Here is a 57,671-nt window from a genome sequence, read left to right as displayed (position 1 = left end):
TTGTACGTAAACCAACGCTAGGAACCGCGAAGTTCCCAGACTTTCTCGATATTGTACGTCGTCAACTTAAAACAGAATATCAAGAGTCTGACCTAACCAATCAAGGTTTAAGAATTTTTACAACGCTTGACCCAATTGCACAAACCAAAGTTCAAAATAGTTTTAGAGACACTGTGACTCGATTAGCCAATGCCAATCCATCACGTTTAAAAGACTTACAGGGTGCAGTTTTAGTCACGCGCCCTGAAAATGGTGAATTGATTGCTGCTGTAGGTTCTACACAAGACTTTACTGGTTTTAACCGTACAGTTGATGCCAAGCGCCAAGTAGGTTCTTTGCTCAAACCTGTGATCTATTTAAGCGCTTTGGAGTCAGGGCGATACAACTGGGCATCTCAAATCGAAGATGCGCCGATTAGTTTACCTGTCAATGGCAACCAATCGTGGACACCGAAAAACTATAGTGGTTCTGGTCATGGTTATGTTCCTTTAGCACAAGCACTTGCTAACTCATATAACCTGTCAGCTGTTCGTCTGGGTAATGAATTTGGTATCTCAACATTTAGCAATAATCTGACTAAATTTGGCGTGACCTCTAAAATCCCGAATTATCCATCGATTTTCCTCGGTGCAGTTGATATGTCACCGATGGAAGTAATGAGTATTTATGGCAACTTTGCAACGGGTGGATTTAAATATCCTACCAAAGCCATTCGTACTGTGGTTGATTCAAATGGTCGTCTTCTAGAGCGTTTCGGCTTAAATGTTCAGCAAACCATAGATCCTTCTGCCGCATTCTTATTGAACTATGGTTTACAGCAAGTCATGTCATCGGGTACAGGTAAAGCGGCTTACAATAGCTTACCAGCTGATCTTAAACTTGCGGGTAAATCAGGGACAACCAATGATACTCGTGATTCATGGTTCGCAGGATACTCGGGTAACAACTTAGCTGTGGTGTGGCTCGGATTAGACAATAATAAAATCACTGGGTTGACAGGTTCATCAGGCGCATTGCCTGTCTGGATTAATGTGATGAAACAGTTACGTCAAAAACCTGTGAATTTGCGTCAAACAGATGATATTGCATGGCAATGGATTGATTCACGTACTGGAGAATTGTCTGCCCAAGGCTGTGAAGGTGCAATGTATATTCCACTATTACGTCATACTGTGCCAAATCGTGCGACTGAATGCGGTATGCCACATTACCAAGTGGACCCACAATACGTACCCGATACACAACAAAACGCTTCGCAAACACAGTCTGGTGATAGTATTGACAACTACATTCGTGAGAGTGAAGACAGTATGGAACAGGACTCAAGAGGTCGTATGATTTCAAGTGGGAGTTACAACAACTAAATCCTCTCACTTTGTAGGTAAAGATGGAATGGCTTTTTGAATAGGAATGAATGATGAATCGTAATGTGACCAAGACCACTTATCTAATAAGTTTAATGGGAATATTGGCTTTAGCTGGTTGTCAAACAACACCACAACACACCAAGCCACCAACAAAACCTGTCGAAAAGCCAGATACATCACAGCAAAAAAATAATGTTCCAACGCCTGATGGTGTAAAGATTACACCTTATGAGCGACCTGAAATCAAACGTGAAAAAGTCCCTACTGTCATCGTGCCTCAACAAAAAGCCCAAACTCAAAAATTTGAGGATGGGCAAAGTATTCCCGCCTTTAAGCAATTGATGCAACAAGCCCAAACTGCTTATCAAAAACAACAATGGGATGAAGCAGAACGCTTTGCCTTGCATGCACAACGTTTAGCCCCACAATCCGCAGAAGTTTTTTCTTATTTGGCGAGAATCGCCCAACAAAAAAAGCAATATGCAAACGCTGAGTCCTTAGCACGCCGAGGATTAAGTTATGCTCAAACAACTGCACAAAAGAAAGTGTTTTGGAATACGATTTTACAGTCAGCACAACAATTGAAAAATCAAAAGACTGTTGCAGAAGCATCTAAGCAACTGCAAAGCCTCTAAGTTCAAAGTTGAAAAGTGTAGTTTATGTGAGTTCAACGCAACTACACCTTTAGCTTATTAAAAAAAAATGTTCTTAGCGGAGTCTTGCCTCAAATAGTTGGAGATGAGATTTCCGAGTATCGTATTTCACCAAAAATTTTATATAAGATTCAGGTTAAAAATAGAATAGATTTAGCTTTTTCACGAGCCAATTTCACCCAATATTGCTATTGTAGCTGGGAGCATGGTTGCCACCGTTGGTCAAGGGTGATATGGATATCCCCTTTGATCAACGAAAGATTTTTGTTACTTTTCATCTCTAAAAAGTCAGGCATCGACTACGCAAATCAATGAAAACTTTTATCAAAATATGAGGCTATGAAAATGCCTTATTTATACGATACAAACTCTCAATAATGCTATGGATTGGTTTAACTTACTTTAGATGTTTGGTATGAGTTCAAGTTAAAATTGGCTAATCCCTGCAATACCATAAGCACCATAGTGTTGTGCAATGCTTAAATCAGTAGGGCTTAACCCTCCCAATGCGAATACAGGTAAATCACTGCTTTTGGCATATTGCTTAAACTGTTCCCATCCCAAATTATGTGCATCTGGGTGTGTTGCAGTTGGTAAAACAGGGCTAAGAATCACCGCATCGAATCCCAAGCTGTGCGCACGTTGTAAAGACACCAGATCATGACATGCTGCGATACAACGCACGCCTAAGGGCAATTGCCCTATTTGCAAATCCATCACTTGCTGCTGTTTATAATGCACAGCAGCCACAGCTTTCTGTAAAGATTCTGGCAATTGTGTCCAAATATCAACATTGATGATCAACCGTGACAGATCATGCAGGTTTAACTGCTGGACTTGTTCTACTGCTGATGTGAGTAATTCAGTGCGATAATAAAACAGTGGTTGTGCTGAAGCTTCATTCAGATTACTTTCATTCAGCGCATTAGCATTCACTACACTTTGTTTGTTTCGACATAATTCGCTCAAATTCTCAGAAATTTTAATGTGATGATTCCAAAATAAACGCTGAATGATCGAATGATTGGCTTTAGGGAAATTCAGCCCTAAAAGTTGATCACGGCTGTACCATGTCCATGGTTTTTGAATATCTGCTAAATATTGCTCATTCACAGTGGCATGGAATAAGTGCAAAAATACTTCGACATCATCATATTCATGATGAATCACATCAAAAGCATGCCATTGCTGAATGCCAATCCCCACTTCTTCAAAAATTTCTCGACGACATGCTTCAACAGGTGTTTCCCCTGCTTCAATCTTCCCTCCTGGAAACTCACATTTATTGCCTTGATGTTGGTCAGCGTTGCGCCATCCTACAAGGACTTTTCCTCGAAACAGTAATAAAGCAATCGCCACATGAACACTGGGTTTAGACATAGAAATAGAGCCCTCAAGTTTTAATCAATTGTAAGCAAATATAGATTTTTTATAAATGATAAAAATTATCGTTGACAGATCTATTCGATAATGATTATCATTTAAATCACTTAGACAACACCCCACTCGGAGTCAGAATAATGAACGCACCATTTAGCCTATTTACACGTAACACCGAAGCTCACCAATCTCTTCCAATGTTACACTCAAACAACTTATTTGCATTAGGACGCGAAATTCGCATTATGCATGCTGGTGAAGAATATCGTTTACGCTTAACCCGTAATAATCGTCTAATTTTGACTAAATAACGATAAAAACAACTGATTTAAAACAAAAAACGTGGGAACAAGCAGTATGAATCAGCGCATACTGCTTTTTAAGTTTTGGCTGAACAATTTATAAAAGATCATGTAAATAGAGTTATTTGATACACAACTCGATGAGCAAATAATGTCATTCATCATTTCTCTATCACTACTCAATTTTATGGCTAATATTGTTGTCGTTTCTTTCTGAATCTAAGGTAAATATAAGCGAATTTTTAAGCCACCGTATTTGGAAGCACTAAAATCAATTTTCCCCTGATGCAGATCGACTACAGTTTTACAAATGGATAAGCCTAGACCTGAACCTTGTGTTTGAGTTCCTAAAGCACGAAAGAAACGCTCCCCTAAACGAGCAATAACCTCTTCTGAAACTCCCTCACCATCATTTTGAATTTCAAATAATTTCCAACCTTCAAAATGACCAAGATCAATATAAATATTGCCCTGCTGAGGTGTGTATCGAATTGCATTATCAATTAAATTGCGGATGCAAATAAACATTAATTCTTCATTTACATCGACATTTGCATCTTCACTTTGAATATGAAGTTGGACTTGTTTCTCATCTATAAATGTCTCTAAGGCAGATAAAACACCATGAGTCATCTTTTCCAAGCTGACCCAAGTTTTAGGTAAATCACTTTTATCTGTAGGATCTAATCTGGCGAGCAACAATAAATTTTCAAGTACTTGTGTGCCTCGAGATACATCATTTTGGATTAGGCTTAATTGATGACGAATTTCAGGCACTTCAGCATATTTACGTTGTAGCAACTGTAAACGCATATGTATTGCTGATAATGGTGAACGTAGCTCATGTGATGCATCTGCGGTAAACCTTTGTTCTGCGACTAATGCCTGTTCCAGTCGAATAAACATCTGATTAAGCTGATTAACCATCGGTTGTAGTTCTTTAAATTCAGGTTGAGGCTGTTGAATCAAGCTTAAGTCATTTATATTTTTCTCAGCAATTTCTGTTGAAAGCGATTGAATTGATCTAAATTGTTTTTTGACTGAAAAATGTAAAATCAACCATTGGATCGCCCATAAACTCAGTAAAATTAAAAAATAGCTGATTAAGCTTTGCGACAGATCTTTAAAGCGCTCACTCAACGGTTGGATCACATAGACACTTAACCCTGAATCGGGATTTTTTGCATGATAGCTTCGCCAAAGTTGATGATTTGACCAAATAAAATCATAAGCACTGTCTTGATCAGTTATCTTGGCGTGACTGCTTATGTCTAACTTAAATTCTGGGGATTGAGTTAAAAGTTTATCTCCATTCATCAATTGATATTGAATATCAAATTCATCACTGAGCTCATCCAATTGAAAACCCGATGTAGTACTCAAATCTGAAATCAGCAGCATATCTGAAATTTCATCCATGATTTGATCTTGAACATCCATGTTGTGGTAAATAGACAATGCGATGAGTAATAGCAAAGCAAATAGACCCGCCACAATTGAACTCAACATGGATGTTTTAATCAATTTATGTTGTAGCGAGATGGCTTGGCTCATAGATACCCTATTGAAATCATTTAAAATGGATCAACACACTGCTTATTCTTGCGGTGTATTCATTCGATAACCTAATCCTCGTATGGTTTTTATCAAATGATTGCCAATCTTTTTTCGTAGCTGATAGATATAAACTTCAATCGCATTGCTTTCAATTTCATCCCCCCATGCATATAAAGAAGCTTCTAATTGTTCACGAGTTACAATATGTTCAGGCTTTTGCATCAATTTATATAAAATTTGAAATTCTTTTGCTGTTAATGCAATGGCTTGTTGGTCTTGAAAAACTGTTTTTGCCTGAGTGTCTAAAATCAAATTGGCATATTTGATTTCATGCAAGTTTGTGGTTTGTGTTTGTCTAAGCTGAGCACGTATTCGTGCTGATAATTCTTCAAGACTAAAAGGTTTGACCAGATAATCATTTGCACCTAAATCCAAACCTTGTACACGATCTTGAATAGTATCTCGAGCTGTTAGAAAAATTACTGGTGTGTCAGGATATTGCTTTTTTAATCGCTGTAAAATCTCATCTCCTGTCGCCTTTGGTAAACCTCGATCAAGCAAAATGCAATCATATTCATGCTGTTCTATGGCTAAAATGGCGTGATCACCTCGCTCAACCCAATCGACATTATAGCCATCCATTTCTAACCAAGATTGGATACTTTCAGCTTGTGAGCGGTCATCTTCTGCAAGCAATATTCGCATTATCTACCCTCTTTCATCCATATCTAAAAATCATCGTTATTGGGTTGATGGCAATATAAGGACCACAAAGATGAGATGCCAATGCATCTCATCTTTGTCGCAAGTTCGATTTTGAATCAAAAATAAGTGATTTTAAACGAAAGCATTAAAAATTCACTGCATCAACATCAATTTCGACTCGCTTGGTTGGCTTGTAGTCGATATCAACTTCACCGATTAAAGTAACTGTAGTATTTGGGGCAATCGGTTTACCTTGCCATAATTCATCATCAATATCGACCGTGATTGTTCCAGTGTTATCACGGAATTGATATTTTTCATCACCAATCGCTTTTACCACATTGCCACGTAACTGTACTTTTGTATCATCTTTTAGGGTTAATGCATTTTTCACAGTGGTTAAACTGGGTGTTAACGCAGACTGATTCACTGCTGTATTTGCTGAAGCAAAAGAAGTTGCACCAATTAAGCTGATTGCAAGCAATGTTTTAGAAATTAGTTTCATCGTTGACCTCATCAATGTTGATCGTTTCAATAAAGCCATTAAAACAAATCAACATGAGGTGAATCTTAGGATATCTTCATTTCCAATTTTTTGATGCAAAGCTAAGAATTAATTCAAAGGTACCACTCTTAACACTTCCTCTAAAGTCGTTACACCCTCTAAAACTTTACGCGCGCCTGCTATTCTTAAGGGTTCAATCCCTTCTTTCTTGGCTTGCATTCTAAGATCATCTAAGGTTGCATTGGCGCTGATACGCTGTTTTGCCTCTAAGCTGATCGGCATAAACTCATAAATACCAACACGACCTTTATACCCCGTTTGGCGACATTCTTCACAACCAACCGCTTTAAAAATAAAATCAGGTGTTTTGGTTTGATAACCAAAGGTTAAATGTTTCCATTCTTGCTCATTGATAAAAGTTTCTTGTTTACAATGTGGACATAGCTTTCGCACCAAACGTTGAGCAAGCACGCCCAGAATTGTTGCGGCTGTTAAGAATGGTTGTACACCTAGATCATGCAAACGGGTCAAACTTGATGGTGCATCATTGGTATGCAAAGTTGAAAGCACCAAATGACCAGTCAAAGCAGCTTGAATTGCCATATTTGCAGTGTCTTGATCACGAATTTCTCCGACCATAATAATGTCTGGGTCTTGTCGCATTAGCGCGCGAATACCATCTGCAAAACCTAATTCAATCCCTTGATTCACTTGCATCTGGTTAAAGCTCGGCTCCAACATTTCGATCGGGTCCTCAATGGTACAGACATTGACCTCTTCAGTAGCCAATTGCTTTAACGATGAATACAGTGTGGTTGTTTTACCCGAACCTGTGGGTCCAGTGACCAAAATGATCCCGTGACTGTGTTGAGTTAAACCCTGCCATTGTGCCAATAGATGTTCATCAAATCCCAATTGTTGAAAACTACGTACCAAAACTTCTGGGTCAAAAATACGCATCACCAACTTTTCACCAAATGCAGTGGGTAATGTTGAGAGGCGTAATTCAGTTTCTTGCCCTTTCGGAGTACGAGTTTTTAGACGACCATCTTGTGGTTTTCGCTTTTCTGCAACATTCATCCGTCCTAAGATTTTAATTCGTGAAATAACTGCGGTTAAGGTATTGGCAGGCATGTTATAAATGGTATGTAAAACACCATCGATACGAAAACGAATTTTGCCCTTTTCCTTTCGTGGTTCCAAATGAATATCGCTGGCACCTTGCTCAAAGGCAAACTGTAAAACCCAATCTACCAATTTAACAATGTGTTGATCATTGGCATCCGGATTTTGCGTATCTCCCAATTGTAACAGTGCTTCTACGCCTTTATTTTCCTTATCATATGCACTCGATTTTTGTGAATTACTCACAGCTCTGCTGACTTGGTAATACTCAGTAAGATAACGCTGTAATTGTTCTGGATTTAACACCACTTTTTCAATTTTTTTTGGGCTGAGGCTGCGTTCTAAATTATGAACCCAATCGGTCATAAAAGGCTGTGCCGTACCAATCAAAATTCGATCTGCATTGACTTCTACAGCCAAAATTTTATTTCTCAATGCAAACTCTTGAGACATGACACTGGTCAAAGACGTGACATCTGCTTTTAATGGATCAATGGTAAATAAATTCAATTGGGCTTTTTCAGCCAACCATTCAGTCAATACAGTTAGTGTCAGTCTTTTTACCGAGTCTTGAGCATCAACCAACTTAAAATTTGCGATCCACTGTAAGGGATGCCATTTTAATTGATCACGTTGCCGATGCGTCGTCTGTACCAATAATTTTTCACGTTCAGTAATTCGACCGTCTTTTAATAATTGTTCTAAACACCAAGCTGTATCGATTTCGAAATTAAATTGCATTGTTATATCCCCAAAACACAGTTTACTATAACAAAATTAACTTTTGTATTTGCTGAATTTTTTCAATTGACCGGTATATTATAGATAAGCCAAAAATAAGCTTTTGATTTAGGAATACTTTACGCTACATTGAAATTAGACAATCTATTCATGGTTCTAGGGGGAGCGCTATGAATTTAATTCCAACAATGTCATTCGATTTCAATTCTTATCATGATTTATTTACGATTATTGCGGCTGCTTTAGGTTGCGGTTTATTGATCGGATTAGAACGTGAACGCAGCAAACAACGTGAAAATCAACGTAGTTTTGCAGGTTTAAGATCATTTGCGATTTGTTCAATCTTTGGCGCTGTATGCTTTTTATTTGGTCCCTATTTTGGCATCGTGGGTGCACTAATCACAGGCGCAGTTGTAGCATACTCAATTAAAAATCAGACCGATGATCCTGGGGTTACGACTGAAATCGCCTTTATTCTGACCTACTTTATTGGTGGAATGTGTCTGTGGAATATACCATTTGCTGCGGGTTTATCTGTCATTTTGACAATCTTGTTGATGACCAAACATTCTATGCATGGTATTGCAGGAAAATGGATCACCGAATCTGAATTTAGAGATGGAATCTTTCTGCTGGCATTACTACTGATTGCACTTCCTCTTACCCCGAATAAACCATTGTGGGGTTCAGTTCTTAATCCCTATGTAATTTTAAAGTTACTTACTTTAATTCTGGCTGTGCAAGCACTGGCACATATTGCCAAACGATTATTGTCCACAAAAAATGCTTTGCTTCTGTCTTCTCTAGCATCGGGCTTTGTATCCAGTACGGCAACGGTTGCCAGTTTAGGATTAGAAGTCCGTAACGGACGTGCTGATGCAAAAGCCAATGCTGGTGCTGCACTCATGTCATGTGTAGCGACACTATTGCAATTAATGATTATTGTCATTGGTGTAAGTATTTCTTGGTTTAAAGTGATTGTTTTACCCAGCCTCCTTGCAATCACCGTTTTGGTTATTTTTGCATTATGGCTCATGCGTAATACGCAACCGATCGAAGCGAACAAATCTACTGATAGCCGCATGTTTAGTCTTAAAGAGGCTGCGATTATTGCAGGGTCTTTAACCTTAATTCAAGCAGGTGTTTATGGTTTAAACTTGTTATTGGGTGATGCAGGGCTTATTGCAGGTACACTTCTTGCGTCACTTTTTGAAATTCATGGTGCATTAGCAACCATTGTCATTCAAGGTGAACCAAGTAACGCTGTGTTATCACTTGCATTCCTGTTAGGTTTAGCTGCACATGCAGTAGCGAAATCAATAAATGCTTTGATCAGTGGTGGCGGACGCTACGCACTTGTTTTTGCTCCAATTCAAATTTTACACATGCTGATCTTTATTGTGATTTTTATATGGGGTCTTCAAAATTCGACTGCTTTTATAAATCCTTTTTAAAATAATGATTCAACATCAATAACTCGCCTTTCTCTTATAAAGTAAGTTATAACTTTAAATATCAATATAAATCATACATCATGGTCATGTTGATTCATCTAAAAACCTACACACTGAAATGATCGATTAAAAAAATGACACGACTAAAATTGATAAAAGACCGAGAAAATACTGGGCTTAAAATAAGTATTGAAAAAATAATAGGTTTCAATATCATGACAACGTGAACTTTTATACACATAAATTTTTAATATTTTATAATTTGGAATAATTCATGAAAATTAAATTACTTTCTTTTGCCATTATTTCTTCATTATTTTTGACTGCATGTGGAGGAGATTCAGATGCTGGGGATTATATCAGCAACAATGAGTCGGAGTGGTTTAGCTATGAAACTGGCGGTTCGCTTGATGATGCTTATTTGTTTAACAAAGTAAAATTTAGCTTTAGAAATAAGCAAATGTATATCGATGGTGAATATAAGGTAGATGGCTCAACCCAGTTCACTGCATCCGATCTTTTAAGCCAATATTTAGCATCTGATGGATTGTATGATGCAACTAAGAGTAAAACAGATTTGGGCTATCAAAATGCCACGCTTAAATCGAAATCAGCAACTGTTTGGACATTTACACCCTATTCAACACGCAACTACAAGCAATTGGAATTAACTGAAAAATTTGAAACTGTTAATCTAACGGGTAAATTAATTAGCCCATATATCAATGGTTTTGATCATTTTGCTGGTTCAAACAGTGCATTAAGCGATGCAATGGGACCATATCCTGCTTATTACGTCAAAAAGCTACAAGGCAAAACTTTTCCAACAGGTTCAACGTGTTTAAGATCAATATCTTCTTCAACCAATACTACTTTTGCTGATCTTTATTCTAATGATCCTATCATAGGTTATAACCCGTCAAAATATTTTCAAAATGGTTATATTCAAGCGAAACTGGGCAATTTTAGCTTAGATTTATCTCGTGATATTCAACCGAACAGACATATCGCTGCTGTCGCTAAAATTGGCTCAGACTATTATCAAGCCGCTTATTATACTGTTGGTGACTATGAAGTCCTGACAGATAAAATTCAGCAGTATGAGCAAGATTATCAAGATGCTGTGAACCAGTTTGGGAAATACAGTATCAATGCTCAAATACAACAAGCTTATCTCAATGGTTTAAAATCTGAATGTACTTTGTTTAATACCACAGCAAGCCAAGCAATTGATGCTGTAAAATAAAACAAAGTTGTAAAAGAATAGCCCTGATTAAACAATGATTTCGTCAGGGCTTAATTTTTACTTAATTTAAAAAAATCGAAACGTCTCATCATTAATTAACGATATTTTCCAAAAACTTTCCAGACTTGATTATCCGCCAAAGGATCGGCATAGCTGTCATTGCGTTGTTTACGTGGTTTTTCACGGGCATCAACCAACTCAAAACCTTGCTCAGTACCAAGCACCAACCCATTCACATAAAATCGAGTTCTGGTGTATTCGCTTTGCCCATGTTGAAAAATATAAGTACGCAAATCAATAAACTCACGATGCGCAACTAAGGCAGCCGTATCATCACTGTCCAGCCATTGGGTCATTTTACTGATTTGACTTGGCTCAAATTGCCCGCATTTTTCAATCAAAGCAGCAATACCACGAAAGGTTTTAGACTCTTTAGCACGAGTTTTATTGATACGAATTCGATCCACATGAAAGAAGAACAGGGGTAAGTTTAAATGACTCGGTAAATGAATCGCATCTAAAACCTCATCTTCCATAAAGGGTTGATAGAGTGCCTGTGCCCGTTCAATCAATCCAAGCCATTGTTTATAGTAATGCTCTACTTGTGTTTGTGGTGCATAATAAATTGGTAATCCTTCAACATGTGCAAGCTCCGTCGGCGGCCAAATATTTTGGCGTAATAATGCAATATCACTTTTTAAACTTTGTACAGCAATCGCATCTTGCATGACCTGCTCCTGAAGTATTTATTATGCTTAGGCTATTTTGAGTATGCTATAGTTATCGCAATGAAACAAGCTTGTGAATAGGAAAGCTTATGTCTGAAAATAATGATTTTTTTGAAGAAACTGAACAAGTTGACTCAGATGAAAGTTTTTACGAACGTGCTGATGAGTTTATAGCACTTGCCAATCAATTCGCTGATGCTGATCATCAAGTCTCTCATCTCAGCGCAAATCCAGGCAGTGTCAGTGCCTCTTTTATGTACGCTAATGCTCGCTATAGTGTTTGGCATGCAGCTTGCTCTTATCAAAATGCACCAGACTTTAAAGCTGATCGACAAGTGATCCTAGATTATTACACCGAACAATTTAAATTGATGCTTGAAGACCATCTTGACGAGTATCAGGAAAATTTCGAAAGTTATTTTCCCCAATCTGATACGGATGAAGTAAAGCGTTTCGTTTAAACACTGGATTGCCTATAATAGCTCACCAATGAAATACCTAATGTGGAAAAACCATGTCTCAAAAAATCAACGCGACTGATATCACTGAAGAAGAAGCTTTAAATGCTGTTTTTTTTGAGCGTGCAGATGAGTTTATCAAACAAGCCAATGAATTCTGTCGCCCAGTCAAGGGAAAACAAGCAAAGCCTGAAGAGCTTCGTGGTCAAGTCAGTGCTGCGATGTTGTTTGCGACTGCTCGTTTTAACACTTGGGTTGCTGCCAATAATTTCAAAGATGGCAATGAAATGCGTGATGCAAAAGAACAAGTTATGTCTTATGTATTACAGCAATTTCAAATGATGCTTGAAGACAATTATGATGAATATTGTGAGCAATTTGAAAACTATCTGCGTTTCCGAAAAGATGAAGATTTTCATACGCACAAACATGATCACGATGGACATGATCATCAGCATTGATGGTTTTAGTTGATCACTTGTTTCAGAAAAATATGACGCTAGCCTCTGTATATTAGAGGCTAAATCCTTCTTCTTGATAAAATTAATACGTCAAAATCGCTAATCATCTATATTTCTAATGCAATATTTACGAACAAATAATATTCATGTTTTATAAAAATATTGTATGGTATGTGCATAATAAATAACAATTTGGACGTTATATGCATACACTTAATTTTCCACTCATTGATCCACATATTCATCAGTGGGATCCGTATAGCACGCCTCATGCAGCTGCTTTTGCTGTGAAGCTTTTAGGTCAGCGCCCTTTTCTGTTAGATAAAATGGTTCGTTTGGTTAAACCCAAAGATTTGATTGAGACTGTTGGGTTGACCGAGCATATTACACGCCCTTATTTGCCACAGGATTATAAAAATGATCTACAGCACTATGCCGTTGAACAGGTTGTTCATATCGAGGCAAGTTGGGCAAAGCATAAAGGTAAAGGTGTAGTCGGTGAAACAGAATTTATTGAGTCCTTACCATTTAATGAAGATACAGTGAAACTGGGTGGTATTGTTGCTACCGCTGACCCTTGTGATAGCAATTTTAAGAAAATTTTAAAACTGCATCAAAAAGCATCTAAACGATTACGTGGTATACGGCGTATGGCTGCCTTCCATGAAGATAAAGGTGTGCATAATTGGACAGACACACCACACTTGTATACCCAAAAGAAATTTTTAAAAGGCTTTGAACAACTGGCTCAACATAACCTTAGCTTTGATGCATGGGTATATTCTCAGCAAATTGCAGATGTGATTGAACTTGCAAAAATTTTTCCTGAAACCTCCATCGTTTTAGATCATTTGGGAACACCAGCAGGATTATTTGGCAAGGTGGGTCAAAATACCGGATTGTCTAAAACAGCACGGGAAAACATCTTTTATCAATGGCAGGAAGACATCGCAGAATTATCTACTCTTCCAAATGTGTATACAAAAATGTCGGGGCTATTTATGCCTGTCCTCGGGCACCAATTTTATAAAAATAAACAATTGGCATCGAAACAGCAAATTATTGATCTTGTTGCCCCACTTATTTTGCATGCTTTAGAAAGTTTTGGAACATATCGAGTCATGTTTGCTTCCAACTTCCCAATGGATCGGGTGAATACCAGCCTCGTCAATATCATTGATGCTTTTAGTGATATTGTGATGCAATATGATGAAAATGCACTTGAAAAAGTCTTTCATCATAATGCTAAACAATTCTATCGTTTATGATTGAACAGGATTAAAGTGGTATTTCCAAATGCCACTTTAATCTCATCATTCACTCAAGCATCGAGTTTCAATCAAATTGTGCAAGAAAGGCTTGAATGGCATGTCGAGCAATTTCAGCATCTTCAAATGATTTTACTCCTGATATACCTACCGCACCCACCACATGATCTTGATATAAAATCGGTTCTCCGCCCTCTAGCATACCTAAACCTGCATTCATGGATAAAAATCCGAATTGACCATTTTTGATCATGTTTTCATAAGCGCTAGAAGGTCTACGACTCAGTGCTGAGCATTTGGCTTTTTCTTGACAAAAATTTGCTGACATTGCCGATGCACCATCCATCCGCTTCATTGCCAATAAATTTCCTGTTTCATCGACAATAGCTATACTGACATTAAAGTGGTGTTCTACAGCGTATTGTTGTGCTTTGTCCAATAAAAATTCTGCATCAGATAGCGTTAAATAATGTTTAGTTTGCATCTTTTCGTCCATAATTATCGTATTTAAAATTAAAAAAAAGCCCATAGTACAAAGGCTATAGGCTTTTATTCTAAATGAAGCTTCACTAAAAATGACTGCTCATTCTGCTCATTTATTACCGCAATCTACATGGGGTAAATTAAGTTATCGCTTCATTTCAGCAAAGGTTTCTTTGGCTGCTTGTAGGGTAAAGGCAATATCTTCATCACTATGTGCAGCAGAGATAAATCCAGCTTCAAATGCTGAAGGTGCAAGATTTACACCTCGATTTAACATGCCGTGGAAAAACTTACGGAATGCATCAATATCACATTTCAAAATATGATCAAAACTGGTGATTTCTGTTTGATCTGTAAAGTAAATTCCAAATAATCCGCCTGCTTGTTGGGTAAAGAATGGAATCCCAGCTTCATCAGCAGCAGCTTGCAAGCCTTGCAGTAATTTATCTAGTTTTGCTGTTAAATCCGTATAGAAGTTGGCTTGGCGAAGTGTTTCAAACATTTTTACGCCCGCGCGCATTGCCAATGGATTACCCGACAAAGTACCTGCTTGATAAACACCACCTAAAGGTGCAATACATTCCATAATTTCACGTTTACCACCAAATGCACCTACAGGTAAACCAGCACCAATAATTTTACCCAAAGTGGTTAAGTCTGGTTTTACATTGTAATACGCCTGAGCACCACCAAGCGCAACACGGAAACCCGTCATGACTTCATCAATGATAAATACAGATTGATATTGATCACATTGTTCGCGGATAGTTTCTAAAAAGCCTTTTACGGGCTTAACCAGATTCATATTCCCTGCTACAGGTTCAACAATTACACCTGCGATTTCATGACCATACTTCGCAAAACACGCTTTAACTGCCTCAATATCGTTATATGGCAAAGTGACAGTATGCTTGGCAAAGTCCGCAGGTACTCCTTTTGAGGTTGGTTCACCCATGGTCAACATCCCCGAACCTGCTTTTACCAAGAGCGAGTCTGAATGTCCGTGATAGCAACCTTCAAATTTAACAATCATGTCACGTCCAGTATAGCCACGTGCTAATCGAATAGCGGTCATGGTCGCTTCTGTACCAGAATTGGTCATACGAACTAATTCAATGGATGGCATGATTTCACAAATTAAATCTGCAAGTGTGGTTTCATGAACAGTGGGTGCACCAAAACTTAAACCATCAACGGCTGCTTCTTGGACAGCTTGGATAATATCAGGGTGTGCATGCCCCAAAATCATCGGACCCCAAGAACCAACGTAATCTACATAACGCTTACCATCGACATCATACAAATAAGCCCCTTTGGCCTTTTCGATGAATATTGGCGTACCACCGACGCCATTAAACGCACGTACGGGAGAGTTCACGCCCCCCGGAATATGTTTACTGGCTTGTTTAAACAATTGTTCTTGCTTGGCAGATAACGTCATGAGATTACTCGACTAAAAAAACAAATTACAAAAAGATAAGCTTAGGCTTTGTGAGCAGTAAATAAATCTGCCCATTCTTGGGTACGTACAGTGACACCAGATAAAGTGCGTCCTAATATATCACTAATTACCGCACAAAGGTCGGCACCGACTTCGATCACAGGTGCTGAATTTTCAACAGTCAAACCACCTATCGCACAGATTGGTACCTCAAATTTAGCTTTGGCTTGTTTTAAGGTATCGAGACCAATATTTCCAGCTTCTGGTTTAGTATCTGTCGCGTAGATTGCCCCAAAAGCAACATAGTTTGCACCATCTGCAATTGCTTGTTCGGCAAGTTCGATCGAATTGTTACAGCTTCGCCCTACGAGGACCCCTTTCGGTAAACGAGCTACTGCTTCAACAATTGAACCATCACCTTGACCTAAGTGTACACCCACACCATATTTTATCGCAGCGTCTAGATCGTCATTTATCACAAAAGGTACTTTGTATTGTGCGCACATGGATTTCATGTACTCAATTTCATAGTCCTGATCTTGTTTTGGCACTTTCTTGCGACGATATTGCAGAACAGCAACCTCATAGGTTGCCATTGCACCTTCTAGTTTTGCTAATAAAAGTTCAATTGGATCATCATTGGTGATGAGATAAAGACCGCGCATGAGTTACTCGATTCATAATACACTTTTCAATTTGTACTTTAATGAATAATAAGATCAGAAGCTATACTGATGTTTTACAAGTGTTTATGTTTTTTGAAACAATTAACCGAATAAGCTGAATACAACAGCCTAAAATAACATTGCCATTTCTTTTTTAGTTTAGCTGGCTTGTGCTGGCTATTCTTCGATGAAATGCTCAGATCAATGTTATGTCACTGTTTCAGGTCAGTTTACACATCATAGATCTGAGTTTATTGTATGTTTAATCTACGCTAAAGTTTTTTAATCTAACAAAATCTATATTGGCACTCTTATGAAAGTAAGCTCAAGAAGTGACATGAATCAACTGTCAATTTTATCAAAACGGCGATCTTTCAAACTTAGATTGCCTCGTAAAATATCGGAGAGCATACGCCAATCTGAAATAAAGCTATATAAAGGTTGCTTAAAGCTGGCAGGCTTATTTTTTTCGAAAACGAAATGTCCCACCCAAGCACAGGCATAACCTGAAACTAATCCATATAGCACGTATTTGACTTTACGTTGGCGAATTGCTTGAGTAAAGAAATAAATACCAATGCTACTTCCCGCTGCATGTAAACGGCGACTCATAATGTTGCGGTGTTCTGTTAGATAAAAACGATAAAACTCTGAATAGTTTTTAATTGGAAGTTCAAATTTAGGGTATTGCTCTAATTCCGATTTAGGCTCTACTTGGGCATTCATGTTCAATCATCCTGTTTTATTTTTAGTCAGCTTAGTTTATTTTATGCTGCATTAAAAGCCAAATTAAATATAGTGTGTTAATTGTGCATTCTTGTGGAAAGGATACGTTCCATCAGCATTTTACCAGCAATTTTGCGTTACAATGTCGAATTAAACATGAAGAAAAAGTTAAGTCTTCAATCAACACGATCATTTTTAGGATTTTCACATGCTTGAAGTTGAATTAAAGTTTCAAATTTCCGAAGCTCGTCGCAATGCAATACTCAAAGCAATAGACCCTAAAAAATCTGAGATCATTCACCTACAAGCAAAATACTACGATACCCCTGATCGTCAACTTTCTCAACAAGGCGCTGCACTTCGCCAACGTTTAGAAGGCACACGCTGGATACAGACTTTAAAAGCGGCAACCAAAAATCATTTAGAACGCTTTGAAGACAATATTGATTTAGGTGAACGATCAGAAACACCAAGTTTAGATCTCAAAATTTACGAAAATAAGCCTGAAGTACTCGCCATACTTAAAAATGCTTTAGGTGATAAAATCCAAGACTTACAATTACAGTTCGAAACTGATATTCAGCGCACCACCCGAGTAATCACTTTTGAAGATGCTGAAATTGAAATCAGTTTAGATATCGGTGAAGTCAGAACTGAAACAGCAAAGCAAGACATTCATGAAGTTGAATTTGAATTAAAAAGCGGTTCAATTCAATCACTTTTAGCTTTTAGCTTTGAATGGGTTAAAAAATACCAACTTTGGTTAGATGTCCGCAGTAAAGCTGAATTTGGAAACCTGTTGCTGCTTGGTCACAAAGTTAGTTCCGCAACACTTGCAAAAGAGCCTCATTTAAATAAGAAAGACACTGCTGATAAAAACTTACGTGGGCTGATTGCCAATCAACTACAACATTTACTACCTAATATTGCCGCAATTTCCGCACAAGTCGCTGAACCTGAACATATTCTTCAAGCTCAAACTGCCCTCCACCACCTCCATTTAACCTTATCATTATTTAAAGATTGGACAGACAGCAAAACAGAAAAATGGGCACACCAACTTTCCGCTTTTGAGAGTCATTTTAAAAATTTACAACATTTTGAACATATGCAACGCACGTTAGGGGCTTTACTACAAAATCCAAAAACGGCTGAGAGCCTAGATAAAGACATTTTATATGCCAATGAAAAGTTAATTAATCTCGTCAAATCTACTCAAAATGTTCAACACTACCTAGAATTATTAATGTTTAGTTTGGGGCAATCAGAAAAGTCCCAAGCACATGATTTGAAATGGTTTGCACAAAATACTCTGCAACATCAGTACAAACAGCTCCAAGAGAGTTTGAATGGTGCTGATCTTTCGGATCTTGAAAGTCTTGAAGCATTGGCACAGCATTTAAATGAACTGAAGTTTAGTTTTCCAATTTTAACCCAGATCTATGATGTTAAAAATTTGCAGAAATACGGTAAATCTTTGAACGATGCTCAACAAGCCTGTGAGCAATATCAAGTATTGGCATCCTCCTCTTCTTATTTACAACAAACTGACTTAGACGCAAGCGATTGGTTTGCTTTAGGATGGCTGACTGCCAAGCAAGAGGTATATGCTGAAAAATTACTCGAAGCCACGGAGCAGTTCTTAGTCAGTCGTAAATTCTTAAAATAATAACTGTAAAGAGATGATTTTTAAAATAAAAATCATCTCTTTACATATTTCAACCAAGAATAAAACACAGTATAAATCTTCAACTGAGCATTTGATTTGTAATCATTTTTTAAAAATTCTCAAAAATACGATTGATCAGATTAGAATCATTTTGATACTAGCGAAAATGAGAAGATTAAGATGTTTGAAATCGAATTAAAATTCCAGATTCCGCAAGAAAAGCAAGATGCTCTCATTAAAGCATTTCAAAGAAAAAATGATCGCAGCTTACATCTACAAGCAAAGTATTACGACACTCCATCTTTTATATTATCAAAACATTCTATTTCGCTTCGTCAACGGCTTGAAAATGATCAATGGGTGCAAACTCTGAAACTTCCAACGGAACAAAAGCTTAAACGTGCTGAGTTTGAACATGTTTTAGCAACAAATGAAACTGAGTTAGATCTTGAAGTTTATTTAAAAAACAAACAGATTGCTAAAAGTATTCAAGCATTATTAGAACAAAATAAAAGTTTGCTTGAAATTCAGTTTCAAACAGACATTGAAAGAAGATTAAGCGTTTTCCATTTTCAAAATAGTCAAATTGAAGTCAGTTATGACCAAGGACAAATTTTTACCCAAGATAATCGTTTAACTTTGCATGAACTTGAATTTGAACTTAAACAAGGCACAGTACAAGATCTGATTTCTTTTATATTGCCCCGTGTGAAACGCTATGGCTTGTGGTTGGATGTCAGAAGCAAAGCACAACAAGGTTTTCAAGTGGCACAAAGCATCCAAGACAATCCTGTAGAATTTCAAACATCTTTACAGCTAGATGCAAAAGACACAGCTGAAATAGTGTTAAAAAAGATGTTCAATAACTGCCTTAATCATTTGCTTCCCAACAGCACGGCGATTGCTTCGGGTAACTTTAACTCCAAGCATGTCCATCAGGCACGTGTCGCTATCCGCCGTTTACGTAGTGCAATTAAAACCTTTTCTGGTTGGTCTTTGCATATTGACCCAACCTGGCAAACGCAATTAACAGAATTGTTTAGACAGCTTGGTTCAACACGAGATTTAGATGTGATTCGTGAAGAACTCTTACCTCAGCTAGAAGCGGTAGGTGCTCCAAAATTTAAGTTGCCTGAATCAGAAACTACAGATAGACAGAAATTAACTAAACTATTTAGGTCATTTAATTTTAACTATTTAATTCTTTCATTGATTCAATTCATCGAACAAGATTCGACTGAAAAAACAAAAACCTCAGCACACAAATTAGCATTAAAGAAAATCAGTAAATTACATCAAAAAATTCAATTAGACGCTCAAAACTACTTAAACCTAGACATAGAAGCACGACACAAAACACGTAAAAATTTAAAGCGTTTGCGCTATAGCCTAGAATTTGTTTCATCCTTATGTGATAAAAAAGCTGTAAAAAAATACTTAAAATCAATAAAACCGGCTCAAGAGAGTTTAGGTCTATACAATGATTTTATTGTAGCAGAAGAGCTTTTAACAAAGCTGGTCAATACACAACCACAAGTTTGGTTTGCTTTGGGATGGATCGCATCAGAAAAACAACGTATTTTACAGCAATCTCAGCAAGACTTACTCGACTTTGCTCAAATAAGTACATTGCAGTAAGACACTCCCAGTAAAGCCAAATGCTCAATGAGTGATAGCATAAATTGAGAAATTCCTTTTTGACGAGTAATACCTTAAAAACTCTCATCATTTTTTGCTCTATTCATAGTGTTTAAGTCTGCTCATAGAGCATGATTTCTTGGATAACAATTGCTTCATCACTACAGCTAAATTTAATATTCGTCTGTCCAAAACGCATCCCATAAATTCTTTGCGCATCGTCTTGATAGGCTGGACGTGGATCCAATGCCAATACTGACTCAAGTTCAGCAATATATTGCTGATCAATTTTTGCCTGTTGTAATAAACCTGTTCTAGATTGACATGCATGTTCTGACCAACGTACTTGTTTAACAATAGGTCGATCTTGTGCATAACCACTTTGCGCATCCAACACAGCGTCAGAATACTGGATATAAGGTTTGATATCTAAAATGGGTGTACCGTCTAATAAGTCACTTCCTGTCACATAAACACGCACAGTATTGCCCACTTTTTTGACCTGTTTAAGTTGAACAACCGACAATCCAACAGGTGCTGGACGATACATACTGCGTGTAGCAAATATCCCTATTTTCTTATTGCCACCTAATCGTGGCGGACGGACTTGGGGTCGAAATTTATCCTGTTGTTGCTGATTTTTATTGTCATGAAACTGCCAGATCAGCCATAAATGACTAAATGCTTCAATTCCTTCAAATGCCTCCATAACATTATAAGGGGCGAGCATTTCAATAAAAGATTCGACCTGAACCAAATTCGGTTGCCGAGGAATCCCAAATTTTTCCACATAAGGTGAACGCATAATACCAATAATTGGAAGACTCAACTCCGTCATAATCATTTTTTCTGATAAGCTCAATTAAATATATTCAGTTTATCGAGAATGATTTTAGATTAGAATAGCAAGCTGTTCTAATTTGATAATTTATTGAGACCTTTAATGGCTGCTTTCAACGTCGAAAAGATTACTCACGTACACCACTGGAATGACACTTTATTCAGTTTTAAGACCACACGTGATACTGCATTACGTTTTAAAAATGGTCAATTTGTGATGATTGGTCTTGAAGTCAATGGTAAGCCTTTAATGCGCGCATATTCGATTGCTAGCGCTAACTACGAAGAAGAATTAGAGTTTTTCTCAATCAAAGTACCTGATGGTCCTTTGACGTCTATTTTACAAAAAGTAAAAGTTGGCGATGAAATCTTGGTTTCGAAAAAACCGACTGGAACTTTAGTCCTTGACGATTTAAATCCAGGTAAGAATCTTTACCTTCTTTCTTCTGGGACTGGACTTGCACCATTCTTATCAACCATTCGTGACCCTGAAACTTACGAACGCTTTGAAAAAGTGATTGTTGTCCACGGAACACGTTTTATTTCTGAATTGGCATATCAAGATCTTATTCTCAATGAACTTCCAAACAATGAGTTCTTTGAAGAATTAGGCATCAAAGATAAATTGGTTTACTACCCAACAGTAACGCGTGAAGACTTTCATACACAAGGTCGTGTAACGACTGCAATTGAAACGGGCGCTTTATTTGAAAAAATCGGTTTACCACGTTTTAATCCAGAAACTGACCGTGCAATGTTATGCGGCAGCCCAGCATTCCTTGATGACGTTGTGGCACTATTGGATCAACATGGTCTTAAAGAATCACCAAAAATGGGTGTATTGGGCGACTACGTAATCGAACGTGCATTTGTTGAAAAATGAGTTTTAATCGTTAAAGATTAAAATGATAAACCGAGGTCAACGCCTCGGTTTTTTAATGATTAATGAATATAAATCAACACAGCCTGATTTCTGAGTGCCGCTTCTTGATAGAATTGTTTTAAGTCTTGAAAATACGGCAAAATATACTGTAACCCTTCCTCACTGTCTTCATCCCACATATTTGGATAAATATCAGCTTGGTCCAAGGCTTCAATATCATATTGCTCTGAAAACTGATGATCACTGACCTGCTCTACTGCGTTCGCAACTTGCTTCACTTGTTCCGCTGTTAAATATCTGGCTGGACCGATTCCTAAATCCTCACCAATCTCTTTACCACCGAAAAACACCATTGCTAAAGGACCTTGTCCTCCATAAGCATCACCATTTAAGATAAAATGAATGGCATGCCATGTCTTATCCAAATCCAAAGTTTGTGATTGTTGATCTTTTTGATCACCATAAACATAAGCTTCAAGTAAATTTGGTGACTGAATAAAGTCTTCTAATTGTTGCGTTGAAATACTCAATAAATTGCCGATCATTGACATTGTTTTCACTCTTTTTTCATTATTCTTCGAATTTATAAATCAAAAACCATATAAGTATAGGGTCTGTGAACAGACCCTATACTTTACTCAAACTAATTTTTAATTTAGGCGATCAATTTATACCTTTCTGAACTTGCCCATATTGATCAGCCATGACTTCAACCAATTGCTCTGGTTTAATATATTTTTTAATCGCAGCATCAACATCAGCCTTAGTCAGCTTGGCAAATTCTTGATCACGTAAACCACGACTATCCATTTTTTTATTGCGTTCAAGTTGGCTGTTAAGCATACGATGAATGATCCGCTCATCTTCCAATGAGGTTACACGCTGCTTCATAATATTGGCTTTTGCCGCTTCCAACTCTTGACTAGTCACGCCAGTAGTGAGTAAATCCTGCAATACCTTACGAACCACTTGTGATACTTCAGCAGATTTTCCTGCGGTGTAATTGGCTTCGATCGATAAAGCTCCAGCATCATTGAAAGAATCTAAGTTAAGTTGACTGCCAAAACCGTAAACCAAGGCATTCTTCTCACGCAATTCCTGTCCTAAACGAGAAGATAACTGGGAATCGCCAAGAATATAACTAAACACAATTAATGCGGCTGCATCTTTATTGTCTACACCTACAGGTAAAGTCTGTAATGCCTGATAACTACCAAATTCACGTTGTTCTGACAGTGCATGCACTTTTTGTGCTTTGTAAGTATTAAATTCAGTCGATAAGCGTTGGTATGGTTGTTTACCCGTCCAATTTCCAAACTGTTGATTAAGTAACTTTTGCATAGCTTTGGCATCATATTGTCCTGTCACAGAAATGAAGCCGTGATCCATTGCAAAATACTTTTTATACAGGTCAATCACCTGTTGATTGGTCGCTGCCTGAATCTGCTGTTTTGCCAATTCAGGTTCAAAATGATAACGCAAATCTCCTGGTTGATAGGTTTCCAATAGACGCGCTATTGTTAAAGAGGAAACCGTTTCTGGCTCAGTATAGGGACGGTCTAAACTCGAAAGACTCTGTAATTTAATCAGATCAAATTGTGATTGTTCAAATTTAGGATTTTTCATTACAGAAACAATATATTTGAAGAAATCTTCAAATTTTTCTTTTTTCGCTGAAATTTGAATGGTTATCCCATTATCAATGGCCGCTGCAGTTGCATCACCGCCTGCCTCAATGGTTTTATCTGCAATATTCTGTAAGCTATATTGCTCGGATGCGCGCAACAATAAATAAGCCATAAAATCTAAAATTTGCGATTTATTTTTTAAAGCCTCTGCTGTACCAAAATTCACTTCAATGGTCGCATAGGTTTTATCATCACGTGTCGAGGTTGGGAACAAAGCATATTGCATTCCATTCTTCAATGTTCCGCGTTGAATCTTTTTCTCTGTCGCCTCTAAGTACTGTTTTGACTGTTGAACGTACTGAGCAACTTCAGCTTGGTAAACACTGACATCTTTCAATGGTTCAACTGCTGCTGCCTGCTGATCAAGTGTTTTCGGTTTTTCAGTTGCTTGTTTTTGTTCTAAAGCTTTTTTCTGATCTTCTGGTGTAGGTTGAATATCACCATGGAAACGATGCTGTTGGGTGAAGAACGACTTTAAAGTTGAATTGGTTTCATTCACTGTCAAATTTTGAATACGTTGTTGATCTTTAAAATATTGCGCCCAATCACCATGAGAAGTCACCACATAGTCACTTAACATGCCTCCTACAGCAGTTGCACTGCTCATTAGGTTATCGTGTGCATTCTGAATTAAGTTTTTAACGCGTTTTAATTCGACATCATTAAAGCTTGGGTTCTGCTCCACACCAGAAATCAAGGATTGATCAATCTTCTTAGCGTCATGATTCGGTGCATAAATTGCCCCCATAAACACCAAATTAAAATCATCATCTAACCATGTTGTTGACTGAACGTTGGTCGCAATACCTGTTTCTACCATACTTGAGTAGAGATGACCGCTCGGTTGCAAAGTATAGAGATAAGGAGCAAGTGCGAGTGCTGGTTGAATTTTTTCATTCTTACCATTCATATAAATATTGAATTTGGCAAGATCGCTGCCTTTTTTCACAGTGAAATCACGATTTTTAATTTTTGCAGAATCTAATAATGGCACTTGAGCCTGTTGCGGGATTTGACGTGCAGAAATCGGGCTGAAATTTTTATCAATCGCTTTTAAAACTTCTGCCTTATCAAATTTACCTGAAATCACCATGACCGCATTATTCGGTGCATACCAATCTTTATAGAATTTATTTAATTCACTCATTTTAATCGATTGCAGTTCAGATAAGTCACCAATAGGTAAACGTCCTAAAGATTGATTACCATAAGCTGCTTTCCACATCTGATCCATTAATACAGCAAAAGGCTGATCCATGCGCACTTCACGTTCACGCATGACAATATTAATTTCAGATGGAACAAATTTTTCTTGGAGTACCAATTTATCCATACGCTGTGATTCTAAGTAGATCACTTCATTTAAGATATTTTGGTCTGGGCGAACAATATTGGTATATTTGGTTGAGTAATAATCTGTGCTGGCATTGGTCATCAACGTGTATTGATCTAAACGGCGTTGAAACTCTTCACCTTTCACATCTTGCGTGCCTTTAAAAGCCAAATGCTCAAGTAAATGAGCCAAACCACCTTTACCCTGTGGATCATTTAAAGAACCCGTTAAATATACGGTGTTCATAAACACTTTATTTTCTTTATCGTTTGGCGCAAGTAAAACCCGAAAGCCATTCTCTAGCTTATATTCTTCAATATTATGATCAGATTTAACCAGAACAGTTTGAGCCAATGTCGACGCACTGAAACCAAGAATACAGAGAGAGAATGTGAGTTTTTTCAACCGCATAAGCATAAAAGAATCCAGAATTTTTTAAATTTTAAACATTTATAAGTGAGACATCTTAAAAAATTCTGAACATAATTTATAGTTAAGTTTTGAAAAAATAGCCGTTTATTTCAACGGCTTTTGTAAGCATTTCTGAATAAATATAGTCAAACCGCCTGATTATTCATACAAGTGATTTGGATGATTCATTTATTTTGTACTTTTGAATCATAAACAGTTTTGCTATCACGAGGCGACATGGATGTCGCCATGTTGAGCGGGGGTATTAGGATGTACCCCTCGCTCAACGGAAGATTTTTGTTACTTTTCATCTCTGAAAAGTAAAGTATCGCCTACGCAAAACAATTTAAACTTTAGAGCTAAAGCGTGGCAGTGCAAGCTTTATATCATCAAACAATATATTGATCGCTTTAATTTTATTGATCAAGAGAAATGATATTCAACTGGATGAATTTTTCAACAGATTGACTATACAATTCAGTCTATTTAAATCACGATCTCAGCTTGCATGTAAAGCTGGGCATAACCAGAAATTTCAATACGATTATCTGCTTGAAGAGTGCAAAATAATGTTCCACCACGCTCAGAAGCCTGATAACCGATTAACTGATTTTTTGCTAATTTTTCAGCCCATAATGGCGCTAAACCCGTATGCATAGACCCTGTCACAGGATCTTCATTGATTCCTTTGTGTGGAGCGAAATAGCGAGCAACATAATCATATTGATCAGAAGCGGCAGTGATGGTCACATCAAAACCACCCGAACTTGCTGTCAATGCTGTACTCACACTGTATTCCTCTGCAATACGTGTAATGTTAACCAAATTTGCTTGAGCATCAATCACATCTTGTGCCGAATCACAGACCAAAATATAAGCCTGAGCATTTAAATAAACTTCTTTAAAAGGCTTATCAATCACATGATTCAGTAATTCAGGATATTCCGTAACTTTTTGCGGTCTGCGTATTGGAAAATTCATTTGAATCTTGCCATCATCGGCTTGTTGAATGGTAAAAATACCTAAGTCTTTCACATGGAAACGAATTGTTTTTGCTGACGTATAGTCTTTAAATAAAACAAATGCTGATGCTAATGTTGCATGTCCACAAAAGTCCACTTCAACTTTTGGCGTAAACCAACGAATCTGATAATTTTCATCGTCGATTCTTTTTACAAATGCCGTTTCTGCCAAATTATTTTCTAAGGCAATATTCTGCATCAAGGCATGATCAAGCCATTCGTCTAAAACTAAAACTGCCGCAGGATTTCCTTTAAATAATTGTTGTGTAAAAGCATCAACTTGGTACATTTTCATCACAGAGACTCCTTATTTTCACACATTCTAAGTCAAGCAAAAAAATGATTACAGATACAATCTAAGTATAAAAATGGATACAGAATATAGATATTTAATTCATGAAACTTTTCATTCACAAAACGAGCATTTTCATTATAGTATTTCAGGTGAATAATTTTTATCCCAATAAATAGGCAATAATAATGAAGAATAATCAAATGAAGAATCCCCAAACAATGTGTAAAAGCATCGTAATCACCTGTTGCTTACTTTTTTCTCCTTGGGCAAGTGCATCCAATACCACTTGGATTGCAGGAACAACACATAAAGGAAAAGTTACCGTTCCTATCGAAAACGGTCCAAATGTGGTTTGGAAATGTGATGGTTCTGTTTGTCGAATGACTGGTCCATGGGGCAATCAACTATCGCTTGACTCATGTCAAAGCTTGGTCTCCCGTATTGGAAAAATTAATTTTTACAAAAATAGTGCGGGTAAAATTTGGACAAAAAAATCTAAAGAATTGGCAGAATGTAATAAAGCATCGCGATAGCGTACTCTAAAATTAACACCATAAATTTACAAGAGACGATGACTCCATATTCTTTATCACTGCTTTCTAAGCATCAATGCATTAAATTGGAGTTATATTTTATGTGTATATCCCCCTCTTCAGTATAGGCAATTGATCGAATCCATTGAGTGTATTGAGAAATTTAAACTTTCATATATGGGATAAATGTATGAAGCAATCTCGTTATTTAGATGAGTTAAACATACTTTTGAATCAATCAAAATTCGAACAAGTCGAAGTGTATCTAAAAGCACACTCAAATTTACCTGGACCTCGCGCAAATTTAGAACTGAGCTATAGCTTTGCCAGATGCTTTGCAAATATTTCAATATCTCAAAGCTTATGGGAATTTTTAGAGCAGTAGCTTTGCCAGATGCTTTGCAAATATTTCAATATCTCAAAGCTTATGGGAATTTTTAGAGCAGTTATTAAATACATCAACTGACGGTAATTCGCGCGAAACAATTTTACCTTTCAGTGCTTTACTCGGATTATCTCAGAGTTATTTTTCTCAAGACACAACTCATCAAAAAATCATTTTAAATCAAAATCAAACCATGATGAATGATTCACGTTGGAGACTTCGAGAAGCCGCAGCAATGGCGTGCCAAATTATTGGGGAGCAAGATTTTTCAACTATCAAAAACTGGTTCGAACAGATATATCCTGATTCTAGTCTGCTAGAAAAAAGAGGAATTTTAGTCGCTCTTGCTCACCCTCCTCTCTTAACAACCGCAGCTAACACTGTATATTGTTTAAATCTATGTGAACAAATTTTTAACGATATTTTTCCGTCTGATCATCAAACAATAGATCAATCAGAAGCCTTTAAAACATTGAAGAAAAGTTTGGAATACGTACTCAGTGTATTTGTTGCTGCAGATCCTTTACTCGGCTTTGATTTGCTTGCAAAGCTTGCTGAGAGAAAGCATCAGCAGATCAATAAAATTCTTAAAGCAAATTTATCAAAAAGTCGATTAACTAAAAAATATATGCTTAAAATCAATAAAATATACGAAATGATGGATCAATAAATAAAAAAACACCTAAATAAAATTTAGGTGTTTTTAAAACTCAGACAATCGAGAAAAATGATCAGCTATGTTGCAAATCTTCTTGCTCATCTGAAAGTAAAATAGATTGGTCTGTCTGCCCCATCAATTGACTGGTTACCACACCAGCAGTCATTGAGCCATCGACATTTAAAGCCGTACGTCCCATATCAATCAAAGGTTCTATTGAGATTAACAACGCCACTAAAGTGACGGGTAGCCCCATAATGGGTAATACAATCAGCGCTGCAAAAGTTGCACCACCACCGACACCTGCAACACCAATTGAACTGAGTGTTACCACGCAGACCAAAGTCAAAATCCAAACAGGATCAAGTGGGTTAATCCCGACAGTCGGTGCAACCATGACCGCAAGCATTGCTGGATATAAACCTGCACAGCCATTTTGACCGATGGTCGTACCAAACGATGCTGAAAAACTGGCAATTGACTCAGGTATCCCTAAACGGCGTGTTTGTGCTTCAATATTTAAAGGAATACTGGCTGCACTTGAACGACTGGTAAAAGCAAAAGTCAGTACAGGTAAAACCTTTTTAAAGAAACGAATCGGGTTAACACCAGTGAATAATAAGATCAGTGCATGTACCCCAAACATGATGGCTAAGCCCAGATAAGAAGCAACAAGGAAACCACCTAGATTGACGATATCCGCTGCATTCGAGCTTGCCACCACTTTTGTAATTAATGCAAATACACCATAAGGCGTAAGCGTCATGACCAAGCGAACCAGTTTCATGACCCAAGCTTGTAAAGTATCAATTGCAGTGACAATACGTTGCCCTTTTTCAGCATCATCTCTAATGAGATTTAAACCAGCCAAGCCCAATAAGGTTGCAAAAATAACCACACTAATAATTGAAGTTGGGTGAGCTCCCGTCAATTCTGCAAATGGATTGGTCGGCAAAAATGATAAAATGAAATCTGGCACATTTAAGTCAGTGACTTTACCAATATAATCCGTTTGAATTGCTTCAAGTCGCGCTGTTTCTTGTGTACCTTGTACTAAACCTGCCGCACTTAAACCAAAAAGATTGGTGACAAAAACACCAACCAATGCTGCAATAAATGTGGTAATCAGCAATGTACCAATGCTGATAAGACTAATTTTACCCAGTGATGAAGCGTTATGTAGTTTGATCACAGCACTCAATATTGAAACTAAAACCAATGGCATTACCACCATCTGCAATAGTTTCACATAACCATTACCAACAATGTTAAACCATTGAATAGATTCAGTTAAAATCGCTGAATTTGTACCATAAACCCAATGTAATCCAAGCCCAAATACAACACCCAAACACAAACCTGCAAACACTTTTTTAGCCAGACTCCAATCGGTCTTTCTGGTTTGCATTAACAGTATGATTAAGGCAATGAATATGACAATATTCAAAATGAGCGTATAGTTCATTCGAGTTCCAATAGTTTTGATCGTTTTATTATAAACTTATTGTGAAATATCCAATAGCCTTTAGCACTTTTAGCGATTTAACTGATATTTTTTTGTTGCTCATAATCAACAATAAAAACATCATCTTATTTGCTTCATATGAATTTCATATAAGTATGTGCAAATAATGAATAAGTCCCCAATATAGGTTGTAATATGAATCAACATCTCCAAGCTGTTGAGCTTTCAAAAGCATATCGTCTGCTAAATCATGGGCCAACCGTACTGGTATCAGCGCAGTATGAACATGAGCAGAATGTCATGGCTGCTGCATGGGCATGTGCATTGGAGCTCGTACCTGCAAAAGTAACTGTTGTTTTAGACAAAAGCACAAAAACACGATTATTAATTGAAAAATCAGGCTATTTCATTTTACAAGTTCCCACCTTAAAACAACTAAAACTGGTGCAACAACTGGGTTCAATCAGTCAATTTAACGATCCAGAAAAACTATCACATTGTGAGACCCCCTTATTCAAGTTTGAAGGTTTTGATCTGCCCGCAGTGGAAGGCTGTGCGGCTTGGCTGATCTGTGAATTGATCCCAGAACCACACAATCAGCAGGAACATGATTTATTTATTGGCAAGGTAATCGCGGCTTATGCAGACGACCGAGTTTTCCGCAATGGGCACTGGTATTATCATGAAGTAGATGCTGAGTGGAAAAGTCTGCATCATGTTGCAGGTGGGCATTATTACACCATTGGTGACCCTGCCGATGCCAACCTCATTCAACCCTAATTTTTATTGTAACCAGAGTTCGAGTATTAAAGGCATTCAGTTGGACTCAGTATTGTCTTTTTTACCAATTGATGGATTATTCTTAAACTAAATATTGATTATTTATTGTCATTTTTTTCAATTCGCCTTATGGTGAATTGAGTGAAAAATGGATGATATGTAAGTGAACAGGACTGTTTCAAATAAACTTCAATTGAGTGTCTTTCTTTGTCTAAGTACCTGTTTAGCGATTGGTATATTGCGATTTTCCTATACCGCATTATTGCCCACTACCCGACTCGCCTACCACTGGGATAGTAGTTTTGCCAGTATATTGGGGAGTGCTAATTTACTGGGTTATCTCATCGGTGCATTTTGGTCGATGAAACTTCCCCACACAGCCAATATGCCTCGTTATCTTGTACTTGCATCCTGTGCAGGTGCAATCAGCTTACTCAGTTGTGCATTTTCAGGTTTTTCTGAACTATGGTATGTGTTCTGGCGAATCATCTCAGGCATTAGTGGTGGCTTAATCATGATTCTTGCACCCAGTATTGTGGCGCATTGTTGTCGAGCTGATGAACGCTTGAGTATCAATTTTATTGGTTTTAGTGGTATCGGGATTGGTGTACTTTCAGCCACCTTGTTTTTACCCTATCTAGATCAAATCAGTACCCAATCAGCTTGGATGATTTTGTTTGGGTTTTCAGCACTGATTTGCCTAATAAATGCTTATCTTTTACATGGGTTTAAAGATTATTTACACCATACAAGTGCCCAAAACAATTCTATCAGCTCGATGGATGGTATTTATCTGAGTGTGTTAATCGTATATGCATGTAGTGCTTTTGCTTATGTGCCACACTCATTATTTTGGATTGATTATCTAAAAAACACTTTACACCTCAACCTCTACCTGATTAATTTCAACTGGATTCTTTATGGTTCAGGCAGTGCTTTGGGGGCGATCAGTGCTTACTTATTGGCACGAAAATTTGGAAATTTTACTGCCTTAAAAATATTATATAGTATCTATGTCGTTGCAATTTTGGTCGCAGTCTTTTCTATTCATCCGATCTTTACTTATATTTCCTCATTTTTTACAGGGCTTCTCAATCCAGCTGTGGTGTTCTTAACCTCCTATACGATTCTCAATCTTTATCATACAGCCTATAAAAATTTATGGAGTATCGCAACGCTAGGATTTGCCATTACTCAACTGATTGGTGGTTTATGTTTTAGCGCATTGCAACACTGGGGTGTTTCATATTATCAACAATTCATACTCGCTTCAGGGGTGCTGTTGATAGGTACACTACAATTTTTTATCTATACCCGAATGAAATTTAAATCGCAGGCATAAAATACGATTTTTAGAAGGATGATGACTTAATATTGAACGTATCATCCTACGTTTAAGCCATTCGCTGCGCATGCAGAACCAAACCTATTCATATTTTACCGTTTGGCATACAAATTGCTCATCTAAACCATTGATGAAAAATTCATGAAGGTTTCATATGAGCGCTGAAATTAACAAAATCAAACCTGAAGATGAAGTTTTAAGTTTAGGAAAAAACCTGACTTTTGGTCTACAACATGTACTCACCATGTATGGTGGTTTAATCGCTGCCCCATTGGTAGTAGGGACAGCCATTGGTTTAAATGCAGCCGAAATTGCACTATTAATTACTGCCTCGATTCTTGTTGGTGGTTTAGCTACTTTGTTACAAACATTAGGAGTGAAATGGTTTGGTGCAAAACTGCCCATAGTACAGGGCACTTCATTTGCTGCCGTGGCAAGTATGATTGCGATTGGTACTACAGGCGGTAATATTCAAACAATTTTTGGTGCAGTCATTGTCAGTTCTATTTTTGGTTTGTTGATTGCTCCATTTTTCTCAAAAATTGTGCGTTTCTTTCCACCGATTGTCACAGGTTCCATCATTACAATTATTGGAATTTCACTGTTACCCGTTGCCATTCGTTGGATTATGGGAGGAAATCCCAAAGCACCCTCATGGGGTTCATTAGAAAATATTGGAATTGCAGCATTCACACTCACGATCCTACTTTTGGTCAGCCGTTTTGGTACAGCAACCATGGCACGTCTGGCAGTATTGATTGCGATTATCGTCGGTGCGATATTCACCATCTTTTTAGGCGTTGCCGACTTTTCTAAAGTAACTCAAGGTGAGCTGTTTGCTTTGCCACATTTGTTCGCCTTTGGTCTTCCTACTTTTGAAATGTCTGCCATCTTGACCATGTGTATTGTCAGTATTGTGATCCTGACTGAAACTACTGCCAGCCTATTGGCGATTGGTGAAATTGTAGATACAAAAATGGACAGTCCCCGTCTCGCAAATGGTTTAAGAGCCGATATGCTTTCTTCAGCGATTGCCCCCTTATTCGGTTCATTTATGCAATGTGCTTTTGTACAAAATGTTGGCTTGGTCGCTATCTCAGGTGTGAAAAGTCGTTTTGTGGTTGCAACAGGTGGAGCAATTTTAGTGGTTTTGGGTTTATTGCCTATTTTTGGTCGTATTGTCGCAGCGATTCCGATGCCTGTTCTGGGTGGAGCGGGTATTGTTTTATTTGGTAGTGTTGCTGCAAGCGGGATTCGTACACTTTCTAAAGTCGATTATCAAATCCAGTCCAATTTAATCATTGTAGCAGTTTCAATTTGTGCGGGTTTAATTCCGTTGATTAGCCCAGAGTTTTTCAATGCATTCCCCAAAGTATTACAAACCTTATTTCACTCGGGGATTACCACGACCTGTATCGCAGCAGTCATGCTGAATATCTTCTTTAATCATCTGTCCTTTGGTAAAAGCTCGGTGAAAGCTCCTGTTAAGCCTGTACAAACAGTGACGCATTAATTTATAAAAACAGAGCTTCTATTGAAGCTCTGTTTTTATATCAATAACTACATTTAATCATTAAAAGATTATTTTGTGATTGGCATATGCTTTTTAATAAAGGCAACCAGTTCAGGATTCTTTTCAACAATCGCTTGAGTGTGACTTGCATCTAATACAGGCAAGAAAGTTACGTCTGTCCCCAAAGCTTTTAAACGTTGTTGCAATCCATCTGTCACTGGATAAGGAACTGCCATATCAGCAGTACCCTGAATAATCATCACTGGTGTATTGATTTTCTTGGTTGCAGGTTGATTATCACTAAGGAACTTTTTCACTGTTGGATTATCTTGGAAATTATCGACTAATCCAGGATAGTCTAAAACAGTTTTTCCGCCATTCTTGACAATATAATCACGGATGTCATCGGCAAATTTATTATGCAATTCATCTAGACATAAGCCATTTTCGCCCGTTGAACCTTCCGCAAATTCTGCAATATTTTTTGAACGGTCTTTGAAAACTTCTCGATAATTAAACTTAGGTTCATAAGCAGTTACCCCAACTGTGGTATAAGCAGCATAGGCTAATAATTCTGCATACACTTCAACAGCGGTACCTAATGGGGCTGTTCCAGCTTGTTCTTTTTGAAGGATATCTCGAATTGCTTGTGGTGCAACGACAGAAATGATATAGCCTAAACTTGAAGCAGGTGCACCTGCTACTGCACCTCTATAATTGGCATCATTGTTGGAAAGTTCTGCTGTACCTAAAGAAGCATGACCACCTTGAGACTGCCCTACGGACATCCATTGACCATTGATCTGACTACCATAATGATCTTTATAGGCTTTTACCGCATAAATCGCTGAATTTGCTTCGCTCTTTAAATTCAAATATGGGTGCATACCTGGTGTTCCTAAGCCCTCATAGTCAGGTGCAACCACCACATAGCCTTCTTTTAATAAGCTTTGTGCCATAGCTTTAAAACGTGGGTTAAAGCCATTCTTACTCGGCGCACAGCTATCACCTACACCTACCGTCCCATGTTCCCAAACCACGACTTTCCAACCTTCCGCAGGTCTTGTTGTTTTAGGCACAAAAACCATGGCTGTGGCTTTTTTAGTTTCCCCTAAAACATTCGGCATATTATAGGTCATGACTTTGACTGAGGATGCTTCACTCATACTGTCTAAATAATATGAACTTTCAGATATATAACTTTTATTACTATTCCAATTATCCCAGTTGTCATCATCATTACATGCGCTTAAAAATAATGCTGAACCACAAGTAATAGCCAATAGTGTCCGTTTAAATAATACTTTCATTACCCTTTCCTCAAATTTTTCTTTTTTGAACAGCTCCGTGTTCCCCTCTAATTAAACATAAAAAAAAGCATCTTGCTAGAATGCTTTTAACCAAAGAGTAAAATAATATAGAAATACAAATAATTAATTTTAATTTATGTGATTTATCACACTTTAAATCAAACTCAATCAGCTTTAACCAAATCAAATGAGTGCAATAAAAATACCTGCAAAAATAATCAGTCCAACCCAACGATTGTGCCTAAATGCCCAGAAACATCTTTGTGGATCACGATCTTTGGTTTTACTCCACTGATAAATAAAGTCGCCTGAAACCAATAACAATGCAATCAGTCCTATTGGGATCAGAATATTTTCCAAATACAGGGCTGCACCAATCAACACCACACTGCTCAACTGCAATAATGAAATAATTTCTATATCATAGCGACCAAACAGGATAGCTGTAGATTTCACCCCAATTTTTAAATCATATTCTCGATCTGTAATGGCGTACTGCGTGTCATAAGCAACAGTCCAAGCGAGATTGCCAAAATAGAGTAACCAACATGTCCAACCTAAAGGTTTGCCCATTGCAGTAAAAGACATGGGAATTCCCCATGAAAATGCCATTCCCAACACCACTTGGGGTAAATGGGTATAACGCTTCATGAATGGATAAATAAATGCCAGAAGCAAACCTGCTAACGCACAATAAAATGTTGCAATCGGTAAAAAAAATAAAGTGCAGGCGCTTGCAGCCACCAACCCGATAAAAACCCAAACTGCTTCTTTTGCCGAAATTACACCCGTTGCAAGAGGACGGTTTTTAGTGCGTTCAACGTGGGCATCGACTTTACGATCTGCAAAGTCATTGATTGCACAACCTGCCGCACGCATAAAAATTGTCCCTAAGACCATCGCAATCAAAGTAACAATATCCGGGATTCCTTCCGCAGCAATCCATAATGCCCACATGGTTGGCCAAAATACCAACTCTGTTCCAATAGGTTTATCAAAACGACATAGATAATAATATGCTTCTAACCGTTGTTTCCATGTGGTTTGTTGCGCTATTGCCATGACAGTCCTTCAGTACACTATTTTGAAATATGCTGTTGTTGTAAAAATTGTTCAAAAGCAGGTAAAAAAGTTTCTTGAACTATAAATTTACAACCATGCCAAGTATAACAACTTTGGCGTGTCCAACCTTCTGCTAATTTTAAAACACGTCTTTCACATAAAGGATTGGTTCTTTGGAACAAAAACTTTCCAATTGGTTTGGTTCGGATGTGTTTAAACAAACGTGCTTTGCTGTGAATACTTAAAATAGGAAAGATACTTTTTGCTTTAACCCAAGGTTGTGCATCACAACCATATAAATAGCTTTCTCGCACCCATGAGGTATGTTGGTGAGGCATTGACATCCATTGACTGTCTAACAATGTCATTCTTTGATAGTGCTCTTGGATAAGCTGGACTTTGAAAATACCACCTGCCGCATCTGTCAATTGCTGGGTCAGGGAACCTTGTGCAAACAACCATGTTTTTAATTCAGGAGGAAATTTATGATCCCGTATTGCGCATGATTGTTTCAATGTTCACCCCTTCCATATTTTGGATGCCTCAGTTTAACTGAAATTTTTAACTTTGTTTGAGCTGATCTTTAAAATGTTCAGAATTAGTTGAAAAATCAATCAAAATTAAATCCACTCGAAAAGAACTTAATTTTCAATAAATCTCTTGATCAGTGATAAAGCATCACAAACATTTGGCTTTTTTAGTACGACTTAACTATTTTCGTTTTGATTTATCTTGATTTCTGCTACATTTTATAAATTAAAATCAATTGTAATGATTTCAGGACAAGCATAAATGAATATAAAAACTGCGCTAAAATTTAGCTTACTGTGTCTGCCTTCGACTTATAGCTTTGCACTCAACTTATCCAGTTCTCCAATCCAACAAGTCACCCTATACCCAACATTGGCAAAAATCGAACGAACAATTCCTGTGCAAGCTGGGGAACAGTTGGTGAGCTTGAGTGGACTGGCTGCCAATTTCAATATCGACCAACTGCAATATCAAAGTAGTAATATCGAAGTGAATGCAGTTTCTCACACTGACAGTGCATTAGATAAGCCTGCTGGCAATGAATCTTCACAGTTACGCGACCATATCGACGCGATTAAAAAGAAAATTTCAGAACAAAATTCAATTATTCAAGCTGCTGAGCTTCAGAATAAATTCTTGGGCAATGTGACCGAAGGTTCTGCACCTAAAGTTCGTAAGCAAGCTTATGAAGCGTTTATCGCCATTGATCAAGCCAAGATCGAAAAAGAAAAGCTTGAGCAACGTTTAGATGAGTTGGAACAAGATTTAAGCGCCATTGGTGACAGTGAATTTAATCAAAGAACCCTTAAATTTTATGTCAATGCACCACAACGGGGGGAAATTAAAATCAGTTATATGGTGCCTTATGCACGTTGGCAACCGATTTATAAAGCTGAATTGGATACCCAGACAAAGCAAATTAAGCTCACACGTATGGCAATGATTGCTCAAAAAACAGGTGAAGACTGGAATAATGTAAAGCTAGCACTGTCTACGGCGACACCGCAAAACTATGTTCAACAAGTTCAACCACAACAATGGTGGGTAAATTATTTTGAGCCAGAACCTGTTGTACGCCCTATTTATGCTATTGCTCCTGCACCAATGGCTGAAATGAGCTATGACCGAAAAGAAAAAAGTGCCAAAAAAGCGCCCCAGTTTCCACAATTCCAAGCAGCCGATCTAAACTTTAGTACTGAATTTCGATCAGAAACCAAAGCCTCTATTCCAAGTAGCCAACAGCAAATATTCTTACCTTTAAGCACAGAACAATATGCAGCAAAGCTTTCCGTATGGGCAATCCCTAAAAATAGTACCCAGGCAACGATTAATGCTGAGATTGCAAAACTGGATCAGAATTGGCCTTCAGGTACAGTGAAACTCTATCGTGACGGCGACTATATCGGGCAAAGAGCTTGGAACAACAGTGTAGATGAAAACTTACAAATGAGTTTTGGAACCGATGATCAAATCCAAATCAAAGTCACTGACTTGTCAGACAAGAAAAACCCTGTCAAAGGGACACAGTCAGAAACTACACAGAAACAGCAATATTCTGTGCAAAACTTACATAACTATCCAATTCAAGTGACTATTTTTGAATCTGAGCCACAAAGTCAAAATGGAAAACTGACCACTCACTCAACTTATAGCATTCCCCCAACGGCGACCCAATGGAATGGACAACCGAATATCAACTTATGGCAAGTGGATTTAAATCCAAAGCAAAGTTATAAGTTGGATGTACAACACCAGTTTAAATACCCAAGTAAAGGTAGAACCTCTGGTTTTTAATATTCTCTTCTCTACCATAAATAATGAAGCCCAGTCATCACTGGGCTTTGATTTGCAACATGCTCATTCAGCAAAGACTAAAGATAGTCACCCTCACGTTCAGGCTGATACAATACTTTTTCAATTTTAACTTTCATTAAGTGTCCATCGGGTTGCGGCCACTCGATTTCTTGCCCTTCAGCCAAACCTAAAATAGCGGCGCCAACAGGAGCAATGACATTGACCTGCCCTTTATCACCACGGAAATCATGTGGATAAACCAGTGTAATTTCAGTTGCTTCTGTTGATGGTGCAATCGTGATCAGTACCTTTGCATTCATGGTCACAACATTTTCTGGAATGGCATCAGGTGCAACCACTTCTGCACGTGCCAACTCTTCTTCTAAATGCTGCATGGTGATCGTCAACTTTGACTGATGTTCTAACATCGTTTCCAAACGATGCAAATCCTGTTCTGAAATAATAATATTGGGTTTAGTCATGTACCGAATTCCTTTGCACTATTGCATTACCACAAGCGTATTGATAAAGCCGATCTTACAGTTATACATCAATTCGCTTGCCAACTAAATTGACAAAGCAAGATATAAACTGAAATCCATAGCTTTTCATCACCGATTTCTTTTATAACAGATATTTAGTCGTATATTACTGCTTTTTATTCAACCATAAAAAAAGCCTCCTTGAGAGGAGGCTTTCTCAAGTCAATGCTTATTTTGCATAAACTGGGAATTTAGCACATACCGCTTCAACTTTAGCTTGTACTGCTTTGATTACCGCTTCATCACCTTTAGCGTCTAGGATATCAGCAATCCAACCTGCCAAATCACGCACTTCCGCTTCACCAAAACCACGAGTGGTTACTGCAGGTGTACCTATACGGATACCTGAAGTAACAAATGGAGAACGTGGATCATTTGGTACAGCATTTTTATTCACTGTAATATGCGCTGCGCCTAACCATGCGTCAGCATCTTTACCTGTCACATCTTGTTTAATCAACGATAACAAGAATAAATGGTTTTCTGTACCACCAGAAACAACATCATAACCACGTGAAATCAACACTTCAGCCATCGCTTTAGCATTAACAACCACTTGTTTTTGATATTCTTTATATTCAGATGTCATTGCTTCTTTAAAGCAAATTGCTTTTGCCGCAACAGCATGAACCAAAGGACCACCTTGGTTACCTGGGAATACAGCTGATTGAAGTTTTTTCTCAATCTCTTCATTTGCTTTAGCAAGGATCAAACCAGAACGTGGACCACGTAAAGTTTTATGCGTAGTCGTCGTTGTTACATCCGCAATTTGTACTGGGCTTGGATATACACCAGCAGCCACTAAACCAGCAACGTGAGCCATATCAACAAATAAATATGCACCAACTTTATCCGCGATATCACGGAAACGTTGCCAATCAACGATTTGGCTATACGCAGAGAAACCAGCAACGATCATACGAGGCTTGTGTTCTACAGCCAAACGTTCAACTTCTTCGTAGTCAATTTCACCAGTTTCAGGGTTTAAACCATATTGCACTGCATTATAAGTTTTACCTGAGAAGCTTACTTTTGCACCGTGGGTCAAGTGACCGCCATGCGCTAAGCTCATTCCTAAAACAGTATCGCCTGGATTTAAAAGTGCAAGATAGACTGCTGAGTTTGCTTGAGAACCGGCATGAGGTTGTACGTTAGCATAGTCAGCACCAAATAATGCTTTAGCACGATCGATCGCCAATTGTTCGATCACGTCTACATATTCACAACCGCCATAATAGCGTTTACCAGGATAACCTTCGGCATATTTGTTAGTGAGTTTTGATCCTTGTGCTTCCATTACTGCAGGTGAGCAATAGTTTTCAGATGCAATCAACTCAATGTGTGCTTCTTGACGGGCATCTTCTTGAGAAATTGCTTGAGCGATTTCTGGATCAAATTCAGAAATAGAGATATTGGCGAACATTAGCGAGGTCCTATGAATTAGGGCTTTTAAGCCGTGCTAAGATTGCGCGTATTGTAGCATGAAGTTTGTAATTAAACAGAATGAAGTTTGCTCTGTTTTAAATAAAAATGACTGATATCTTAAACATCAGTCATTTTTTGGCGATAGGTGTTTCAAACACTTATTTCGCTGCAAACATAGCTTTGACATCAGCAACAATATTATCAATATTTAAAGCATAGGCTGTACTATGATCCCAAGTAGGATTGGTCATATAACTCACCTGTGTACCAAAAGCTTTAGCTGTTCCGTATAAAGTATCTGTGGCGATTTTAGGGACTGTGGTATCCGCCCCACCCTGATAAATCACAACTGGTGTTTTGACTTGGACTTGTAACGGTTGCGAATCCACATCTAAAAATTTTTGTACAACAGGTAAAGTTGTAAATGTATCGGTTGTTCTTGGATAATTCTTCAATGTTCCATTGATTCCAGCGTATTGTTTCATTGCCCCAGCAAATTGCAATCCTAAAACATCATAACAAGCAGACTCAGCATTCTTCGCAATCGCATCCGTCGGTACTTTAAATACTTGGCTATAGTCTAAAGTAGGATTTGTATTGCGTAAGCCCGTAGCAATCAATGCGGTAAAGGTATCTAAAGATGCATAAACAGGTATCTGCTGAGTTGGTGTTGCATTTTCAACTGAAAGGTTTCCGGCACTTAAAATTAATTTCAATTGTGAAGCTGGTGCAACAGCGACGGTGCCTTTATAGTCTAGGTTTGCACGCGCCGCATATTGCGCAGCGCCTAATGCTGCTTGACCACCCTGAGAGTGACCCACAGTTACCCATTTATTCGACGCTCTGCTCCCTAGCCAACTCCGTGTTGCCACCACAGCATCAGTAATCGAATAAGCTTCACTTTTTAAATTTAAGAATGGGTGTAATTCTTTACCACCAGGCTCTCCCAAACCTTCGTAATCAGGTGCGACCACCACATAGCCTGCTGTAAGAAACTTAGAAATCATGCCTTTAATGTAGTCATTCATCACATTACGACTTGGTGCGCACTGATCTGCAACCCCTGTTGTACCATGTGCCCAAACCACAATTGGCCAACCGCCCGCTGGTGCCACGGTTTTTGGTGTAAAGACCAATGAGGTTGCTTGTACTTCGGTACCATTAATACCTTTCATTTTATAGGTCATCACCACACTATCCGTTGCCACAGTGGAGAAGTCAGTTGCAGTGTATGCGCTTGGTGTTCCCACAACAGGATTGGCAATCGTGTTGACATCTGTATTATCTGGAGAAGCTCCAGATGAACTCCCTCCACCACCGTTATTACATGCTGTTAAAGCGATCCCAGAACTTATAATTAAAACTGTCAGTAAATTCTTTTTCATGTGATTTATCCTTAAACACAATTTTTTAAATATTTTATATCACTTATTACGCATAAGTATTTCATGAATACGTCAAAAACATATGTTAGGCAAGTCTTTTGGACATTATTTTTAAAGGATGAATCAACTGAATAAATCACCAATAATGGCATCACACCACACAAGGTATCATGTTTATTGTTAACATATTGAACAATATATAGAAATCTAAACTGCCAAGAAATGGCTATTTATTGTTTATAAAATTAATATCAAAGTAGCTTAAAGATTCGTTTAAAATTTCAATCTTATTTTAACGACGCTGGCTTTTTCACAGAATAAGATTCAACAGCATATCGCCAATCTGTTGAAAAATGCATGCCGCAAAAGTTAATTTCTCTTGATCCATAAAATCAATGCAATAAAGATCGTTTTGAATGATATGAAGCTTCCCTGACCAAACTGTTTGCTGTACATCTAAAGCCTAAATAGATTTACGTAGATGATGCTTCACTTTGCCTAACCCATTTTTTGTTTAACCGTATTCTTGCGATGCAAAAAAGGTAGTGCTTTGTTTTTTTGCTCATATTCGCATATAACCTCACTCAACATGGCAACATCCATGTCACCTCACGATAGCAAGACCATCCTTGATGTAAAAGTGCAGAATAAATGAATTACAAAAAATTTATAAAATTTGTAAAAAAACATAAAGTTGATTCGACATGAGTGATTAAAATAAAAAATCACTGGTATGAATACTCAAGAAATGTTGAATGCATACCCTATTGATTTAAATATTTAAAAAAATTTGACTACAGGACAATGAGAGATAGATTGACTCAATCTTTTCACAAACTAACTATTTCACAAATTGAAAACTATAAAAGTGATTGCTAAAAAACCTGAGGATTTCCCCCTGTCTTTGCATATATTAGACAAAAGAGGATGCTAACAACGTTATTGATGAATGAAGATACTCATCATGTTGCATTGAATGGATAAAGCAAGTTGAGTTATTCATAAATTGCCACTGTTTGATTGAACAGTGGCAAAATTTAAAAACAATAATGATCAATATTCAAGGATTAGTTTGATAGCAGTGTTTTAATATCCGCCAATAAGTTTCCGTTTTTAGCATTTACACTATAAGCGGTACCATGGTCCCATTTTGGATCGGTTCGATAATCAATTTTTGTGGTTAATGCTCGTGCTTGCGCCACTAATGCGTCTGTTGCCTGAGGCAACACCAATGTATCTGCACCACCTTGATAAATAATGATTGGTGTTTTAACCAAGACTTGAAGAGGCTGTGAATCTATCTCCAAAAATTGTTTGACGATCGGATCATCCATATAGCCCTTAGCTCTTCGTGGATAATCTTTTATACTACCATTATTTGCTTCAGCATATTCCCCTATTCCTCGCGCAAATTCAAAACCTAACTCAAGCACACATAAAGACTCAGCTTGTTCTGCAATTTTATCGGTGGGTGACTTAAAGACCTTACTATATACACCATCCATCCCATAAGTAGTTTTAATACTCGCAGCAATCAATGCGGTAAACCCATCCGTAGCAACATAACCAAGGACCTTACGTTGAAATTCAGGATTCACATTTCCATTTTCATCCAATGGTTTATCAGGTAATCCTTCTAACTTAAATTGAATTAAACTATCAATCATTTTTAAATTAGACGCAGGAGCAACCGCCACTGCCCCTTTGTAGTCCATATTGGCGCGTGCTGCATATTGAGCAGCACCCAATGCCGCTTGCCCGCCTTGTGAATGCCCCACTACTGCCCATTTATTAGAAACCTTATCACGTAACCAACTTTTGGTTGCTACCACTGCATCCGTAATTGAATAAGCCTCACTTTTGACATTTAGAAAAGGATGGAGTTCTTTATCACCAGGCTCTCCCAAACCTTCATAGTCAGGTGCAACAACAACATAACCTTCTTTAAGAAAGCTATCGATCATGTTTTTAATCGTTGGATCACCTGGACCAAACAAACCTGGTATCGTCAATTTGTTAACACTCGGTGCACAACTATCTGCGACACCCGTTGTACCATGTGCCCATACTACGATTGGCCATCCCCCTGCAGGCGGTGCTGTTTTTGGGGTAAAAACTAAGCTGGTAGCCAATGTTTCAGTTCCTTTGATGCCTTTCATTTTATAAGTCATCATTACACTGTCTGCGGCATTCGGTGGTGCATCTTCTTTAATATATTTATATGCAGCAGGTGTTCCCACCACAGGGTTTTGAATATTATTGATGTCTACATTTGATGTGGTAGATGGACCTCCATCATTATTGTCATCTCCTCCACATGCTGTTAAAAATACAACTGAACTTGCTAATAATATCCAAAGCGTATTTCTTTTCATTTTTTTCATCCTTGTTGCCTATCTTGTTTTAATACTTCAGTGTGAATCATTCCAATTTATCCGCACTGATCATTCAATTACCTAGCTTTTGGCGGGGTATTCTTTTTAAATTACCTTAAATCCAATAATTAAGATAATCTACACTATAATTATCTTATTAAAATAAATTTGCAAGCGATATTCGATAGCCATTATTTTGATATTTATTAGAAAATATTTAAAAAAAGTAGATTAAGTTGGTTTTAAACTAAAAAATGAGGTGAGATTCACTGTATTCAGTAGAATTTACAACCTCAACAATAAAAAAATACCAGCACGCCCAAACTTTAAGATATTCTTATAAATTATTAAATAAATGATGATAGCCAGTATCAACTAGATATAATTTATATTTTAATCATGCAACCACCATACAAGGACAGAACTGCTTGAGAGTTAAACAAAAACAAATCAAAACTGACTTTCAAATAACTTTAAATTGTATTCAATGCTTAAAAAAGCTAGGGTACTCAAAAGCTCCTGTTCAAATTGGTGAAGGAACAAAAGATGCAAGCCATTATTTTAGATACAGAAACACATACACTCAATGGTCTACCTATTGAAATTGCTTATGCACCTATTCAGATTGAAGCAGGAAAACTCAGTTTAGATCGCAAGCAAATATTTGATCAGCTTTATAGCATTGGCAATGAAAAAATCTCTTTTGCCTCTATGGCAGTTCACCATATTTTAGAAGCGGACATTGCAGGACAACCTAACTTTTCGGACTTCGAGCTTCCTAAAGAAACCACATATATCATTGGTCATAATATTGATTATGATATTCGTGCCATTGAACAATGCGGTGTGGATACTTCAAAAATCAAAGCTATTTGTACGCTGGCACTGGCTCGTTTAGTTTGGCCAGATGCTGAAGCCCATAATATTTCTGCGCTGATTTATATGATCAGTAAAGGCAGTGAAAAAGCACGTGAAATGCTGAAAAGTGCGCATCGCGCAGATGCAGATATTATTTTAACAGCCAATATTTTAATGCACATTATTCATCATTTAAAGATTCAGACTTTAGAAGAACTTTATGAAGCCTCTGAAGATGCACGTATACCAAGAACGATCAACTTTGGTAAACACCGCGGTACTGCAATTTCAGAATTACCCTCAGACTATGTGCAATGGTTATTACGCCAGGAAGACCTAGACCCTTATTTACGTAAGGCCTTAGAAAATGCAAACCTTATCACACTTTAACCTTGTGATTTGTAACAAGAAAGTCATATTAGTGTAATTTTCATTCTTTATCCTTGGGTCAATTTATTGGGGGAATAACTTGACTCATGGATCAATATTTTAAAACTGACTTGGGAATTCAGGCATTAAAACAGCGGTCATTTCAACTGAATGCGCGTCAAAGACAGTTATTACTCCTGATCGGTACTGATGATTTTAAAATTTTAAATAGTGCCCTCAAACAACGCTTGGCGACTCCTGAACTGATTCAACAATTAGAAGAACTTGGTTTGATTTTTCAGGATAATGCACCATCTGCGGATAAAAAAAATTATACCGCCCTATCAGCAGTGACAACTTCAATTGCATTAGACACAAACCAACAACCAACTTTGGCTCAAACAACAAAAAGTCAATCTTCAAAAGAAGATCTCATTTCCTCAATTAGCATCAGTGAAAAATTAACAGAAGTATCCTCACCCGACAATCTCCACACCAATGAGCCACCCCATGATCTAAAACCACAACTAGAAACACCAGCACAGAAGGAAAATAAACTCGAACATGTCCATATCAGTTTTGATGAGATCAAACAAAAAATGGCACATCTATTACAAACTCATTGTGGACTCATGACTAAACAATTGGTGATACAGATCCAGCAGGCAAAATCTATCCGTGATATTAAATTTTGCCAAATGCAATGGATTACCGCATTACAAGAGTCCAGAATTTCACCAGTTGAGCTAAATCAAACCATGCAACAAATTAATTATTCTTTACAACACCTACAATCATCATAATTTAAGCATGTTACAAGCGTGAGACTTAGCATTTAGATTTAACCCCCCTTAGAATGACACAATTAAGTGTTTTAACGTCATTCTAAGTTTTTTAATCTAAACAGATTAATATTTTTTAAAAGATGGATAATAATCAGATTTGGCAGATCATCGCCCTTGAAGATGATCATTATTTATCGGAACAAAAGCTGAATTTAGAATTAAAATCTGCTTTGCTCACAGAATTCCTTCAACACTTACACATTGAATTTCAACATTATGGTTTAGAAATACAACAATTCCACGTCTAAAATCAAATGTCATATATCGCCTAACATCACCAGCATATCTCATTGATATTAATTATGAATTAGCTTTAAACCCATATGTCTTATTATATTTTTTTACAAAATCAAATTGTCTATTTTCACATCAAGTTGTACAATAAATATTCAGTTAACTTGTTCAAATAATTACACAATTATGACTACTTATATTACCAAATCCACCAATCAAACAGCATTAGCACTTTCAAATTTTCATTCAACTTTTGAACAGTGTTTGACGGCTGTTTCTAATATTAAGCATAAAAGAGATTTACGAATCAAAGATGATCCAATGTCCTCACAACATGTGTTGGTACAAAGTTATCAATCTGGATCACTCAAAGGTGATTTAAGAATTGAAAAGCGCGCTGTTATTCAAGCCAATCGAGACCGCTTAGCCCTTTATCATTTAGTTGCTGTTGTTCTTGATCATTTTAAAACCGCTTGATTTTTTTAGCAGAAACTTGGTTGTTGCTGTTCAGCTTTAGACCTTTTAATGCTTAGCTATAATAAATGTGTTGGATAAATGCATCCAACACATTTTTTTAATTGTCACATCTTTGGTCTAGTTAAAAATTAACTTACCTGTTCAATGATGCGATAAATACTATCACTTTCTTTACTCTCGAACAGTAATTCAATACTCGGCAATATCTTTTCGCCATCTACCACAATATGATCGATCTTTTGGAACAAGGATAAATTTTCAGCATCTTCATGCTCTTGCAATTTGTTTAACCATGCCATTGCATTTAATTCGTTGCTATATTGATCCTTCACCTTGACTGTAATCATTTCAGACATTTTCCTATCCTCTTTTTTATATACTGTTTTTCTTATAGCATGACATTGAATAAAATTTCTTGTGAAGTTGTTAGATTTTATGGCAATGTTAAAGCATTGCAACTTATGAACATTTTTCATTTATAAAACAATCGATTACTTTGAATATTTTATGTAAATTCTGCCTATCTTAATTATTTCATCAGATTTCAAAATGAAAAAGCTCACATTTCTGTGAGCTTTTTGATGTTGGAAAGCTAGTGCTTATTTTTTATTTGAACTGGAGTCACAAATTCAATAAGCCGTCATTGATCTGTCCAACTACTTCGTAGCATCTTATCGATCTACTGTAGTTATAATATAGGCAGAACTTTGACCATCTGCAAGAAGCAGTAACATTATTCAACCTAATTACAGCGATTTTAAAATTGAATTATTTTAAAAACAGCAGATAATAGTTAAGCCTAAAAATTGATGATCAATTTTTCAATCTTTAAAGAATAATAGCTGCTAAGCACTAAAATGAAATTAAACTTTGAAAGTGCTTTAAAATGATCATTTTTCCGAATTAAAAATTCAGATAAAAAGTATAAAATTTGTTGAAAATAAATCATTTGTATGAAAAATTATGCGGTTTGAATATAAATGATCAGAAATTTACACGATCAATTATCACTTAGTATGTTTTCTTTATCGGATGAAAATTTGAGTTATGGCGATAATGTACTATATTCATTGTCTTTGAACTTCTTTACATTTTACCAATATTACCTAAAGTTATCGTACAGCTACATTTATAGTGCAATTATGTTCTGAGTCTTTTGCATTACGAAAATTTAATTGGTGCTTGAAACACTGACAATACGCTCTAGACTGAGTATATTTTATTTTTTCAGGAATATTTACACCCAAACATTCAGATTCAATATGCCCCATTTGTGATAAAGGAAACTCTCCTTTAAGTATTAATCCGACTGCGCCAAATACAATCAACATCACAAAAATTATCAATATTATATAAGTTCTCATTATTCTGAATTTTCATCTTTTTATAACTCAATAAAAATTAAGCAGATCTGTCAACAAGACTGTACTGCTCAATCATCATCGACCGTCTCATAAAACATACGATTTATTATTTTTTTACAACAGAGGATTTAGTGGCATATTCAACCCCATGTTTTTCTAAATATTCACGAATTAATTGGCGAACAACTTGAGAAGGTTTTAAGTCTTGACGGTTACATAATTCTTCAAATGCTTCTTTTTTATTTGGATCGATTAAAATTGTTAACCTTGCCGTTTTATTTTCCATACCCCATTTCCTTAAATTTCTTAGAAATAGAATTGTAATAATATTTAGAAGATTTTCAATGATAATTTTTTATCTCGCCAACCTTACAAGATAAGACATATACATATGATTTATAACACTTTATTTTAATAATTTTAATATTTAAATGATAAATCGATCATAATTTTTTGTGAATATTATCAAATATTTTAATTTTAAAGCTAAAATTCACACAAAAGGCTATCACAACAACGCGAAGTAATAGCCAAGTCTCTATTTTTAAGAGAAATCTAATTCTTTTTCAAAAATTCTAAGTTCGTGTCTAGCCATTGCTAAATTAGATTTTTGACGATCCAATACTAAATATAAAAATAAATCACTGTTTTTCTCTAGCGGTCTAAGTAAATGATACTGTTTACCTAAAGTAATCAAAATATCATCAATAGTATCTTTCAAGTTCAACGCATCAGCAGTTTTCATTTTCGCACGTAAAACCTCAGTATTCCCCGCAGCTGCAAGCTCCAAATCAATGCCTGTTCCTTGTGCTGCCAATGAAAGACCACTTGTACAATCAACAAGTGCTGAAGCTGTAAATCCGTCAATATCTGCTAATGGTGTTAAGTCAATTTTAGCCATTTATATATACCTTTTATTAAGTAAAAACCGTATGAACCATCTGAGGAGTCTGGCTCATGTTTAAAAGTATCATAAAATTATAATAAAATATTATTTTATGATAATAATATGTGATTTTTTTTAGTCTAATTAAAAAAAAGACAATATTTCTTTTCAGAAGTCATTTCTGATTTACTTTAAAATTCACATGTGAATCGACACGATTCATATAAATAAAGATGATTTGGAAAATAAATTTAATTTTTCTTATAAAAATATTGACAAAAAATAATTTAAATATAAAAACTTATGTGTTTATTATTTTCTTTGCAGCATACTTGGGTAGATGTTTTATGTATAACTTGCTCCACATATATGCTTTATGTATTACAGCACTTTTCATTAAAATGTTTGCGATATCATGTTATCAAGGTTATTTCCGTATTAAAAATAAGGCTTTTAAAAATAAAGAAGATGCACAATACCTAAACATGAATGCACATCCCGAAGAACTTCCGCAAGTGGTGAGAGCAAGTCAAGCCTGGGCTAACGATTTAGAAAATATTCCTGTGTTTTGGGTACTTGGTGGCATTTGTATCGCCTTGAATTTGAACACAACATTGATAGCATGGACGTTTAGTGTTTTTACCATTGCACGTATTGCTCATACAATAACCTATTTAGTAGGAATACAGCCTTGGAGAACGATCTCTTATATAACTGGTATCGTTTGCCTATTTATTTTAACCTTTATTATTATACTGGCTTGTTTATGACTGATCTAAGTGTAGGATGCTTCTAAATCAATCGCCAACAACATATTATGGTTGTGATAACGATCACAATATAACTATTTATTTGATGCAGATAAATACAAGATATGGTGAAATTTATAATTAAATTGAAAAATCATGTGCTTGATATAATATAAAAGCTAACCTGTTAGATAAATGCAGATTGACATTAAACTCATGCAAAATTTAAAATGATCAAAAATATATCATCCCACTATCCAACAAAAATGTGATCTAACTAAACTCACACATACTAAAAATATATTCTTATTGCGATTTATCTTAATAAAAGTAGATGTGGCACAACCCCGTACTGTATCGCTATTTTAAATATAAACATAAACAACACTTATGCACTGTTACGCAAGCCCAATATACATCGTCGTAATATACCTAGATCTGAGAACATAACCACGACGTAAAGAAAACAAGAGAATTGGTTAGGAGATAGACTTAACTCATCCTGATGATTGCTGACCTTATCCAAATGTTGTTTTCAAATGCTCAGCTTTATATAATCAGGAAAATATCCAGCCTCAATATGCATAATTTTAGCTGGAAAATTGGTCATGCTAAATGCTTCTACACTACATATTGCATTGGTCAATAAAGTTACCAACAAAGATAAATCTCTAAATAGCAACAATCTTAGAGCAATCCAATACCACCTTATACTCACACCCCCTTATTTTATTATCTAATTTGCCAGTTTTGGATATTTTCCTCTTTGTTTATCAAACACTTACTTATCTTTGCTTAGCGTTCATTTTTTATTGTTTCTTCATCCTGAAAAATAGCTTCTATAGATAAACCAAAGAGTCTTGCTATTTTAAAGGCTAAAGGGAGACTTGGATCATAACGCTCTTTTTCGATAGCATTGATAGTTTGACGTGAAACACCAAGTAATTCCGCAATTTGTTGTTGCGACCAACCTTGCTTCATTCTTAATTCAGATAAAATATTTTTCATCGATAACGCCAACTTCCAATTGCGATCCCCATTCCCCACAATGTTGCCATTAATGGCCAAACAAAAAACATCGATAGTAAAGGAAATCCAATATTTTCTAAAAAGCCATAGCTAAATGTGATGAGCGCAGTACCAACAAAGGCGATTGCAAAAGCTTGTAGTTGAATTCGATGTTGCATTTCATCTAATTGCGATAACTGTCTAATCACGCTCCAACATACGAATACGCAAGGAATGACGGGCAATAAAGTTACAATCATTTGTGTTGAATCATCAAGTTGATTATTTTTTAAATATCTTAGAGAAAAAACCAACACAACAATATACAGCAAGATAGATAAAACCAATTCAAAAAGGTGTCTAAATTTATTCATAGCGCACTCATGTAAAGTAAACTTTACACAAGCATAATTAATTTCAAATTAAATGTAAAGGATACTTTACATTAATGATGATTGATGTGAGTAAAATAACCAAAAGCATCGTACGCCTGATCTACTCTTTTTGAAGTACCCAATTCAATAAAAATATATTTTTCATTTAAAATCAAATATATATTTCATATTTAAACTTTATAGCAATGATTTTAGATCGTCTAAGATATTTAAAGTGAAAAAAATTATGGGGTATCATAAAAAACCCCACCAAAAGGTGGGGCGATTTATATTCAAGCTTATTTAACTTCTTTCACCGAAAAAGACTGATCTTTTGCAAGTTCAATTGTTGCTTCCTCACCTTTGGAATGAATTGACACACCATTTTCACCTTCTAGACGCATACCACTGCCAGCTGGAACTTCTTTAAGTGAATAGTTATGCCCTTCACTATCTGTCAAAGTTGCTGTAGCAAAATTATCAGTTGTTTGAAGTGTGAATTGCTTTTTATCTTCAGTTTCATATTTCACTGTTTTTTGGTTCGACTCATTGCTGTCTACCTGAGCAACAGGACTACTTGCTTCTCCTGTTGAGGCATTGGTTTTTTCTTTGTCTTTTGCATTACATCCAACTAAAAAAACAGCAGTTAAAATAGAGGAAATTAATAATATTTTTTTCATGATTAATCTCAGTAGAAATAAGAAGTTTAAGTTCTACCACAGGACTTGAAGCTCATCCAACCAGCGATTGCGAATTCACTACTGGTTCCGTACAGAAATCATAAACATTATTTATAATACTATACATTTCATATTTTATTTTTAACTATTTATATGCTAACCAGCCATAGATTTTAAATTAAGATTTATTTGAATAATAAATTAATGCAATGATTGCGATGAACACGATGCTGATTTGGAGAAGCAAAGAAAACATCAATTTTCCTAGGAGAATACAAAAATTTTCATTGAATTTAAAAGTTGTAGCTTCATCACTTAACATCGATATTGCTAATTTTTCCGCATTTACGGCATTCTTTTATGTAGCTTATATTAGGATATTCAAAAACATGAATACAAAGCAATTGTCTAATTCGCAACATCATAAAAATATGCCTTAAAAAAAGCCCACATGATTGGATAATGTGGGCAACTATATGAAAAGCTTCTATTAGGTAAAGCTTGAAACTACAAAGTAATTTCTGGCTCAAATTTTAAGGCAAAAACAATCAAGAACATTGGCATTAAATGACAATTTTTAAAATTTTCTTTTAAATCAACACTTAATATTAAAAATACTAAACAATGATTAAATACTATAAATGTTCAATAATTAATGGACGATACTTAAAAGATTAAAGGTGCACATTGAAACATCTGAGATTAAAAAATACGGAGATAAACAAATTTTTAAATTTATTGTGAAAAGTTTAAAATCACGCTATAAAATTACTTCTTATTACCCAACAAGCCCCTTAAATCAGAGACTTGCTGGAATAGATAGTTACGACTGAGGTTGAATGTCCTTGTCATCATTCTTGTCGTTTTTGCTTGTCTTAGTCAGATTTTTTGTCTTGGTTTTATCAGCGCCATTTTTATGTGACTGATAATAACAACCAATTGCGATCCCAGTGCCTAATAATGCTGCAGTCTTAAACATGACATTCCTCGTACTGAATAAAAAAGGTCTAATAGGAATAACATCAAATTAAAACCTGTGTATTTCAACATGTTAGTTGTGAAAGAATATGTGAAATTTTATAACATTAGATTTCAAAAATCATTTTAATTTTAATATTTTTCAATTGGTTAGAATTTATTTAATTTATAAACTGTTAACAGAACTGTCACACTTTGGACTATTTTTCATTGAATCATTAATTAATCAACATTTCCCTAAAAACAATCCATAAAAAAGCCCATCCTCAGATGAGCCATTTACTTAGATTACACTATTTTAAAACCCACATCCCTGATGGAATATTTCCAAAGAGATGTACTAACAATGTAAGAACAACAAACATAAATATGAAAAAAGCGATGTTTATTGATTTATATATCATGTGATCACCCTCATTTTATTGTTGTTCTTTTTTTATACACTAATGACATAAAATTTACAAACCTTTTCAAAAAAACCCTATATTAAAAAGATTTATATAGTTATATCTATTCGGGCTAACAATCAGCAATCTTCTTGATTTTTCATTTTATTAAACCAATAAACACCAACATACATTTACTCATTGTAGCTCTTGATAGAACGTTCATTTCATGATTTCATTGTGTAACCATTTTAAATAATTTGCTTTGTCATGAAATTGAGGAGACTGGTTTACATTCAAAGCAACTTCTTTCCCATCAACTAAAATTACATAATTTTTTGCCATCTGTGAACGCTTATCATCAGGTCGCGCAAGAATAAAAAAATATTTTAGAAACAGGGTATTATAAAGTATATTATCCATGATTGATTTAAGATCATTTAACTGTCTATTTTTCTTTGTGAATTTCTGATGATCATCTTTTTCAGGAAAATGCTGACTTGCCTTAAACGCTTCATATTTTTCATCTAATTCATTAATATTCATATTATTTATCACCAAAATTTTATTCCTACTTTAAATGAATGCAGTCAACCTGTTCTACATTCACCATAAACATGTTTTTATAACTACTTTGTATCAACCTGCGATCCGTTCCATAAGTATGAAAAATTAAACATTAAATTCGTTTCATATTTTTCTTGAGCAAATCAATCATCATATATTCATTTCAAATTTTTCATTCATTTATCCTTATTTTAAAGACTATGAATAAAATCACTTAGACTCATTAAAATTCTCCTTATTTATTAAATTCTTACAGTAATTAATATGATCATTGTCTTTTTTATTATGCACCATTTTCATACACGAACAAAAGTGCTCAGATCGTCCATACTGGATATCATCTGGAACATCAATTCCATAACATTTCGCATCAATTTCATTCAATTTAGGTGCAACAATCCATTTTCCAAAATAAAAAGGATAGCCAAAGCCACCAATAACAATCATCAACAGAACAATAATTGGAAAGTTATTTTTAATATATTGAATCATTTTTAAAAATCTTTAAGGTCTTAAATCCAATTCTACAAAAAAAATGATTATTCAACCAAATCAATACACTTTAATGGTACTTTTTAAATTTTATCAGCAAATAAAAGATATTGTCATGATAAAATATTTTAGAAAGTTGCTCAATCGTCGTTAGGAAATTATTTCATGAAATTTATAGTAGTTTTATCTACTTTTACTGTTTTACTTTCAGGCTGTACGGCAATGAGTATTGAGCAATGCAAAACTGCAAACTGGTTTAATGTTGGTGAAAAAGATGGTTCAGCTGGTTCCAACCCACATCTAGATCAATACTACTCTGCTTGCCAAAAAGCAAATATCATTCCAAATCAGAATTTATATGAAAAAGGCTACCAAAAAGGTTTGAATGCTTATTGTCAACCTGAAAACATTTTCTATGAAGCCTTAGAAGGTCATGGTAATTATCGAATTTGTCCTATAGAAAAGCGTGAATCTCTTCGGAGTTATTATCAAGTCGCAAGTCAGTACTTTTCTGCAAATTCAGATTTTAATAAATCACAAAATGATATGAATTATTACCTTGAAAGATTGGAGTATAAAAACCTTTCTGATAAAGATCGTGATAGCTATAAACAGAAATTATATGATCTTCGTATCAATAGCAGCCAAGTACAATCTCGTTATCAAACAGCTCTGCGTAATTTAGAACGCTTCAAGGCTGAGCATCATCTAGATTAGATTGAAACAAATACTTTATATAAATATATGATATAGCTGTAATTTTATTTTTTTAATAGCATTTGAATTAAAATTTGTATTTGAATGATGGTGAATACGGTCTAGGATAGTGTAATCATTTTAAAGCGATCTATACAATATTGAAACTACTCGAAAATCTACTTATTTTTCGTTCTCGATTTTAAGCGATCTATAAGGCTGTGACCAAAAAACAAGTCGTGAGCAAAAAATATGATGAGATTTAAAATTATTTTGCTATAAAAAAAGCCTCACATTTCTATGAGGCTTACCTTAATTTTGCGCTGATTAAGGTTTTTTGTTATTTATTTTTAGTAAAATAACTATTTAAATTTAATTTAAAATATCTAGTATGTCAATGATATTTACTGGCTCAAACCAAAATTTAAAGATGTCCATTTTATTGGGTTTGCTGGATTTTTTTGAAGCACATATTATCTTGTCAAACTTGAAAAAATTTATATGATGCCTGCGACCTGCATAAATTGATTTTATTGTGTGCCCTTTTTTCGAGTAAACTGCTGTTCTATTACAGTTTTGCCCCATTGATCTCCTGTCCATTCTTTTACTAACTCGAATCCCAATGATTCATACAATTTACGAGCAGCATCAAGCCCACTAAATGTCCATAAATGAACTGCTGAAAATGCGTGATGATCACAAAAACCGATTGCTTCATTTAAAAGCTTTCTTCCTACGCCATAGCCTTGATAATCCTCATCAAGAATAAACCAACGTAAATGAGCTTCATGATTGTTTAGATCTTCTCCATCTATGGCAACTGAACCAATGATTTGATCATTATGAATCGCAAACCAAATATTATTACAATCACTATTCATACGTTGAGAAAATTCAGCAACTGAAGCGGCAACTTTAGCTTCAAAAGAACACCCAAAGTTATGATTTTTTGAATAGTATGTGCCATGCATTTCAGTAACACGTCCAATCATGCCCGCACGATATCCTGATATAATTTCAATATTTTGACTTAAATTAACAACTTTTTCTTTATGACAAGCTACCAATGCTTCTGCATAGAATTTAAGTCCTTGAGCAATCGTTTTTTGCTCAGAAATTAGGAGGTGATTTAGCGCATTCATCACTTGTTGATCTGCGTAGTGGTTTATTTTCTTGACAGTATTATGTCCTTGATCTGTCAATTGAAGGCACTTGTATCTTGCATCAGTGTCTTCGAGCCTGTAAAAACTTCTGTGTAAATGTCGCTTAAATGAAAGCGTCTAAACGACCTTCAAATTCGATCATAAACCGACTCATAGCAGCACGCCAATCCCGAATTGGCATATTCCACTTTTTTGATGCAGCTTCAATTGCCAAATAGATTACCTTTCTGACCGAGTCATCGGTTGGAAAGAGCTTACGCTTCTTGATTGCCTGCCGAATCACACTATTTAGTGATTCAAACTTGCGGAGCAATACTCCTCAGGTGGTGTAAATCGCTTTACGAATATCTGCTGGATAAGCAAACAAGGTATTTAGGTTCTGCCAGTGCCCGTACCAAGATTTGCTAATCTGCGGGTATTTATCATCCCATGTGCTCGCAAAGACTTCTAATGCCTGCAAGGCAGACTCTTCAGTAACAGCTTGATAAATACGCTTCAAGTCACTGGTGACGGCTTTATAGTCCTTCCAACTCACATATTTCAAACTGTTGCGTACCATGTGGATAATACATAGTTGAATGCGTGTTTGTGGGTAGACGGTAGTAATCGCATCAGGAAAGCCTTTCAAACCATCTACACAGGCAATCAGAATGTCTTGTACACCACGATTCTTTAGTTCTGTTAGAACGGACAGCCAGAATTTGGCACCTTCATTCTCGGCGATCCACATACCCAGCAGTTCTTTGTGACCCTCAAGGTTAACACCCAATGCTAGAAAGACAGCTTTGTTAATAACGCTGTTGTCCTGTCTGACCTTCACCACAATGCAATCAAGGTACACGATGGGGTAAATGTTATCGAGTGGGCGATTCTGCCACTCAATCACTTGCTCTTTAACCGCATCTGTCACCTTGGAAATCAAACTAGGAGATACATCTGCATCGTATAGTTCTTTGAATGTACTGACGATTTCACGGGTGGTCATGCCTTTGGCATACAGCGATAGGATTTGGCTATCCATGCTGGTGATTCTGGTTTGGTGTTTCTTCACCAATTGTGGTTCAAATGTACCATCACGATCACGTGGGGTATTCAGCTCAAACTCACCATCACCCGTGAGTAGTTGCTTCTTACTGTAGCCATTACGTGCATTGCCTTTGGCACTAGGTGGTGACGCTCATGCCCTAAATGCTCGTGAGTTCTGCATTTAGGGCTGTTTCAACGGTAAGTTTCTTTAGAGCTTTACTGAATTCATTCAGGTCAGAATCTGTTTTTAGGTTTTTGGCAAATTCTTTTGCAGTGCCATCAATTGACTGTGATCCATTGTGGATGTCTCCATCTATCCCTATTACAGGGTACTAAGATTTGGACATTTACACAGTTTTATTTACAGGCTCG

General features: G+C 36.4%; 56 protein-coding genes and 1 pseudogene (1 of these 57 running past the window's edge). 24 read left to right on the top strand and 33 right to left on the bottom strand.

Features of this window, described 5'->3' with window-relative positions; all coding sequences use genetic code 11:
* Both mrcB and ACINWC743_RS16595 read left to right on the top strand, forming a co-directional pair.
* On the top strand, positions 1-1,364 hold the 3' portion of the coding sequence (gene mrcB / locus ACINWC743_RS16600; protein WP_004831524.1) for a penicillin-binding protein 1B. The gene continues 1,030 nt to the left of window position 1, outside the view; only the last 1,364 of its 2,394 coding nucleotides appear in the window; the start codon falls outside the window, past its left edge; its stop codon occupies positions 1,362-1,364.
* Positions 1,365-1,417: 53 nt separating this feature from the next.
* On the top strand, positions 1,418-2,002 hold the full coding sequence (locus ACINWC743_RS16595) for a tetratricopeptide repeat protein (RefSeq protein WP_009586202.1): 585 nt from the start codon (positions 1,418-1,420) through the stop codon (positions 2,000-2,002).
* 444 nt (positions 2,003-2,446) lie between these two features.
* On the opposite strand, the gene ACINWC743_RS16590 is transcribed toward ACINWC743_RS16595, so the two are convergent.
* Entirely contained in the window at positions 2,447-3,400 is a 954-nt protein-coding gene (locus ACINWC743_RS16590; protein WP_009586216.1) for an NUDIX domain-containing protein, read from the bottom strand.
* Positions 3,401-3,540: 140 nt separating this feature from the next.
* Between ACINWC743_RS16590 and hemP the strand changes: the two genes are divergently transcribed.
* Positions 3,541-3,711, top strand: coding sequence for a hemin uptake protein HemP (hemP, locus tag ACINWC743_RS16585; RefSeq protein ID WP_004721884.1), 171 nt, complete (start codon positions 3,541-3,543; stop codon positions 3,709-3,711).
* Between the two features lie 210 nt (positions 3,712-3,921).
* On the opposite strand, the gene ACINWC743_RS16580 is transcribed toward hemP, so the two are convergent.
* From ACINWC743_RS16580 to ACINWC743_RS16565, 4 genes are all read right to left on the bottom strand, one after another.
* Positions 3,922-5,256 (bottom strand): sensor histidine kinase, encoded by a 1,335-nt coding sequence (locus ACINWC743_RS16580; RefSeq protein WP_009586204.1) that lies wholly within the window; start codon positions 5,254-5,256, stop codon positions 3,922-3,924.
* A gap of 42 nt (positions 5,257-5,298) precedes the next feature.
* Positions 5,299-5,964, bottom strand: a complete 666-nt coding sequence (locus ACINWC743_RS16575) for a response regulator transcription factor (RefSeq protein ID WP_004831528.1) — start codon at positions 5,962-5,964, stop codon at positions 5,299-5,301.
* 145 nt (positions 5,965-6,109) lie between these two features.
* Positions 6,110-6,469: a NirD/YgiW/YdeI family stress tolerance protein gene (locus ACINWC743_RS16570; RefSeq protein ID WP_009586228.1), complete on the bottom strand. Its 360-nt coding sequence runs from the start codon at positions 6,467-6,469 to the stop codon at positions 6,110-6,112.
* A 108-nt stretch (positions 6,470-6,577) separates the two neighbouring features.
* Entirely contained in the window at positions 6,578-8,335 is a 1,758-nt protein-coding gene (locus ACINWC743_RS16565; protein ID WP_009586235.1) for a GspE/PulE family protein, read from the bottom strand.
* A 170-nt stretch (positions 8,336-8,505) separates the two neighbouring features.
* Here ACINWC743_RS16565 and ACINWC743_RS16560 point away from each other — a divergent pair, with 170 nt between their 5' ends.
* Together ACINWC743_RS16560 and ACINWC743_RS16555 are read left to right on the top strand one after the other, a co-directional pair.
* On the top strand, positions 8,506-9,789 hold the full coding sequence (locus ACINWC743_RS16560; RefSeq protein WP_004831531.1) for an MgtC/SapB family protein: 1,284 nt from the start codon (positions 8,506-8,508) through the stop codon (positions 9,787-9,789).
* A gap of 274 nt (positions 9,790-10,063) precedes the next feature.
* Positions 10,064-11,035, top strand: a complete 972-nt coding sequence (locus tag ACINWC743_RS16555) for a hypothetical protein (protein ID WP_009586227.1) — start codon at positions 10,064-10,066, stop codon at positions 11,033-11,035.
* A gap of 95 nt (positions 11,036-11,130) precedes the next feature.
* On the opposite strand, the gene ACINWC743_RS16550 is transcribed toward ACINWC743_RS16555, so the two are convergent.
* Positions 11,131-11,763 carry a hypothetical protein gene (locus ACINWC743_RS16550; RefSeq protein ID WP_009586224.1) on the bottom strand — a complete coding sequence of 211 codons (633 nt, stop codon included), beginning with the start codon at positions 11,761-11,763 and terminating at the stop codon, positions 11,131-11,133.
* A gap of 89 nt (positions 11,764-11,852) precedes the next feature.
* Between ACINWC743_RS16550 and ACINWC743_RS16545 the strand changes: the two genes are divergently transcribed.
* The 3 genes from ACINWC743_RS16545 to ACINWC743_RS16535 all read left to right on the top strand — a co-directional run bounded on the left by ACINWC743_RS16545 (position 11,853) and on the right by ACINWC743_RS16535 (position 13,950).
* Positions 11,853-12,224, top strand: a complete 372-nt coding sequence (locus tag ACINWC743_RS16545) for a DUF3144 domain-containing protein (RefSeq protein WP_004831535.1) — start codon at positions 11,853-11,855, stop codon at positions 12,222-12,224.
* 53 nt (positions 12,225-12,277) lie between these two features.
* Positions 12,278-12,682 (top strand): DUF3144 domain-containing protein, encoded by a 405-nt coding sequence (locus tag ACINWC743_RS16540; protein WP_004831536.1) that lies wholly within the window; start codon positions 12,278-12,280, stop codon positions 12,680-12,682.
* A 203-nt stretch (positions 12,683-12,885) separates the two neighbouring features.
* Positions 12,886-13,950, top strand: a complete 1,065-nt coding sequence (locus tag ACINWC743_RS16535) for an amidohydrolase family protein (RefSeq protein ID WP_005030082.1) — start codon at positions 12,886-12,888, stop codon at positions 13,948-13,950.
* A gap of 67 nt (positions 13,951-14,017) precedes the next feature.
* Here ACINWC743_RS16535 and ACINWC743_RS16530 read toward each other — a convergent pair whose 3' ends face one another.
* The 4 genes from ACINWC743_RS16530 to ACINWC743_RS16515 all read right to left on the bottom strand — a co-directional run bounded on the left by ACINWC743_RS16530 (position 14,018) and on the right by ACINWC743_RS16515 (position 17,265).
* Complete coding sequence (locus tag ACINWC743_RS16530; protein WP_009586229.1) at positions 14,018-14,434, bottom strand: GlcG/HbpS family heme-binding protein; 417 nt, start codon at positions 14,432-14,434, stop codon at positions 14,018-14,020.
* A gap of 144 nt (positions 14,435-14,578) precedes the next feature.
* Entirely contained in the window at positions 14,579-15,874 is a 1,296-nt protein-coding gene (gene hemL / locus ACINWC743_RS16525) for a glutamate-1-semialdehyde 2,1-aminomutase (protein ID WP_005030087.1), read from the bottom strand.
* A gap of 41 nt (positions 15,875-15,915) precedes the next feature.
* Positions 15,916-16,539, bottom strand: coding sequence for a thiamine phosphate synthase (thiE, locus tag ACINWC743_RS16520; RefSeq protein ID WP_009586219.1), 624 nt, complete (start codon positions 16,537-16,539; stop codon positions 15,916-15,918).
* A gap of 342 nt (positions 16,540-16,881) precedes the next feature.
* On the bottom strand, positions 16,882-17,265 hold the full coding sequence (locus ACINWC743_RS16515; RefSeq protein WP_009586198.1) for a DUF962 domain-containing protein: 384 nt from the start codon (positions 17,263-17,265) through the stop codon (positions 16,882-16,884).
* Between the two features lie 208 nt (positions 17,266-17,473).
* Here ACINWC743_RS16515 and ACINWC743_RS16510 point away from each other — a divergent pair, with 208 nt between their 5' ends.
* Positions 17,474-18,934 carry a CYTH domain-containing protein gene (locus ACINWC743_RS16510; RefSeq protein ID WP_005030091.1) on the top strand — a complete coding sequence of 487 codons (1,461 nt, stop codon included), beginning with the start codon at positions 17,474-17,476 and terminating at the stop codon, positions 18,932-18,934.
* A gap of 180 nt (positions 18,935-19,114) precedes the next feature.
* Positions 19,115-20,572 (top strand): CYTH and CHAD domain-containing protein, encoded by a 1,458-nt coding sequence (locus tag ACINWC743_RS16505; protein ID WP_009586201.1) that lies wholly within the window; start codon positions 19,115-19,117, stop codon positions 20,570-20,572.
* A gap of 112 nt (positions 20,573-20,684) precedes the next feature.
* Here ACINWC743_RS16505 and tsaA read toward each other — a convergent pair whose 3' ends face one another.
* Positions 20,685-21,416 carry a tRNA (N6-threonylcarbamoyladenosine(37)-N6)-methyltransferase TrmO gene (gene tsaA, locus ACINWC743_RS16500; protein WP_009586230.1) on the bottom strand — a complete coding sequence of 244 codons (732 nt, stop codon included), beginning with the start codon at positions 21,414-21,416 and terminating at the stop codon, positions 20,685-20,687.
* 99 nt (positions 21,417-21,515) lie between these two features.
* Here tsaA and ACINWC743_RS16495 point away from each other — a divergent pair, with 99 nt between their 5' ends.
* The gene (locus ACINWC743_RS16495; RefSeq protein WP_004831549.1) at positions 21,516-22,295 is read left to right on the top strand and encodes a ferredoxin--NADP reductase; all 780 of its coding nucleotides are present in this window, start codon (positions 21,516-21,518) and stop codon (positions 22,293-22,295) included.
* 59 nt (positions 22,296-22,354) lie between these two features.
* On the opposite strand, the gene ACINWC743_RS16490 is transcribed toward ACINWC743_RS16495, so the two are convergent.
* From ACINWC743_RS16490 to ACINWC743_RS16480, 3 genes are all read right to left on the bottom strand, one after another.
* Positions 22,355-22,846, bottom strand: coding sequence for a YfbM family protein (locus ACINWC743_RS16490; protein WP_009586237.1), 492 nt, complete (start codon positions 22,844-22,846; stop codon positions 22,355-22,357).
* Positions 22,847-22,958: 112 nt separating this feature from the next.
* Positions 22,959-25,733, bottom strand: coding sequence for a M16 family metallopeptidase (locus tag ACINWC743_RS16485; protein ID WP_009586218.1), 2,775 nt, complete (start codon positions 25,731-25,733; stop codon positions 22,959-22,961).
* A gap of 480 nt (positions 25,734-26,213) precedes the next feature.
* A complete protein-coding gene (locus ACINWC743_RS16480) occupies positions 26,214-27,044 on the bottom strand; it encodes a PhzF family phenazine biosynthesis protein (protein WP_009586238.1) in 831 nt (276 codons plus the stop codon).
* A 218-nt stretch (positions 27,045-27,262) separates the two neighbouring features.
* Between ACINWC743_RS16480 and ACINWC743_RS16475 the strand changes: the two genes are divergently transcribed.
* From ACINWC743_RS16475 to ACINWC743_RS24915, 3 genes are all read left to right on the top strand, one after another.
* Complete coding sequence (locus ACINWC743_RS16475) at positions 27,263-27,577, top strand: hypothetical protein (protein ID WP_035301323.1); 315 nt, start codon at positions 27,263-27,265, stop codon at positions 27,575-27,577.
* A gap of 190 nt (positions 27,578-27,767) precedes the next feature.
* Positions 27,768-27,962 (top strand): hypothetical protein, encoded by a 195-nt coding sequence (locus ACINWC743_RS24920; RefSeq protein ID WP_009586213.1) that lies wholly within the window; start codon positions 27,768-27,770, stop codon positions 27,960-27,962.
* Between the two features lie 196 nt (positions 27,963-28,158).
* Positions 28,159-28,632, top strand: a complete 474-nt coding sequence (locus ACINWC743_RS24915) for a hypothetical protein (protein WP_227561222.1) — start codon at positions 28,159-28,161, stop codon at positions 28,630-28,632.
* Positions 28,633-28,693: 61 nt separating this feature from the next.
* Here the strand turns inward: ACINWC743_RS24915 and ACINWC743_RS16465 are convergent, their stop codons facing one another.
* On the bottom strand, positions 28,694-30,085 hold the full coding sequence (locus tag ACINWC743_RS16465; RefSeq protein WP_009586231.1) for an L-cystine transporter: 1,392 nt from the start codon (positions 30,083-30,085) through the stop codon (positions 28,694-28,696).
* 195 nt (positions 30,086-30,280) lie between these two features.
* Between ACINWC743_RS16465 and ACINWC743_RS16460 the strand changes: the two genes are divergently transcribed.
* The 3 genes from ACINWC743_RS16460 to ACINWC743_RS16450 all read left to right on the top strand — a co-directional run bounded on the left by ACINWC743_RS16460 (position 30,281) and on the right by ACINWC743_RS16450 (position 33,723).
* The gene (locus ACINWC743_RS16460; protein ID WP_009586234.1) at positions 30,281-30,865 is read left to right on the top strand and encodes a flavin reductase family protein; all 585 of its coding nucleotides are present in this window, start codon (positions 30,281-30,283) and stop codon (positions 30,863-30,865) included.
* A 163-nt stretch (positions 30,866-31,028) separates the two neighbouring features.
* A complete protein-coding gene (locus tag ACINWC743_RS16455) occupies positions 31,029-32,207 on the top strand; it encodes a YbfB/YjiJ family MFS transporter (RefSeq protein WP_035301314.1) in 1,179 nt (392 codons plus the stop codon).
* Positions 32,208-32,364: 157 nt separating this feature from the next.
* Entirely contained in the window at positions 32,365-33,723 is a 1,359-nt protein-coding gene (locus ACINWC743_RS16450) for a nucleobase:cation symporter-2 family protein (protein ID WP_009586205.1), read from the top strand.
* A 68-nt stretch (positions 33,724-33,791) separates the two neighbouring features.
* Here ACINWC743_RS16450 and ACINWC743_RS16445 read toward each other — a convergent pair whose 3' ends face one another.
* The 3 genes from ACINWC743_RS16445 to ACINWC743_RS16435 form a co-directional block, all read right to left on the bottom strand.
* Positions 33,792-35,033, bottom strand: a complete 1,242-nt coding sequence (locus ACINWC743_RS16445) for a lipase family protein (protein WP_009586232.1) — start codon at positions 35,031-35,033, stop codon at positions 33,792-33,794.
* 183 nt (positions 35,034-35,216) lie between these two features.
* Positions 35,217-36,095 carry a 4-hydroxybenzoate octaprenyltransferase gene (gene ubiA, locus ACINWC743_RS16440; RefSeq protein WP_009586209.1) on the bottom strand — a complete coding sequence of 293 codons (879 nt, stop codon included), beginning with the start codon at positions 36,093-36,095 and terminating at the stop codon, positions 35,217-35,219.
* A gap of 17 nt (positions 36,096-36,112) precedes the next feature.
* Positions 36,113-36,610, bottom strand: a complete 498-nt coding sequence (locus tag ACINWC743_RS16435; protein WP_009586217.1) for a chorismate--pyruvate lyase family protein — start codon at positions 36,608-36,610, stop codon at positions 36,113-36,115.
* 277 nt (positions 36,611-36,887) lie between these two features.
* Between ACINWC743_RS16435 and ACINWC743_RS16430 the strand changes: the two genes are divergently transcribed.
* Positions 36,888-38,420 carry a DUF4139 domain-containing protein gene (locus ACINWC743_RS16430; protein ID WP_009586203.1) on the top strand — a complete coding sequence of 511 codons (1,533 nt, stop codon included), beginning with the start codon at positions 36,888-36,890 and terminating at the stop codon, positions 38,418-38,420.
* 77 nt (positions 38,421-38,497) lie between these two features.
* Here ACINWC743_RS16430 and rnk read toward each other — a convergent pair whose 3' ends face one another.
* The 4 genes from rnk to ACINWC743_RS16410 all read right to left on the bottom strand — a co-directional run bounded on the left by rnk (position 38,498) and on the right by ACINWC743_RS16410 (position 44,147).
* Positions 38,498-38,902 (bottom strand): nucleoside diphosphate kinase regulator, encoded by a 405-nt coding sequence (rnk, locus tag ACINWC743_RS16425; protein ID WP_009586223.1) that lies wholly within the window; start codon positions 38,900-38,902, stop codon positions 38,498-38,500.
* A gap of 229 nt (positions 38,903-39,131) precedes the next feature.
* Positions 39,132-40,385 (bottom strand): serine hydroxymethyltransferase, encoded by a 1,254-nt coding sequence (gene glyA / locus ACINWC743_RS16420; RefSeq protein ID WP_009586222.1) that lies wholly within the window; start codon positions 40,383-40,385, stop codon positions 39,132-39,134.
* 160 nt (positions 40,386-40,545) lie between these two features.
* Complete coding sequence (locus ACINWC743_RS16415) at positions 40,546-41,772, bottom strand: alpha/beta hydrolase family protein (RefSeq protein WP_009586226.1); 1,227 nt, start codon at positions 41,770-41,772, stop codon at positions 40,546-40,548.
* A 1,067-nt stretch (positions 41,773-42,839) separates the two neighbouring features.
* On the bottom strand, positions 42,840-44,147 hold the full coding sequence (locus tag ACINWC743_RS16410) for an alpha/beta hydrolase family protein (protein ID WP_035301321.1): 1,308 nt from the start codon (positions 44,145-44,147) through the stop codon (positions 42,840-42,842).
* Between the two features lie 546 nt (positions 44,148-44,693).
* Here ACINWC743_RS16410 and ACINWC743_RS16405 point away from each other — a divergent pair.
* From ACINWC743_RS16405 to ACINWC743_RS16395, 4 genes are all read left to right on the top strand, one after another.
* Positions 44,694-45,395 (top strand): exonuclease domain-containing protein, encoded by a 702-nt coding sequence (locus ACINWC743_RS16405; protein WP_004831566.1) that lies wholly within the window; start codon positions 44,694-44,696, stop codon positions 45,393-45,395.
* Positions 45,396-45,481: 86 nt separating this feature from the next.
* Positions 45,482-46,177: a hypothetical protein gene (locus ACINWC743_RS16400; protein ID WP_009586225.1), complete on the top strand. Its 696-nt coding sequence runs from the start codon at positions 45,482-45,484 to the stop codon at positions 46,175-46,177.
* Between the two features lie 122 nt (positions 46,178-46,299).
* On the top strand, positions 46,300-46,467 hold the full coding sequence (locus ACINWC743_RS24545; protein WP_162987735.1) for a hypothetical protein: 168 nt from the start codon (positions 46,300-46,302) through the stop codon (positions 46,465-46,467).
* Between the two features lie 172 nt (positions 46,468-46,639).
* On the top strand, positions 46,640-46,930 hold the full coding sequence (locus ACINWC743_RS16395) for a hypothetical protein (RefSeq protein WP_035301311.1): 291 nt from the start codon (positions 46,640-46,642) through the stop codon (positions 46,928-46,930).
* 128 nt (positions 46,931-47,058) lie between these two features.
* Here ACINWC743_RS16395 and ACINWC743_RS16390 read toward each other — a convergent pair whose 3' ends face one another.
* From ACINWC743_RS16390 to ACINWC743_RS16375, 3 genes are all read right to left on the bottom strand, one after another.
* A complete protein-coding gene (locus ACINWC743_RS16390) occupies positions 47,059-47,286 on the bottom strand; it encodes a hypothetical protein (protein ID WP_004831570.1) in 228 nt (75 codons plus the stop codon).
* A gap of 1,114 nt (positions 47,287-48,400) precedes the next feature.
* Positions 48,401-48,580: a ribbon-helix-helix protein, CopG family gene (locus tag ACINWC743_RS16380; RefSeq protein WP_004831572.1), complete on the bottom strand. Its 180-nt coding sequence runs from the start codon at positions 48,578-48,580 to the stop codon at positions 48,401-48,403.
* A gap of 258 nt (positions 48,581-48,838) precedes the next feature.
* Complete coding sequence (locus ACINWC743_RS16375; RefSeq protein ID WP_004831574.1) at positions 48,839-49,195, bottom strand: hypothetical protein; 357 nt, start codon at positions 49,193-49,195, stop codon at positions 48,839-48,841.
* A 218-nt stretch (positions 49,196-49,413) separates the two neighbouring features.
* Between ACINWC743_RS16375 and ACINWC743_RS16370 the strand changes: the two genes are divergently transcribed.
* Positions 49,414-49,950 carry an MAPEG family protein gene (locus ACINWC743_RS16370; protein WP_009586210.1) on the top strand — a complete coding sequence of 179 codons (537 nt, stop codon included), beginning with the start codon at positions 49,414-49,416 and terminating at the stop codon, positions 49,948-49,950.
* A gap of 774 nt (positions 49,951-50,724) precedes the next feature.
* On the opposite strand, the gene ACINWC743_RS16365 is transcribed toward ACINWC743_RS16370, so the two are convergent.
* From ACINWC743_RS16365 to ACINWC743_RS16340, 6 genes are all read right to left on the bottom strand, one after another.
* The gene (locus tag ACINWC743_RS16365) at positions 50,725-50,937 is read right to left on the bottom strand and encodes a helix-turn-helix transcriptional regulator (RefSeq protein WP_005030142.1); all 213 of its coding nucleotides are present in this window, start codon (positions 50,935-50,937) and stop codon (positions 50,725-50,727) included.
* Complete coding sequence (locus ACINWC743_RS16360; protein WP_004831577.1) at positions 50,934-51,311, bottom strand: hypothetical protein; 378 nt, start codon at positions 51,309-51,311, stop codon at positions 50,934-50,936. The genes ACINWC743_RS16365 and ACINWC743_RS16360 overlap by 4 nt, the downstream gene beginning before the upstream one ends.
* A gap of 299 nt (positions 51,312-51,610) precedes the next feature.
* The gene (locus tag ACINWC743_RS16355) at positions 51,611-51,991 is read right to left on the bottom strand and encodes an MliC family protein (RefSeq protein WP_004831578.1); all 381 of its coding nucleotides are present in this window, start codon (positions 51,989-51,991) and stop codon (positions 51,611-51,613) included.
* Between the two features lie 823 nt (positions 51,992-52,814).
* Positions 52,815-52,970: a hypothetical protein gene (locus ACINWC743_RS24540; RefSeq protein WP_009586207.1), complete on the bottom strand. Its 156-nt coding sequence runs from the start codon at positions 52,968-52,970 to the stop codon at positions 52,815-52,817.
* Positions 52,971-53,577: 607 nt separating this feature from the next.
* Positions 53,578-53,901, bottom strand: a complete 324-nt coding sequence (locus ACINWC743_RS24535) for a hypothetical protein (protein WP_009586221.1) — start codon at positions 53,899-53,901, stop codon at positions 53,578-53,580.
* A gap of 231 nt (positions 53,902-54,132) precedes the next feature.
* Positions 54,133-54,414 (bottom strand): hypothetical protein, encoded by a 282-nt coding sequence (locus ACINWC743_RS16340; protein ID WP_009586236.1) that lies wholly within the window; start codon positions 54,412-54,414, stop codon positions 54,133-54,135.
* A gap of 165 nt (positions 54,415-54,579) precedes the next feature.
* On the opposite strand from ACINWC743_RS16340, the gene ACINWC743_RS16335 reads away from it, so the two are divergent.
* Positions 54,580-55,131 carry a DUF2799 domain-containing protein gene (locus ACINWC743_RS16335; RefSeq protein WP_009586208.1) on the top strand — a complete coding sequence of 184 codons (552 nt, stop codon included), beginning with the start codon at positions 54,580-54,582 and terminating at the stop codon, positions 55,129-55,131.
* A gap of 509 nt (positions 55,132-55,640) precedes the next feature.
* Here the strand turns inward: ACINWC743_RS16335 and ACINWC743_RS16330 are convergent.
* Both ACINWC743_RS16330 and ACINWC743_RS16320 read right to left on the bottom strand, forming a co-directional pair.
* The gene (locus tag ACINWC743_RS16330; RefSeq protein ID WP_009586212.1) at positions 55,641-56,312 is read right to left on the bottom strand and encodes a GNAT family N-acetyltransferase; all 672 of its coding nucleotides are present in this window, start codon (positions 56,310-56,312) and stop codon (positions 55,641-55,643) included.
* A 64-nt stretch (positions 56,313-56,376) separates the two neighbouring features.
* A pseudogene (locus ACINWC743_RS16320) lies at positions 56,377-57,597 on the bottom strand (IS256 family transposase).
* Positions 57,598-57,671: the final 74 nt, after the last annotated feature.

This window comes from Acinetobacter sp. WC-743 (assembly GCF_000335555.1).
Lineage (GTDB): Bacteria > Pseudomonadota > Gammaproteobacteria > Pseudomonadales > Moraxellaceae > Acinetobacter > Acinetobacter bereziniae.
This window is presented reverse-complemented; position numbering and strand designations above follow the sequence as displayed.

Coding starts and splice junctions, on each gene's coding strand:
- ACINWC743_RS16445 (WP_009586232.1), bottom strand. CDS start 35,033: ATGAAAGTATTATTTAAACGGACACTATTGGCTATTACTTGTGGTTCA.
- hemP (WP_004721884.1), top strand. CDS start 3,541: ATGAACGCACCATTTAGCCTATTTACACGTAACACCGAAGCTCACCAA.
- ACINWC743_RS16395 (WP_035301311.1), top strand. CDS start 46,640: ATGACTACTTATATTACCAAATCCACCAATCAAACAGCATTAGCACTT.
- ACINWC743_RS16415 (WP_009586226.1), bottom strand. CDS start 41,772: ATGAAAAAGAATTTACTGACAGTTTTAATTATAAGTTCTGGGATCGCT.
- ACINWC743_RS24545 (WP_162987735.1), top strand. CDS start 46,300: ATGGATAATAATCAGATTTGGCAGATCATCGCCCTTGAAGATGATCAT.
- ACINWC743_RS16595 (WP_009586202.1), top strand. CDS start 1,418: ATGAATCGTAATGTGACCAAGACCACTTATCTAATAAGTTTAATGGGA.
- ACINWC743_RS16340 (WP_009586236.1), bottom strand. CDS start 54,414: ATGATTCAATATATTAAAAATAACTTTCCAATTATTGTTCTGTTGATG.
- ACINWC743_RS16580 (WP_009586204.1), bottom strand. CDS start 5,256: ATGAGCCAAGCCATCTCGCTACAACATAAATTGATTAAAACATCCATG.
- ACINWC743_RS16530 (WP_009586229.1), bottom strand. CDS start 14,434: ATGCAAACTAAACATTATTTAACGCTATCTGATGCAGAATTTTTATTG.
- ACINWC743_RS16400 (WP_009586225.1), top strand. CDS start 45,482: ATGGATCAATATTTTAAAACTGACTTGGGAATTCAGGCATTAAAACAG.
- thiE (WP_009586219.1), bottom strand. CDS start 16,539: ATGCGCGGTCTTTATCTCATCACCAATGATGATCCAATTGAACTTTTA.
- ACINWC743_RS16365 (WP_005030142.1), bottom strand. CDS start 50,937: ATGAAAAATATTTTATCTGAATTAAGAATGAAGCAAGGTTGGTCGCAA.
- ACINWC743_RS16410 (WP_035301321.1), bottom strand. CDS start 44,147: ATGAAAAGAAATACGCTTTGGATATTATTAGCAAGTTCAGTTGTATTT.
- ACINWC743_RS16515 (WP_009586198.1), bottom strand. CDS start 17,265: ATGAATGCCCAAGTAGAGCCTAAATCGGAATTAGAGCAATACCCTAAA.
- ACINWC743_RS16360 (WP_004831577.1), bottom strand. CDS start 51,311: ATGAATAAATTTAGACACCTTTTTGAATTGGTTTTATCTATCTTGCTG.
- ACINWC743_RS16460 (WP_009586234.1), top strand. CDS start 30,281: ATGAATCAACATCTCCAAGCTGTTGAGCTTTCAAAAGCATATCGTCTG.
- ACINWC743_RS16545 (WP_004831535.1), top strand. CDS start 11,853: ATGTCTGAAAATAATGATTTTTTTGAAGAAACTGAACAAGTTGACTCA.
- ACINWC743_RS16485 (WP_009586218.1), bottom strand. CDS start 25,733: ATGCTTATGCGGTTGAAAAAACTCACATTCTCTCTCTGTATTCTTGGT.
- ACINWC743_RS16560 (WP_004831531.1), top strand. CDS start 8,506: ATGAATTTAATTCCAACAATGTCATTCGATTTCAATTCTTATCATGAT.
- tsaA (WP_009586230.1), bottom strand. CDS start 21,416: ATGATTATGACGGAGTTGAGTCTTCCAATTATTGGTATTATGCGTTCA.
- rnk (WP_009586223.1), bottom strand. CDS start 38,902: ATGACTAAACCCAATATTATTATTTCAGAACAGGATTTGCATCGTTTG.
- ACINWC743_RS16495 (WP_004831549.1), top strand. CDS start 21,516: ATGGCTGCTTTCAACGTCGAAAAGATTACTCACGTACACCACTGGAAT.
- ACINWC743_RS16450 (WP_009586205.1), top strand. CDS start 32,365: ATGAGCGCTGAAATTAACAAAATCAAACCTGAAGATGAAGTTTTAAGT.
- ACINWC743_RS16555 (WP_009586227.1), top strand. CDS start 10,064: ATGAAAATTAAATTACTTTCTTTTGCCATTATTTCTTCATTATTTTTG.
- ACINWC743_RS16475 (WP_035301323.1), top strand. CDS start 27,263: ATGTGTAAAAGCATCGTAATCACCTGTTGCTTACTTTTTTCTCCTTGG.
- ACINWC743_RS24915 (WP_227561222.1), top strand. CDS start 28,159: ATGAATGATTCACGTTGGAGACTTCGAGAAGCCGCAGCAATGGCGTGC.
- glyA (WP_009586222.1), bottom strand. CDS start 40,385: ATGTTCGCCAATATCTCTATTTCTGAATTTGATCCAGAAATCGCTCAA.
- ACINWC743_RS16550 (WP_009586224.1), bottom strand. CDS start 11,763: ATGCAAGATGCGATTGCTGTACAAAGTTTAAAAAGTGATATTGCATTA.
- ACINWC743_RS16505 (WP_009586201.1), top strand. CDS start 19,115: ATGTTTGAAATCGAATTAAAATTCCAGATTCCGCAAGAAAAGCAAGAT.
- ACINWC743_RS16405 (WP_004831566.1), top strand. CDS start 44,694: ATGCAAGCCATTATTTTAGATACAGAAACACATACACTCAATGGTCTA.
- ACINWC743_RS16465 (WP_009586231.1), bottom strand. CDS start 30,085: ATGAACTATACGCTCATTTTGAATATTGTCATATTCATTGCCTTAATC.
- ACINWC743_RS16480 (WP_009586238.1), bottom strand. CDS start 27,044: ATGAAAATGTACCAAGTTGATGCTTTTACACAACAATTATTTAAAGGA.
- ACINWC743_RS16335 (WP_009586208.1), top strand. CDS start 54,580: ATGAAATTTATAGTAGTTTTATCTACTTTTACTGTTTTACTTTCAGGC.
- ubiA (WP_009586209.1), bottom strand. CDS start 36,095: ATGGCAATAGCGCAACAAACCACATGGAAACAACGGTTAGAAGCATAT.
- ACINWC743_RS16490 (WP_009586237.1), bottom strand. CDS start 22,846: ATGTCAATGATCGGCAATTTATTGAGTATTTCAACGCAACAATTAGAA.
- ACINWC743_RS16380 (WP_004831572.1), bottom strand. CDS start 48,580: ATGGAAAATAAAACGGCAAGGTTAACAATTTTAATCGATCCAAATAAA.
- ACINWC743_RS16535 (WP_005030082.1), top strand. CDS start 12,886: ATGCATACACTTAATTTTCCACTCATTGATCCACATATTCATCAGTGG.
- ACINWC743_RS16390 (WP_004831570.1), bottom strand. CDS start 47,286: ATGTCTGAAATGATTACAGTCAAGGTGAAGGATCAATATAGCAACGAA.
- ACINWC743_RS16370 (WP_009586210.1), top strand. CDS start 49,414: ATGATTTGGAAAATAAATTTAATTTTTCTTATAAAAATATTGACAAAA.
- ACINWC743_RS16510 (WP_005030091.1), top strand. CDS start 17,474: ATGCTTGAAGTTGAATTAAAGTTTCAAATTTCCGAAGCTCGTCGCAAT.
- ACINWC743_RS16590 (WP_009586216.1), bottom strand. CDS start 3,400: ATGTCTAAACCCAGTGTTCATGTGGCGATTGCTTTATTACTGTTTCGA.
- ACINWC743_RS24535 (WP_009586221.1), bottom strand. CDS start 53,901: ATGAATATTAATGAATTAGATGAAAAATATGAAGCGTTTAAGGCAAGT.
- hemL (WP_005030087.1), bottom strand. CDS start 15,874: ATGACGTTATCTGCCAAGCAAGAACAATTGTTTAAACAAGCCAGTAAA.
- ACINWC743_RS16565 (WP_009586235.1), bottom strand. CDS start 8,335: ATGCAATTTAATTTCGAAATCGATACAGCTTGGTGTTTAGAACAATTA.
- ACINWC743_RS16355 (WP_004831578.1), bottom strand. CDS start 51,991: ATGAAAAAAATATTATTAATTTCCTCTATTTTAACTGCTGTTTTTTTA.
- ACINWC743_RS24540 (WP_009586207.1), bottom strand. CDS start 52,970: ATGTTTAAGACTGCAGCATTATTAGGCACTGGGATCGCAATTGGTTGT.
- ACINWC743_RS16540 (WP_004831536.1), top strand. CDS start 12,278: ATGTCTCAAAAAATCAACGCGACTGATATCACTGAAGAAGAAGCTTTA.
- ACINWC743_RS24920 (WP_009586213.1), top strand. CDS start 27,768: ATGAAGCAATCTCGTTATTTAGATGAGTTAAACATACTTTTGAATCAA.
- ACINWC743_RS16570 (WP_009586228.1), bottom strand. CDS start 6,469: ATGAAACTAATTTCTAAAACATTGCTTGCAATCAGCTTAATTGGTGCA.
- ACINWC743_RS16375 (WP_004831574.1), bottom strand. CDS start 49,195: ATGGCTAAAATTGACTTAACACCATTAGCAGATATTGACGGATTTACA.
- ACINWC743_RS16575 (WP_004831528.1), bottom strand. CDS start 5,964: ATGCGAATATTGCTTGCAGAAGATGACCGCTCACAAGCTGAAAGTATC.
- ACINWC743_RS16430 (WP_009586203.1), top strand. CDS start 36,888: ATGAATATAAAAACTGCGCTAAAATTTAGCTTACTGTGTCTGCCTTCG.